Origin of the sequence: Labilibaculum sp. K2S, assembly GCF_030372765.1 — a bacterium.
Lineage (GTDB): Bacteria > Bacteroidota > Bacteroidia > Bacteroidales > Marinifilaceae > Labilibaculum.
In genome coordinates this window covers 41,039-83,565 of sequence record NZ_JAUCMW010000021.1, presented here as the reverse complement: position 1 = coordinate 83,565, position 42,527 = coordinate 41,039, and the positions used below count along the sequence as shown (strand labels likewise).

The 42,527-nt window shown below is 35.0% G+C and carries 31 protein-coding genes; 15 read left to right on the top strand and 16 right to left on the bottom strand.

Features of this window, described 5'->3' with window-relative positions; all coding sequences use genetic code 11:
• The first annotated feature begins 337 nt into the window (after positions 1-337).
• The 4 genes from QUH73_RS20960 (at position 338) to QUH73_RS17660 (ending at position 4,964) form a co-directional block, all read left to right on the top strand.
• Positions 338-712, top strand: coding sequence for a DUF7670 domain-containing protein (locus QUH73_RS20960; protein WP_442913425.1), 375 nt, complete (start codon positions 338-340; stop codon positions 710-712).
• Positions 713-807: 95 nt separating this feature from the next.
• Positions 808-1,974, top strand: coding sequence for an adenylate kinase (locus QUH73_RS17670; RefSeq protein ID WP_289531762.1), 1,167 nt, complete (start codon positions 808-810; stop codon positions 1,972-1,974).
• 154 nt (positions 1,975-2,128) lie between these two features.
• Entirely contained in the window at positions 2,129-3,262 is a 1,134-nt protein-coding gene (locus QUH73_RS17665; RefSeq protein ID WP_289531761.1) for an FIST signal transduction protein, read from the top strand.
• A complete protein-coding gene (locus QUH73_RS17660) occupies positions 3,252-4,964 on the top strand; it encodes a response regulator (protein WP_289531760.1) in 1,713 nt (570 codons plus the stop codon). Before QUH73_RS17665 ends, QUH73_RS17660 begins: the two co-directional genes overlap by 11 nt.
• A 114-nt stretch (positions 4,965-5,078) precedes the next feature.
• On the opposite strand, the gene QUH73_RS17655 is transcribed toward QUH73_RS17660, so the two are convergent.
• Together QUH73_RS17655 and gyrA are read right to left on the bottom strand one after the other, a co-directional pair.
• Complete coding sequence (locus tag QUH73_RS17655; RefSeq protein ID WP_289531759.1) at positions 5,079-6,248, bottom strand: tetratricopeptide repeat protein; 1,170 nt, start codon at positions 6,246-6,248, stop codon at positions 5,079-5,081.
• Between the two features lie 102 nt (positions 6,249-6,350).
• The gene (gene gyrA / locus QUH73_RS17650; protein ID WP_289531758.1) at positions 6,351-8,843 is read right to left on the bottom strand and encodes a DNA gyrase subunit A; all 2,493 of its coding nucleotides are present in this window, start codon (positions 8,841-8,843) and stop codon (positions 6,351-6,353) included.
• A 291-nt stretch (positions 8,844-9,134) separates the two neighbouring features.
• On the opposite strand from gyrA, the gene QUH73_RS17645 reads away from it, so the two are divergent.
• The 3 genes from QUH73_RS17645 (at position 9,135) to QUH73_RS17635 (ending at position 12,914) form a co-directional block, all read left to right on the top strand.
• Complete coding sequence (locus QUH73_RS17645; protein ID WP_289531757.1) at positions 9,135-11,636, top strand: ATP-dependent Clp protease ATP-binding subunit; 2,502 nt, start codon at positions 9,135-9,137, stop codon at positions 11,634-11,636.
• Positions 11,637-11,749: 113 nt separating this feature from the next.
• A complete protein-coding gene (gene tpx / locus QUH73_RS17640) occupies positions 11,750-12,265 on the top strand; it encodes a thiol peroxidase (RefSeq protein WP_289531756.1) in 516 nt (171 codons plus the stop codon).
• 58 nt (positions 12,266-12,323) lie between these two features.
• Positions 12,324-12,914, top strand: coding sequence for a 3'-5' exonuclease (locus tag QUH73_RS17635; protein ID WP_289531755.1), 591 nt, complete (start codon positions 12,324-12,326; stop codon positions 12,912-12,914).
• Positions 12,915-12,949: 35 nt separating this feature from the next.
• Here QUH73_RS17635 and rimO read toward each other — a convergent pair whose 3' ends face one another.
• From rimO to QUH73_RS17600, 7 genes are all read right to left on the bottom strand, one after another.
• Complete coding sequence (gene rimO / locus QUH73_RS17630; RefSeq protein ID WP_289531754.1) at positions 12,950-14,248, bottom strand: 30S ribosomal protein S12 methylthiotransferase RimO; 1,299 nt, start codon at positions 14,246-14,248, stop codon at positions 12,950-12,952.
• A 145-nt stretch (positions 14,249-14,393) separates the two neighbouring features.
• Positions 14,394-15,344: a signal recognition particle-docking protein FtsY gene (ftsY, locus tag QUH73_RS17625; RefSeq protein ID WP_289531753.1), complete on the bottom strand. Its 951-nt coding sequence runs from the start codon at positions 15,342-15,344 to the stop codon at positions 14,394-14,396.
• 162 nt (positions 15,345-15,506) lie between these two features.
• Positions 15,507-15,662 (bottom strand): DUF4295 domain-containing protein, encoded by a 156-nt coding sequence (locus QUH73_RS17620; RefSeq protein ID WP_289531752.1) that lies wholly within the window; start codon positions 15,660-15,662, stop codon positions 15,507-15,509.
• A 7-nt stretch (positions 15,663-15,669) separates the two neighbouring features.
• Positions 15,670-15,852, bottom strand: a complete 183-nt coding sequence (gene rpmG, locus QUH73_RS17615; RefSeq protein WP_101309561.1) for a 50S ribosomal protein L33 — start codon at positions 15,850-15,852, stop codon at positions 15,670-15,672.
• Positions 15,853-15,865: 13 nt separating this feature from the next.
• Positions 15,866-16,108 (bottom strand): 50S ribosomal protein L28, encoded by a 243-nt coding sequence (gene rpmB, locus QUH73_RS17610; RefSeq protein ID WP_289531751.1) that lies wholly within the window; start codon positions 16,106-16,108, stop codon positions 15,866-15,868.
• Between the two features lie 291 nt (positions 16,109-16,399).
• Positions 16,400-17,302, bottom strand: coding sequence for a YitT family protein (locus QUH73_RS17605; protein ID WP_289531750.1), 903 nt, complete (start codon positions 17,300-17,302; stop codon positions 16,400-16,402).
• 340 nt (positions 17,303-17,642) lie between these two features.
• A complete protein-coding gene (locus tag QUH73_RS17600; protein ID WP_289531749.1) occupies positions 17,643-19,679 on the bottom strand; it encodes a M3 family metallopeptidase in 2,037 nt (678 codons plus the stop codon).
• 574 nt (positions 19,680-20,253) lie between these two features.
• Here QUH73_RS17600 and proB point away from each other — a divergent pair.
• The 3 genes from proB to QUH73_RS17585 all read left to right on the top strand — a co-directional run bounded on the left by proB (position 20,254) and on the right by QUH73_RS17585 (position 25,004).
• On the top strand, positions 20,254-21,324 hold the full coding sequence (proB, locus tag QUH73_RS17595) for a glutamate 5-kinase (protein WP_289531748.1): 1,071 nt from the start codon (positions 20,254-20,256) through the stop codon (positions 21,322-21,324).
• Between the two features lie 91 nt (positions 21,325-21,415).
• The gene (locus tag QUH73_RS17590) at positions 21,416-22,663 is read left to right on the top strand and encodes a glutamate-5-semialdehyde dehydrogenase (RefSeq protein WP_289531747.1); all 1,248 of its coding nucleotides are present in this window, start codon (positions 21,416-21,418) and stop codon (positions 22,661-22,663) included.
• A 532-nt stretch (positions 22,664-23,195) separates the two neighbouring features.
• Entirely contained in the window at positions 23,196-25,004 is a 1,809-nt protein-coding gene (locus QUH73_RS17585; RefSeq protein ID WP_289531746.1) for a MutS-related protein, read from the top strand.
• Between the two features lie 421 nt (positions 25,005-25,425).
• Here the strand turns inward: QUH73_RS17585 and lgt are convergent, their stop codons facing one another.
• The 7 genes from lgt to QUH73_RS17550 all read right to left on the bottom strand — a co-directional run bounded on the left by lgt (position 25,426) and on the right by QUH73_RS17550 (position 37,586).
• Positions 25,426-26,229 (bottom strand): prolipoprotein diacylglyceryl transferase, encoded by an 804-nt coding sequence (gene lgt / locus QUH73_RS17580; protein WP_289531745.1) that lies wholly within the window; start codon positions 26,227-26,229, stop codon positions 25,426-25,428.
• A gap of 97 nt (positions 26,230-26,326) precedes the next feature.
• A complete protein-coding gene (secA, locus tag QUH73_RS17575; protein ID WP_289531744.1) occupies positions 26,327-29,623 on the bottom strand; it encodes a preprotein translocase subunit SecA in 3,297 nt (1,098 codons plus the stop codon).
• A 105-nt stretch (positions 29,624-29,728) separates the two neighbouring features.
• Complete coding sequence (locus QUH73_RS17570) at positions 29,729-30,118, bottom strand: hypothetical protein (protein ID WP_289531743.1); 390 nt, start codon at positions 30,116-30,118, stop codon at positions 29,729-29,731.
• 96 nt (positions 30,119-30,214) lie between these two features.
• Entirely contained in the window at positions 30,215-30,727 is a 513-nt protein-coding gene (locus QUH73_RS17565) for a ferritin (RefSeq protein WP_289531742.1), read from the bottom strand.
• A 188-nt stretch (positions 30,728-30,915) separates the two neighbouring features.
• Positions 30,916-33,141: an NADP-dependent isocitrate dehydrogenase gene (locus tag QUH73_RS17560; protein WP_289531741.1), complete on the bottom strand. Its 2,226-nt coding sequence runs from the start codon at positions 33,139-33,141 to the stop codon at positions 30,916-30,918.
• 246 nt (positions 33,142-33,387) lie between these two features.
• Complete coding sequence (locus tag QUH73_RS17555) at positions 33,388-35,166, bottom strand: DNA polymerase III subunit gamma/tau (RefSeq protein WP_289531740.1); 1,779 nt, start codon at positions 35,164-35,166, stop codon at positions 33,388-33,390.
• A gap of 224 nt (positions 35,167-35,390) precedes the next feature.
• A complete protein-coding gene (locus QUH73_RS17550; RefSeq protein ID WP_289531739.1) occupies positions 35,391-37,586 on the bottom strand; it encodes a RelA/SpoT family protein in 2,196 nt (731 codons plus the stop codon).
• A 313-nt stretch (positions 37,587-37,899) separates the two neighbouring features.
• Between QUH73_RS17550 and QUH73_RS17545 the strand changes: the two genes are divergently transcribed.
• The 5 genes from QUH73_RS17545 to QUH73_RS17525 all read left to right on the top strand — a co-directional run.
• The gene (locus QUH73_RS17545; protein WP_289531738.1) at positions 37,900-38,604 is read left to right on the top strand and encodes a uroporphyrinogen-III synthase; all 705 of its coding nucleotides are present in this window, start codon (positions 37,900-37,902) and stop codon (positions 38,602-38,604) included.
• 12 nt (positions 38,605-38,616) lie between these two features.
• On the top strand, positions 38,617-39,909 hold the full coding sequence (hemL, locus tag QUH73_RS17540; RefSeq protein ID WP_289531737.1) for a glutamate-1-semialdehyde 2,1-aminomutase: 1,293 nt from the start codon (positions 38,617-38,619) through the stop codon (positions 39,907-39,909).
• A gap of 104 nt (positions 39,910-40,013) precedes the next feature.
• Positions 40,014-40,955, top strand: a complete 942-nt coding sequence (locus QUH73_RS17535) for a pyridoxal-phosphate dependent enzyme (protein ID WP_289531736.1) — start codon at positions 40,014-40,016, stop codon at positions 40,953-40,955.
• Positions 40,956-40,978: 23 nt separating this feature from the next.
• Positions 40,979-41,488 carry a hypothetical protein gene (locus QUH73_RS17530; protein WP_289531735.1) on the top strand — a complete coding sequence of 170 codons (510 nt, stop codon included), beginning with the start codon at positions 40,979-40,981 and terminating at the stop codon, positions 41,486-41,488.
• A gap of 105 nt (positions 41,489-41,593) precedes the next feature.
• A partial coding sequence (locus QUH73_RS17525) for a hypothetical protein (protein WP_289531734.1) occupies positions 41,594-42,527 on the top strand: 934 nt, incomplete at its 3' end.

The following is a 42,527-nucleotide window of genomic DNA, read 5'->3' as shown; positions in this document are numbered from 1 at the left end:
ATCAGTGGCACACTTTGAACCGAAATGGGTGGCACATAATGGAGCGATTTATCCAATTTGATCCCCAATATTTAAATAAGTTCTGCATTTTGGACATAAATAATTAGCCTTCATAACAATATATTTAAGTGGATTATTCCCTAAATAAAATATAAGACTTTACAAGAAGAATGTCAATTTAAATCTGCTAATATTCAACGAACTACACCATCTATTTGATGCTCAAGCATTCTTTTTTTAATTTATTCTAGTGCCGTAATTTTCAATTACCTATTAATTCGGTTATATTTGATAAAAGCATATTAAAAAATCTCCCAAATCGTAAAAAGGACAAGACTTGAAACTATTTATTACCATACTTCGTTGGATTGCACGTTTTTTAGGAATTTTCTTATTCCTATTTTTTATTTGGTTTGCAATCCAAATTGGTTCTCCCGATTTAAATTTGATGTCTGAACAAGAAATCAGGTTGTTTTCAGCCAACGTCATAATGCTAATGGGATTAATTATCGTATGGAAATTTGAATTTATAGGAAGCCTTCTTTTAATCTGGGGATACATATTTTTTGCAATAGCCAATTATTCCTTTTGGAATGGACCTGTTTTTCCAACCTTCTTTTTTTTGGGACTATTACATCTATTATGTTGGGCTCTCAGCACTTTTAGAAATTTTAATAGCCATAAAATCTCATTTCTGATTTTCCTTAAATAATTCGAAGAGTAACATTTGGATAAATTTCTCTTATCAAATCAAATTTTTACTATTTTTGAATCAATTACAACCATAACAAATATAAATTTCAGTACATGCTAAATATTGCACTTTTTGGCCCCCCTGGAGCAGGTAAGGGAACTCAATCAAAAATGCTTATCGAAAAATATAATCTTGCGTATATATCAACAGGAGATATACTAAGAGGTGAGATTGCCGAAGGAACCGAGTTGGGGTTGCAAGCAAAAGACATTATCAAAAGGGGGGGACTTGTTCCCGATGAAATTATCGTTCAAATTATGGAAGAACGTATTCAAACCGATACTGAAGTAAATGGTTTTCTTTTTGATGGATTTCCAAGAACAACTGTACAAGCCTATATTCTTGAAGGTTTGCTATTAAAGATGAATACTAAACTTGATTGTATGCTAAGTTTAGAGGTTCCCTCAGATCAACTTCGAAATCGTTTGTTAGATCGTGCAAAAAAGGAGAATCGATCAGATGACACTGAGGAAGTAATTAGTGTTCGATTAAAAGAATATGATACTAAAACAGCTCCGGTTGCAAATTTTTACAAAGAGAAAGAAATATATCATGGTATTGATGGGTTGGGTGGTATTGACCAGATTTTTGAACGATTGACTTCAGTAGTAGACCAAACCCTTCAAAAATCATGGATTAACCTGGTTTTATTAGGTCCTCCAGGATCAGGAAAAGGGACTCAAGGAAGAAAATTAGCCGAACAATTTAATCTCGAATACATTTCAACAGGTCATTTGATGCGTCAGGAAATCAAAAAAGACACGGAAATGGGACAAAGTGCAAAGACCTATATGGAAAAAGGAGATATTGTTCCTGATGAAATTGCTATCCGTCTAATTGAAAGACAAATTCGCAAGCATCCTGATGCCAAAGGTTTTATTTTTAAGGGATTTCCTCGAACAATTGTTCAGGCATACATACTTGATGGTCTATTACGAAAACTTGGTTCAATTGTAACTACATCAATTAATTTGGATGTTTCTACACTTGAGTCGATTAAACGTTTAACCTACAGAGGGAAAACGGAAGGCAAAAGACTTTATGATGATACTGATATCATTATTCACAGATTAGAGCAATTTGAAAAAAGAAGCATAAAAGTGAGTAACTATTACTCTAAACAGGACAAATTTGAAATTGTAAATGGATTGGGAAGTGAAGAAGATGTTCTTAAACGACTCACGGATGTAGTCAATAAATCATTCAAAAAAATTAGATAACCTAACAGAAAACTGGCTTTGTATTCAAAAAGTCAGTTTTTTTTTAATATCTCCTCTAATAATACAATTAAAAGCCTTGACATGGTAATACTGATCTTTAATCAAAAGCAATCGGTTAATAGTCATAAATTTACTAAAATTGTAATTAATATAATTGAAGAGGAGAGAGGTAATGTATCTGAAAAATCCAAGTCTGAATGAAATACTTTATTTGTTAGAAACCAATGTATTTTCTAACAATTCATTTGCCTTCATCCTTATTGGGGAAGATTCTAAAATCCCATTAGATGAGTTAGTTAATTCGCTGAATAACAAAAATATAAAGTTTACTGGTGGTGTTTTTCCAAAAATAATAAACAACAACGAAACATCCAGTACTGGAGTAGTAATTAAGTGGTTACCGCATAATGCTATTTCAATTTATTTTGATTCGTCGAAAACCTTTAGCCGACAATTTTCTGAATTTAGCAAAGTAACTTTTTCAACGGCTTATGTTTTAACTTCCGGCATATCTTCTGATAGTTCAGAACACTTAAGATCTTTATATACTTATTTAGGAAATGATGTTAAGTTTATTGGTGGTGGCGCTGGCCGGATCAAAGAGCAGAATGAGGGTATTTTAATAAGCAATGATGGCGTTTTTAATACAGGAACAATCATTACACTAACTAAAAATAAGGCCACAACAGGCTCATTGCACGGTTGGACAAAACTTTATGGTCCATTTATCGCTACAAAAACAGATAAAAACTTTATTAAAGAACTTAATTGGGAAAATGCATTCGTTGTTTATCAACGATTTTTGAAAACTATATTAGACATTAAAATTAACAAAGAAAATTTTGAGGCGAATTCAATTCATTATCCGTTTGGAATCTATAAAGAAAGTAGTGAATATATAATTAGAGATCCAATGAGAATTACTGAAAAAGGTTATTTACAATGTGTTGGTAACATTCCTGAAAATTCAGTTATTGACCTCATGACAATGAAAGAAGAAGATTTTAAATCTGTATCTAAAAATCTTGTTTATCAAAGTATCGACACCAAATTTAAAATAAATGATGTGCTTATTTTTAATTGCATATCAAGAAAAAATCACTTAAATAATGACTTTTATTTGGAACTCTCAAATTTAACTGAAGAAATCAAAAGCACACAAAAAAAAGTGAATTTAGAAGGAGCTCTTTCAATTGGAGAAATATATTCAAATGGGGAAGGATATCCTGAAATATTAAATAAATCTATTGTTTTAGGTTTTTCATATCTAGATAAGAATGCAAACTAACGATATAATAAAAGACATTTCATTTTTGTATGAATTATCCTTATCTATCGGTCAGTCCTTAGATTTGAAGGAAAATTGCAGAAGGTTTTTAGATACACTAATGTCAATCAAAAATATAGAGTTTGGTGGTGTTTGGATTCGGAATAGTAATATTGCATTTACAGAGCAAGAACATGGATTAAAAGCAGTTTATTCTCATCCAATTATCAAGCTTGAGAGTTGCTCAATATGTAATTCTAATTTTATTGATCGTTGTTTTTCAAGCCAAAATTCATTTTCATGTATTCTTACTCAGAAAATTAGTGAAGAAATTGGTTTTAAAGTGAAAGAAGGAGGAGCGGTAACCTTTTTCCAATTGCACGAAATCGGATTTCTGGTGCTATATTCATCTTCTGAGAAACGAATCTGGAGCCAAATCGACCAAACTAAATTAAAAAATGTTTTAGACAAATTTTCAGTATCTATTCAAGCATGCATTTCCCATGCAATATCGCTGCAGGATTTAATTACAATAACAGAAACAAAAAAAGAACTTGAAAAAGCGAAGAAAGAGGCTGAAGAATCTGAAAAATTAAAAACAGCCTTTCTTTCTAACATAAGCCATGAAATTCGAACACCTATTAATGCCATGGTTGGATTTTCGAATCTATTATCAGATAACAATCTAAATAAAACTCAACGAGATGGTTTCATTAATCACATTTCAAATAATAGCAAAAAACTTTTAAAGCTTATCAATAACTTGATTGATGTTTCCAAAATGGATACGAATCAATTAGCAATTCAAAAAGAAAAATTTGTACTAAATCCAGTCATAACTGACTTATTTAAAGTTTTTGAAACAAGTCACAAATTTAATACACGTCTTGAATTAAGACTTATTTTGCCAGAGAACAGTGAACAATTCTCTATTAATTCAGATAAAAATAAAATAGTTCAAATACTTGATAATCTTATTGATAACGCAATTAAATTCACAACAAAAGGAATTATAGAAATAGGGTATTTCATAGAAGGCGGAATCAATCCAATATTTTACATAAAAGATACAGGGGTTGGTATTTCTTGTGAAAATCAACATATTATATTCGATCTATTTAGACAAGGAGAAAGCAGTTCTACCAGAAAATTTGAAGGTTCAGGAATTGGTTTAACTCTTTGTAAAAAAATGGTACAGCTTCTAGAGGGGGAAATTTGGTTTGATTCTAAAATTGAAATTGGTTCCAATTTTTATTTTAAAGTACATAATTTGGGTCAATCAAATCTTAAACTTTTAAGAGAGTCTTCAGATAAATTTGAGTGTAGAATCGAGAGTTCAGGAGTAAAATCCATAGATTATACCAATCGTAATATTTTAATTGCAGAAGATGTTAAATCTAATTTCAATTACTTAAATGCAATAATTGAATTAACTGATGCAAATGTAATTTGGGCTCGTAATGGCAGAGATGCCATCGAAATATGTCAGGCAAATGATCCGCAAATAGACTTGGTCTTAATGGATATGAGAATGCCTGAGATTGGCGGATTGGATGCAATAAAACAAATTAAAGCCATCAATAGTAAGATCCCGGTTATAGTGCAGACAGCATTTACATTTAATAATGAAAAAGAAGAATGTTTTAAGGCTGGTGCGAATGAATTTATTACAAAGCCTATTGATCCTCATAAATTAATGGAAGTACTGCAGAAGTTTCTTTAATACAGATTGTGCGATTTTCAAAAACTATATTTGTCTTATAATCAACATTACGTTAAATAAGAATTATATAATAAAAGGAAGCCAAAACTTCCTTTTATTTTTAATGTTCTTTATTTATTCCATTCCATCCAACTGAGCTTTTACCTTATTGTACTTTTCAAGGTAAACTTCGTTTTCATTTCTCAGTTTGAAATATAATTCTTTCAAAGTAATCATTGAATTTTTCTCATCAGGCTGCATCTCTAGAACCTTTTCGAAATAAGGAATTACTGCTTCGTATTCTGCATAAACAGCCTTAATTGCTTCATTATACTTTTTAGCATCCATTATTTCATTGGCTGCCTTATGCTTCAGAATAGCTGCATTAAGTTTTAGTAAGCCAAGATTGTACTGAGAAGTAAAATCATTTGGATCCATACTTAATGCTTTAGTATACATCTCTTCGGCCTTAGCAAATTCTTCAGTCTTTTCATACAAAGTACCCTTAGCACGGTAAAAAGAAGCATTATTTGGATCCAATTCAATTGCTTTATCCAAATAATCAGCAGCCTTTTGAGGCTCTCCACCTAACATATAATGGTTAATTAGCTCAACCAACATCCATGAATCATTAGGATATAGCTCAAATCCTTTATGAAGATATTTAACTCCTTCTTCTTTATTTCCAGAATCAGTTAAAACTTTGGCCAAATTAGCATAGGTTTTTGCTCCACCATAGTTGTATTCAATAGATTGCTTGTAATATTTTGCTGCTTTATCTAATTGATCTGCCTTTTGAGCAGTCATACCTGCATTAAAAATGACAGCTGTATCAATCGTAGCATTTTCTTTAAACATATCCATTCCCTCAATTTCCAATACACGCTCAAAAGCAGCTAAAGCGCCAGGAAAATCTCCTGCATTATATAAATTAACAGCTTCATTTGTGTAATTAGGAATCATGTTTGTCATCTGAGCTTTAACAGGCTTCTCCATTTTCCCTTTTTCATCTAACTCAAGAGCTTTCATATAGGCATCGAAAGCAATATCAAGCGGTTTTTCCGCCAATTTCTTGTACGCAGGAAGAGGACTTTCAAAAATTCCTTGATACACTTTTCCTTTTACAAAATATGCCTTAGCATATGCCACACATTTTTCGTCCTGAATCCCTTCATCAATAGCTTCTTTTGCTTTATCCAACTTACCAGAAGTAAGATAATTCTGGGCTCCAGTCACCTTGCTTTTCTGTGCACTTACACTTGCAACACACATAAGCATAACTAGAATGAATGATAATTTTCTCATAATCAATGTTTAGTTTTAATAACAATCTTGAACAAAAATATATTTTTATTTCATACTATGAACAAGATTGTTTTCTTTATATTTAGTCTAAGTATCTATTCTCTACACCTCTTCTTCAGTTGATTCCTCTGTATTTAATTCTGAAACTTCATCTGAAGAGTTTACTTTAGCAACCGCCGCAATAGAATCATTTTTCTTACTCAAGTTAATCAAACGAACCCCCTGAGTAGCACGCCCCATAACTCTCAAATCAGAAACAGCCATTCTAATTGTAATTCCAGATTTATTAATGATCATTAAATCTTCATTATCTGTTACATTTTTAATGGCAATTAGATCACCAGTTTTTTCTGTAATACTAATGGTTTTAACCCCTTTACCACCTCTATTGGTAATTCGGTAATCATCAATCTTAGAACGCTTTCCAAAACCATTTTCAGAGACAACAAGAATATCCTCTTCTCCATTCTCAACACATATCATGCCAACAACTTCGTCAGTCTCATCTTTCAATGTGATTCCGCGCACTCCGGAAGCTGTTCTACCCATTGGGCGAACTTGACTCTCGGCAAATCTAATTGCTTTACCAGAACGTCCGGCAATTAAAATTTCATTATTGCCATTTGTCAGCTTCGCTTCCAATAACTGATCTCCTTCGCGAACTGTTATTGCATTTACTCCGTTAACTCTGGGGCGAGAATATGCTTCCAATGAAGTTTTCTTAATAACCCCTTTCTTGGTACAGAGAACAATGTTATTACTATTAATATATTCTTCTTCATTTAAATTAAGAACATTGATATAAGCTTTAACCTTATCATCTTGCTCTATATTTAATAAATTTTGAATTGCTCTACCTTTGGATTGTTTAGTTCCTTCAGGAATCTCATACACTTTCAACCAAAAACATTTTCCTTTTTCGGTAAAAAACAACATAGTATTATGCATTGTCGCCATAATCATATGCTCTAAGAAATCCTCTTCTCTTGTTATACTTCCTTTAGAACCTACTCCACCTCTATTTTGCGTTTTAAACTCAGAAAGAGGTGTGCGTTTAATGTAGCCCATTCTTGAAATGGTAATTACCATTTCTTCATCAGCATAAAAATCTTCTGGATTGAACTCTTCTGAAGCATAAACGATATCTGTTCTTCTTTCGTCACCATACCTCGCTTTCACATCTAAAAGTTCATCCTTAATGATACCCATTCGAATGGATTCATCATTAAGAATTGAGTTTAGATAATCAATTAACTTCATCAATTCTTCATATTCTGCATGCAGCTTATCTCTCTCAAGACCGGTAAGTTTCTGCAAACGCATATCCAGAATAGCTTTAGCTTGAAGTTCATCCAATTCAAAATTAGACATTAAGCCTAATTTCGCCTCTTCTGGTGTTTTAGAGCCTCTTATTAAAGCAATAACCTGATCAATATGATCTAATGCTATTATCAAACCTTTTAAGATGTGCGCTTTAGCTTCAGCTTGCTTTAATTCAAATTGGGTTCTTCGAACAACAACGTCATGTCTGTGTTCAACAAAATACATGATCAAATCTTTAAGATTCAGCATCTTTGGACGCCCTTTAACCAACGCAATATTATTTACGCTGAATGAAGTCATCATTTGAGTGTATTTAAACAATTTGTTTAAAACAACATTTGCAATTGCATCTCTTTTAAGATCGAAAACGATGCGCATACCATTACGGTCTGATTCATCATTAACATTTGAAATTCCTTCGATTTTTTTATCATTAATCAGATCTGCAGCTCTCATTATCAGCTCAGCCTTATTAACCATATAAGGAATCTCCGTTACAACTATTTTTTCACGACCAGTATCAGTCGTTTCTATAATCGTTTTAGAACGAACAACAACACGCCCTCTACCCGTCTCAAAGGCATCTCTAACCCCTTGATAACCGTAAATTGTACCACCGGTAGGAAAATCGGGTGCTTTTACAATACTAATTAAATCGTCCATCGAAACATCATTGTCCTCAATGTATACAATAATAGCATCTATAACATCAGATAAGTTGTGCGGTGCCATGTTTGTGGCCATACCTACAGCAATACCCGAAGCACCATTTACCAAAAGATTTGGAATACGAGTAGGAAGAACTGTTGGTTCTTTCAATGATTCATCAAAATTGGGAGTCATATCAACCGTATCCTTTTCAAGATCAGCTAAGATTTCTTCAGCAATTTTTTTCATTCTCGCCTCAGTGTAACGCATCGCTGCCGGGCTATCTCCATCAACAGAACCAAAATTTCCCTGACCATCAATGAGAGGATAACGCAATGACCAGTACTGAGCCATACGAACCATTGTCATGTATACAGAACTATCACCGTGTGGATGATACTTACCTAATACTTCTCCAACAATTCTAGCTGATTTCTTATAAGGTTTCGTTGAAGTCATTCCCAACTCACCCATTCCAAACAGCACTCTTCGATGAACAGGTTTTAATCCATCCCTAACATCTGGCAAAGCTCTGGAAACAATCACCGACATTGAATAATCAATGTAGGCAGATTTCATTTCCTCTTCTATATTAATACGTATAATTCTCTCTCCCGTAGTCATTATATTTCTTTTAAAATTCTAAACATTTATCAGAATTACAAAAGTAACAAAATATGTAGATTTTGCGTAACAAAGGAAGTGTTATTTACGCATGGATTAAGATAAATATTCACTCTATTAAGCATTACAGCTTGATTATTAGATTAATTCATTATTGAGATATAATTAGGGTGAAAAATTGATTGCCCATTTAGGCTTGTATCTAATTATTTTTCGTTATTTTAATGTTGCATTTAAAAACCGGGAATCTAATTTCCGAGTAATTTGTTAAAAATTTTAAAAACCTACTATATGGATTCTAAATTTTCACCTCGTATTAAAGATGTACTTTCTTATAGCAAAGAGGAAGCTGAAAGGCTTGGAAACAATGCTATTGGAACAGAACATTTGTTTTTAGGAATTCTTCGTGAAGGTGAAGGTATTGCTGTCGATATTCTAATTTCTTTAGGAGTTGACCTTTACGATATTCGACAAAACATAGAGAAAAATCTAAAATCAGATGCTATTTCTGACTTAGATCAAAATAATATTCCTCTGCAAAGGTCAGCGGAACGTGTTCTTAAGTTAATATATCTCGAAGCTAAAGCTCTAAAAAACAACACTATCGACACAAGTCATCTTCTTTTAGCTATCTTAAAAGATGAAAAAAGTTTGGTAACTCAAGTATTAGAAGACAACACTATTGATTACAATAAGGTGAAAGAGAATTTAAAAACACTCTTCCCAAAAGCTCAGGCTGACTACACTCCAGAAGACAGTGAAGGAAAAGGCGGACAGTTTGGTGGAGAATCCAAAAGAACAACCACCAGAGGTAAATCAGAAACTCCTGTGCTGGATAATTTTGGTATTGACATCACGAAATCGGCAGAAGAAGGTACTCTGGATCCAATTGTTGGAAGAGAAAATGAAATTGAGAGACTTGCACAAATTCTAAGTCGCAGAAAAAAGAACAATCCAATTTTAATTGGGGAGCCAGGTGTTGGCAAATCAGCTATTGCCGAGGGACTTGCATTAAGAATCATACAAAAAAAGGTTTCGCGGGTTTTATTTGGGAAAAGGGTTGTCTCTCTTGATTTGGCATCAATTGTTGCCGGAACAAAATACCGGGGTCAATTCGAAGAACGTATGAAAGCCATTTTAAATGAGCTCTCCAAAACGAATGATATTATTCTTTTTATTGATGAAATCCACACAATTGTTGGAGCAGGCGGAGCTACCGGATCGCTTGATGCTGCAAATATGCTTAAACCCGCCTTGGCAAGAGGTGAAATTCAATGCATTGGTGCTACTACCCTTGATGAGTATCGTCAAAATATTGAAAAAGATGGTGCTTTAGAAAGACGTTTTCAGAAAGTTATGGTTGAGCCAACTTCTCCTGAAGAAACAATAGAAATTCTAAATAATATCAAAGAACGATACGAAGACCATCATAATGTTTTCTATACAAAAGAAGCGATTGAAGCTTGTGTGAAGTTAACATCCAGATACATCAGTGACAGACACCTTCCGGATAAAGCAATTGATGCGCTTGATGAATCCGGTTCGCGTGTTCACATATCAAATATTCATGTGCCTGTGATCATCGAGGAACTTGAGAAGAAAATTGAAGAGACCCGTCAAAATAAAATTAAAGCTGTTAAGGCTCAGAAATTTGAACTGGCGGCTAGCTTCAGAGATAAAGAAAAGAGTTATTCTGAAGATTTAGAGCGGGAAAAAGACAAGTGGGAACAAGAACTTAGTCTTAAAAAAGAAAAAGTCTCAGAAGATGATATCGCGGAAGTAGTAGCAATGATGACTGGTGTTCCAGTAAAAAGAATTGCTCAGGCGGAAGGTTCACGACTCGTCAAAATGGCTAATGAGCTTCAAGGCAAAGTTATTGGACAGGAAGATGCCATTAGTAAAGTAGTTAAAGCTATTCAAAGAAATAGAGCTGGTTTAAAAGATCCAAACAAACCAATTGGTACATTTATATTCCTTGGACCAACAGGAGTTGGTAAAACACAACTGGCTAAAGTTTTATCAAATTATTTGTTTGATAGCAATGACGCGCTGATACGGATTGACATGAGCGAATATATGGAGAAGTTTGCCGTATCAAGATTAGTTGGAGCACCTCCGGGATATGTAGGATATGAAGAAGGTGGGCAATTGACTGAAAAAGTTAGACGTAAACCTTACTCTGTAGTACTTTTGGATGAGATTGAAAAAGCTCATCCGGATGTATTCAATATACTATTGCAAGTGCTGGATGATGGTCAACTGACTGATAGTTTAGGCCGTAAGGTTGATTTTAAAAATAGTATTATCATAATGACTTCCAACATAGGAAGTAGAGAATTAAAAGATTTTGGCAAAGGAATCGGTTTCCAAACTGGGGGAGTTGATTCTAATGATTACACCAGCAATATTATACAAAAAGCACTAAAAAAAGCATTTGCGCCTGAATTTCTAAACAGAATTGATGATTTAATCATGTTTAATTCTCTAACGCAAAAAGATATCCATAAAATTATCGATATTGAACTTGATGGACTATACAAGAGAGTTAATGACTTGGGATACAACATTAAGATGTCCGCTCCAGCCAAAGACTTTATTGCTGAAAAAGGATATGATGTCCAGTTTGGTGCTCGCCCATTAAAACGTGCCATCCAAAAATATTTGGAGGACGAAATGGCTGAAGTCATTATTAGAGCAAGTATTTCAGAAGGCGATACAATTTCTGTCGGGTTTGATAAAGCCAAACAGAAAATAACCACCAAAATTCTGAAACTGCATAAAGAAGTAGAATAGAAATAAAGCCGGAAAATATTCCGGCTTTATTTTCATATTTCAATTCTATTTTTATTTAGAGTAATTCAAAACAATTATTACCTTTGATTGAAACAACAAAATAAAATATCATTATGAATAAAAACAATAAAAAAGTTGCATTTGCAGGAAACCCAATGACTCTTCTTGGAAATGAAGTGAAAACTGAAATGACTGCAAATAATTTCACAGCTCTTAACCAAGAACTTGCACCTGTACAATTATCTGATTTTGATGGAAAAGTGAAGATCCTATCTATTTTCCCATCCATTGATACTGGTGTTTGTTCAGCCCAAACTCATCGATTCAATAAAGAAGCTGCTTCTCTTGATAAAAACATTCAAATCATTACCCTATCCAATGATTTACCATTTGCATTAGGCCGTTTCTGTGGCGCTGAAGGGATTACAAATTTGGTAACACTTTCCGATCATAAAGAACTTGACTTTGGTTTAAAATATGGTTTTGTTGTAGAAGAATTACGTCTTCTTGCACGTGGCATTGTTGTTATTGATAAAAACAACAAAGTAAAATACGTTGAATATGTAGCAGAAATGACTGAAGAACCTAATTATGAAGCAGCATTAAAAGTTGCTAAAGCATTGGTTTAACACTTGCAATAATTAATTTTTAAAGCTCCTTAAAGGAGCTTTTTTTTAAAGAAAGAATATGTACTTATTTTTCGATACAGAAACAACCGGCCTGCCAAAACGTTGGAATGCTCCCGTTACAGATTTGAATAACTGGCCCAGACTCGTTCAGCTAGCCTGGCTTCTTTATGACAGTCGTGATAATGAAATTAAAAGAGCAAACAGAATCATTATCCCAGAAGGATTTATTATTCCTCCTGAAGCATCTAAAGTGCATGGAATTTCAACACAAAAGGCTATTGATGAAGGAATTGATCTATCTGAAGTATTGAATGAATTTTCCAAAGCATTAAATGAGGCTGATTTTTTAATTGCTCACAACATTAGCTTTGATGAAGTGATTATTGGTGCAGAATTTCTGAGGAAAGATATCAAAAGCAGATTGGTTGACATCCCTAAAATTTGCACTATGAAAACCACAACTAATATTTGCAAAATACCAGGAAGAAGTGGTTACAAATGGCCTAATCTTACAGAACTTCATCAATTTCTGTTTCAAAAAGGCTTTGATGGTGCTCATGATGCACTCGCTGATGTTAAGGCATGTGCCGATTGCTTCTTTGAGTTAAAAAAAACCGGGATGTATCAAGTACAAGGAAGTTTATTTTAAAGAATAAAGGCAGATCAAACGATCTGCCTTTATCTTTATATTACTTCTCCAAACAAATCGTAATCTTCAAAATCATTAATTTTAACGGTATAGAATTCACCAATTTTTAGTTCGGTGCCCTTAGCTGGAATTAAAACCTCAGGGTCAACCTCATATGAATCGAATTCTGTTCGTCCGTAATAGAAATCGACATCCTTTCTATCAATTACAACTTTTAATTCTTCCCCCACTCTTTTTTCGTTCACTGCTCTCGAAATCTCCTGTTGCAATGCCATAATATCATCCCTTCTGCTTTCTTTTATCTCTAAAGGAATATTGTCATCGTAATTAATTGCAGCATAAGTATCTTCTTCATTTGAATATGGAAAAACCCCCAAGCGTTCAAACTTCATCTCCGAAACAAATGCCATAAGATCCTTCATATCAGCTTCAGTTTCACCAGGATGACCGACCAACATTGTAGTTCTAAGAGTAATCCCAGGAACTTCCTCTCTAATTTTAGCAATCAACTCAATAGTTTTCTCACGATTAATACCTCTACGCATCAAATTTAACACATTATCACTGGAATGCTGAAGTGCAATATCAAGGTAACGACAAACTTTAGGATTATCCCGCATCAACTTAAGAATTCCATATGGAAATTGAGTAGGATATGCATAATGTAACTTAATCCACTCTAAACCATCTATTTCAGAAAGCAACTGCACCAATTCAGCAAGTTTCGATTCGTTATATAAATCATATCCATAGTAGGATAAGTCCTGAGCAATCACCAACAGCTCCTTTACCCCATCTTTTACCAGTCCCCTTGCCTCTTCCAATATATCTTCCATAGGCCTGGAAATATGTTTCCCTGTAATGATAGGAATGGCACAATACGAACAAGATCGATTACACCCTTCTGAAATTTTTAGATAGGCAAAATGCTTAGGCGTAGTAATCATTCTAAAATTTTTAAAATCAGGCTTGTAATCCTTATTTAATTCTTTTACAATCAATTGCCATTCAAATTTGCCAAAAAAGTGATCTACTTCAGGAATCTCTTTTACTAAATCATCACGATAACGCTCCGACAAACAACCCATTACAAACAGCTTATCTATTTTTCCTGCTTTTTTTGCTTCAACATATTGCAGAATCATATCTATTGACTCCTCTTTAGCGTCTCCAATAAATCCGCAGGTATTAATAATGATAGTTCCTGCATCACTATTCTCTTCATCACAGCCAACCTGAAATTGATTGGCATCCAGCTGTTTCATTAATAATTCAGTATCAACTAAATTCTTTGAACAACCTAAACTAACAATATTTATTTTCGTCTGGTTCATATATAGATTTCCTTTTATCGACTTAAATTTTGGCAAAAATAAGAGAAAAAACTCTTTTTTCCATTTGAATTGGAATTAAAACAAGTTAAGAATAAGAAAGGCTGCCTTTAGGGACAGCCTTTTCAATTATCATTAAAAGATTCGCTTAACTAAATAACGAATCAACAAATTCGTTTCGATTAAATACTTGCAGATCCTCCATGCTTTCCCCAATACCTATATATTTTACAGGAACTTTAAATTGGTCAGATACACCAATAACAACTCCTCCCTTTGCTGTACCATCCAGCTTTGTTATAGCTAATGCATTCACTTCGGTGGCTAAGGTAAATTGTTTTGCCTGCTCAAAAGCATTCTGCCCGGTTGATCCATCCAACACCAATAAAATTTCATGCGGAGCTCCCGGAATAACACGATCCATAACCCGCTTAATCTTACTTAACTCATTCATTAAGTTGATTTTATTATGCAAACGACCCGCTGTATCAATAATTACAACATCAGAACCATTTGCCTTTGCCTGAGTAAGAGTTTCAAAAGCTACTGAAGCCGGATCCGCTCCCATTCCCTGATTTACAACAGGAACCCCGACCCTCTCGGACCAAATTATTAACTGGTCAACCGCAGCGGCACGAAATGTATCCGCTGCGCCAAGCGTTACTTTTTTCCCAGCCTTTTTAAACTGATAAGCTAATTTTCCAATGGTAGTCGTTTTGCCTACGCCATTAACACCCACAACCATTATTACATAAGGATGATCTGATTTTGGCAGATCAAATGTTTCGTAATCACCTTTATTATTTTCCTTCAACAAACCCGCAATCTCTTCTTTAAGAATACGATTCAATTCAGATACCCCAAGAAATTTATCTTCCGCTACGCGTTTTTCAATTCGTTCAATAATTTTTAAGGTTGTATCAACTCCTACATCTGAAGAAATCAGAACCTCTTCCAGCTCATCAAGAACATCATCATCTACAGTGGCTTTACCTACAACAACACGAGTCAACTTCTTAAAAACACTATCCTTTGTTTTAGCAAGTCCTTTATTAAGATTTTCTTTTTTTGATTTCGAAAAACTACCAAATAATCCCATTTCTACTTAAATTTTAGCTTGCTAAAGTACAAAAAAATGAGCTTACAAGCAATTAACAATAAATGTAATAGAGTTGAAGAAGCAAAGTTATATTTTTAGATAAAAAAAAAGCTTCCTAATTTAATTAGGAAGCTTTTAATATTCAATGCTATATGAACATCTTTACTGTTTAGCAAAGAAATCCTTAACGTTTTCGTTCGGTACGATTTCCTCTTTAAAAGAATATGCACCAGATTTAGGAGATTTCACCATCTTGATTACTTTAGCGAAACCACGGCCTTCACCTTTTTGTAGGGATGCTACTACTTTCTTAGCCATATCTCAATTATTTTATTTCTCTGTGAACAGTTACTTTCTTCAAAATTGCATTATACTTCTTCATCTCCATACGATCAGGAGTGTTTTTCTTATTCTTAGTAGTAATGTATCTTGAAGTTCCAGGTATACCACTGTCTTTATGCTCGGTACACTCAAGAATTACTTGCACTCTATTACCTTTTTTAGCCATTTTCTATGCCTTTTTAGTATTTTTTAATAAATCCTTTTTCTTGAGCTTTAGTAAGTGCACCTTTTACTCCTAATTTATTAATTAGTCGTACTCCTGACGCAGAAATTCTTAGCTCAATCCAGCGATCCTCTTCAGGAAGATAGAACTTCTTATCGAAAAGATTTGGATAGAATCTTCTCTTAGTTCTTCTTTTTGAGTGAGAAACATTGTTCCCAACCATTACGCTCTTTCCAGTAATTTGACAAACTCTTGACATAGTCCAGATTATTTTTTTCCTTAAACGCTTTTCAAACAGGTCGCAAAATACGTAATAATTTTCTTGAAAATCAAATTATTTCACAACTTTTTACAGATATATTTTAACACGAATGAAATTGCTCCGTGCATTACAAACACAATACAAGTCTAAATTGCAGTCAGTCTCTTTTAACAAACAATAAATTCATTTTATTCATCAAATGAATAAACCTACAGTTAGACACAGCTACAAAAATAAAAAAATCCCTCCATATTCGGGAGGGATTTTAAAAAATATTTTAAAATAATCTTATTCTTCATTTAGTGATTTAAAACCTTCACCCAGAATCTCATTCGCTTCGGTAACATTAACAAAAGCAGAAGGATCAACCTCTCTAATATGCAGTTTAAGAATCTCTAATTCTCTACGGCTCATTACAGAATAAACCATTTTTTTCTCTTCTCCTGAATAAACTCCGGTTCCGGTAAAAATAGTTGCACCTCGTTTGAGGTCATCTCTAATTTTTGAAGAAATTGACTCAAATTGATCGGAAACAATCATAACAGTCTTATGATAATTTGCTCCGCTAACAACCATATCGATAATCTTACCTTCAATGTAAATAATGATTAAAGAATAAATTGCAAATTCCCATCCAATGGTTCCCGTTTCGCTAGGTTGAACAAGTGTAAACAGAACAATTATACTATCTACAATCATCACCAACTTACCCAACGAAAGCTTAGTATATTTGGCCAAAATCATTGCAATAATATCAGATCCGCCTGATGTTGCACGCGATTTAAAAATGAATCCAATTGAGATTCCATAAAATACACCTGCTACAATTGTATTCAGCATGGGATCTGCAATAACTTTTGCGTAATCCGGAGAAACAAAGGTTTCCATAAACCAAACTGTAAACAAAATTACACCAATACTCACAATTGTTTTAACCCCAAATCGAGGGCCTAGAATTATTGTTCCTAAAACTACCAAGGGAATTTCCATGGCAAAAGTACAATAACTGATTTTCCAGCTAAACATTGTGTTTAGAACTGTCGCAATACCATAAACACCTCCAGGTGCCAGTTTATAAGGTACAACAAATAAAATGTCAGAAACAGCAAAAATTATACTTCCCAGTATTAAGTAAGCATAGGCACTAAGCCATTCATTTGACAAAAATTTTTCTTTGGTTACAAAAGCCATTTTTTAATCGTTAGTTTAAGTGTTTAAAATTCGCCGACAAAAATAGACGCACCTCTTTTAATAACAAGGATTTTTGTCAAAATTCACAAAACCACAACTACCTGTAAAACAGCGATAAATATTGTCAGAGCATATTTTTAAAAACATATTCATCCAAACAGAAGAAAAAAAACGTCAATTTTTCACTTATGAAAATATTCATGTGATCATTTCATCTGATTAATATGATACTAAATCTTATAATTATCTTAATCAACTTCACCACTTATGTTCATTTGCATTTTTGATCAAAAAAAAAGCTGCTCTAAAAAGAACAGCTCCTATTTTTTGCCAGATTAATCTATTTCAGACCACTTCTCTTTAAAAGAGGTTCAATGGAAGGTTCTTTACCCCTAAATTTCAGGTAAAGGTTCATAGGATGATCACTTCCTCCCATTTCAAGAATATTTTCTTTAAACGATTTTGCAATTTCTTTGTTGAATATACCAGCACTTTTAAAAGCGTCAAAAGCATCTGCATCTAAAACCTCAGCCCATTTGTATCCGTAGTAGCCGGCACCATAACCTCCGGCGAAAATATGTGAAAATGATGTACTCATACAACTCGTTTCTACCCGATCGAACAATTCAGTTGAAGACATCGCTTTATCCTCAAAAACTGAAACTTCATCTGCCACGGACTCTGTTACACTATGCCAGGCCATATCATTTAGTCCAAAACTAATTTGACGCACAAATGAATATCCACTTAAGAAATTTTCGCTGTCGATAATCTTTTGTACTATTTCGGCAGGAATCTTTTCTCCTGTTTGATAGTGTTCGGCTACATCATCCAACCATTCTTTTTGTGTAGCGAAGTTTTCCATGAATTGTGAGGGCAACTCAACAAAATCACGATATACATTTGTACCGGAAAGACTGCTGTATGTGCATTTTGACAACATTCCGTGCAAAGCGTGGCCAAATTCATGTAAAAAGGTAGTTACCTCATTAAAAGTAAGTAATGACGGCTTTGTTTCGCTGGGTTTTGTGAAGTTGCAAACAATGGAAATATGCGGACGGTGATCGTGACCGTTTTTACGATATTGATCAACAAATGAAGTCATCCACGCTCCTCCTTGTTTCGAACTACGAGGATGAAAATCAGTATATAATAAAGAAAGAAACTCTCCTTTTTCATCGGTTACTTCATATACCTCAACCTCTTTGTGGTATTTTGGAAGAGAAGTATTTAATTTAAATTCGATTCCATAAAGGCGTGTTGCCAATGAAAAAATTCCCCTTTTCACTCGTTCCAGTTCAAAGTATGGTCGGGTAATTTCATCATTAACATCAAATTTTTCTGTTTTTAATTTTTCAGCGTAATAAGCCCAATCCCAACGTTCCAATTTAAAATCAGCCCCTAAACTTTTTGCGTAAGTCTGCAACTCTTTAAATTCTTCTTTCGCCTTTGGCATTGAAGCATCTAATAATTCAGTCAGAAAATCGATCACCTTATTCGATTTCTTCGCCATTCTCTCTTCTAAAACAAAATCGGCATAAGAAGTGTATCCGAACAGCTGAACTCTCTTCAAACGCAATTCTACAATACGTTTTAGTATTTTTTGGTTATCGAATTTATCGTTAAAACAACGCGAAGAATATACCTTAAACATTTTCTCGCGTAATTTGCGAATATCTGAATATTGCATAAATGGAACATAACTTGGGAATTGAAGAGTAAATATCCATCCTTCTTTATCTTTCTCCTTTGCAACAATGCCGGCGGCCTCAATAATTCCATCAGGAAGACCTGATAATTCATTTTTATCAGTAATGTGAAGCTCAAAACTATTGGTGGCAGCTAAAACATTTTCGCCAAACTGCAATGTTAATTTGGAAAGTTCTTTAGATATTTCCCGAATCTGATCCTTTTTTTCTTTTTCCAGATTTGCTCCTGATCTCACGAATGATTTGTATCGGTCAGTCAGCAATTTTTCCTGCTCAACCGTAAGTTTCAATTCGCTTTTTTGATGATAAACATCCTTCACACGAGCGAATAGTTTCTCATTCATGATGATGTCATTTGAAAACTCCGTTAGCATCGGCGAAACTTCTCTTGCCAATGCCTGCATCTCATCATTTGTATTGGCATGATTTAAATTGAAAAAAATGGACGCTGCCCGATCCAATTGATGTCCGGAATACTCCAAAGCCTCAATCGTATTCATGAAATTTGGCTCTTCAGCATTGTCAACAATCTGATCTATTTCCTTTTTCGCAATCTCAATACTTTCAGTAAAAGCAGGCGAAAAGTGATTCAATTCAATTGATTCGAACGGAGCCGCTTCATATGGTGTTGTAAATTTGTTTAGTAATGGATTTGTATGTACAGTCATAGTTATTTTTTTATATCAGTAACAAAGATATAAAATTGAGAAGGCAATTAAACTGGAAAAAAATAATTATTTGGAAAATTTCTTAATAGCATTCCTACCCTCCTCTACAACCAACTCAAGTAATTGATTTACTGCATATAAAAACACATTAAACCGATTTGTATTCTACCTGTAATTTTTAGCGCAAACCTTTTCATATTATTCACAACACTCAACATATCAAGATGTAATGGAATCATCTCATGAAAAAATTCCTATATTTGATTCATTAAAACAAGGGGGATTTGTAATTATCAAGCATTACCAAAATGAAAGGTATGAAATTTCTTATCCATAAAAGTTTACTAACAGAAGCAAAAGGCTCCGTCTTTTCTTCTGAATTACTGTGTCTGAACTTCTATTACATCCATCCCTCCCATCCCTTTGGGTGTCTCTCAAACAGCATCCTGAAATAAACATTTCTTTTTGCCTTTCATTATTCATTGAACAGGCACTTATCATTTTACTCATTCCAATTTATTAAGTACAGAATTCTATTCCCGTACTTCAAATTGTCATATCCATATATTAAAGTATGAAACGGATTTGCATTAAAATAGGCTCTAATGTTCTTACCAAAGAGAATGGAGAACTAAATACATCCAGAATTAAAAACATCGTCTATCAAATTTCTTCGTTGCGAAATTTGGGAATACAATGTATTCTTGTTTCTTCGGGAGCCTTAGCTGCAGGAAGAAGTAAGGTAAAACTGCCTGAGAAGATTGATACTGTTTCAGCAAGACAGATATGGTCTTCAGTTGGTCAGGTAGAGTTACTGAATGTCTATTCTGCCTTTCTTAAGGAGTTTGAGATTGAGTGCGCTCAAGTTCTTGTTACAAAACAAGATTTTAGAACACGGGAACACTATCTAAACATGAAGAACTGTTTAAATTCTCTTCTAAACAATAGAATTCTACCAATTATAAATGAAAATGATGCCGTATCAGTTACTGCTCTAATGTTTACGGATAACGATGAGCTATCCGGATTGATCGCCTCTATGATGGATGTTGAAGCACTTTATTTACTAAGCAATATCAATGGAATTTACACTGGAAATCCAAACGATTCCAATTCCACATTATTACAGAATATAAATGGTGACGTTAACCGGTTAAAACAATATATCACCACTAAAAAATCTAATTTTGGAAGAGGTGGCATGTTAACCAAGTGCAGTATTGCCGGAAGGGTTGCCAAATCAGGTATCCCAGTACATATCGCCAATGGAGGAATTGATGATATTTTATTGGAACTGGTTAATTCGCCTGACGAAGTAAACCACACAAGCTTTACGGCAAGCAAAAAAGCATCAACGGTAAAACAGTGGTTGGCAGGATCGGATGGCTTTGAAAAGGCCAAATTAGTAATAAACAAAGGTGCTGAAGAAGCTCTGTGCTCAAAAAAAGCTACAAGTTTATTGCCAATTGGTGTTATAAAAATTAGCGGGGATTTTGAAAAAGGAGATATTATTAAAATTGTTGGCACATCGGGTAAGGTAATTGGACTTGGAAAAACTCAATATAATAAAACTAAAGCGGAAAGTTATATTGGAAAAACGGGAACAAAACCTCTGGTTCATTACGATTATCTTTTTCTTTATTAATGATACGTTTTGATCTCAGATAATTGTACCAATTAAAAAATAAGGTATAACTTTTAGATGCACTCCCAAATTCAAACAAAAAAAACAAAATATGATCTGTACAGAACAATTCCATAAAGTCAAAGATGCTTCCAGAACCATGTGTCTGCTTAGCTCTGAAACAATAAACAATCTACTTGAACAACTTGCAAAATCTCTTAGAGAAGGCACAGAACAAATTCTTGAGGCCAATCAGAAAGATCTGGAACGCATGTCTGAATACGATCCAAAATACGATCGTTTGCTATTAAGCCACGAAAGAATTAAGGGAATAGCAGATGATATTGAAAATACAATTCAACTGGCATCTCCATTGGGAAAGATCCTCTCCGAAAAAACGCTTGAAAATGGATTATTAATAAAAAAAGTTAGTGTTCCATTGGGAACTGTAGGTGTTATTTATGAGGCTCGTCCGAATGTTACACTAGATGTATTTGCTCTCTGCTTTAAATCGGGTAATGCCTGTGTTTTAAAAGGAGGAAGCGACGCTGAAAATTCAAATAAGGTTTTGGTAGCATTAATAAAAAAGACACTTACAGATAATCATCTTAATCCTGATATCATTCAATTGCTTCCTTCAGCCAGAGAGGTGGCTGTAGAATTAATGAACGCAGTAGGTTTTGTTGATGTTTTAATACCAAGAGGCTCTCAAAATCTTATCAACACAGTGAGGCAAAACTCTAAAGTTCCGGTAATTGAAACCGGTGCTGGTATTGTACATACCTATTTCGATAAAGACGGAGATTTACAAAAAGGAAAGCAGATTATTTTCAATGCAAAAACACGACGTGTAAGCGTTTGCAATGCATTGGACTGTCTTTTGATTCATAAAAGTCGTCTTGCTGATCTACCAGAATTAGTAAGTAAACTACAGAATAAAAATGTTGAAATATTTGCTGACGAAGAAGCCTATCATGCAATTGAAAATACTTACCCAAAAGATCTGCTTAAAAAAGCAGATGAATCATCATTTGGAACCGAGTTCTTAAGTCACAAAATATCGATTAAAACCGTGAGTGATTTCCAGGAGGCTACAGATCACATTTATAGGTACAGTTCCAAGCATAGCGAGGCCATAATAAGCGAGAATTCAAAAACCATAAGTGACTTTTACTCAGTGGTTGATGCTGCTGCAATCTATTCCAATACTTCAACTGCATTTACAGACGGTGCACAATTTGGATTAGGAGCTGAAATTGGGATCAGCACACAAAAATTACACGCCAGAGGACCTATGGCCTTGGAAGAATTATGCTCCTATAAGTGGTTAATTACCGGTGATGGACATATTAGAGAGTAAATCGAAGTTTAAATTCGAAATTTTAAATAAAATCCGGCAGAAATTCCTATTCTACCGGATTTTTTATTACCATTTGTTAAGAATCTGCAGATTTACAACATCTGAATAGAAAGATCACTAAATAAGAATGCCTTATCGGAATTAGAATAGTCAAAACTAAGATGTAAGATCTGTGACAAATAGATTATTTACGATGACTAAGTAATATTTTTATTCTATAAAATTTACAAATACAGGGACATTCAATTTTGATGTATTCTATTATTGTAATGGTAATCGCTATAAAAACGAGCAAGATATTCACAATGCGAACGCTGGACTAATGGTTGAAATTAATGAGCTTCGCATCTAATTACATCCTGGATTTATGCAAAAAAGGGATATTTTCCCTCTATTTATATTTCAACCATGGCTATCAGTAAAACTTAAATTGGTATTGATTTTACTAAAATGAATACACTGCATAACAGATTCAGGATATAAAACGCAATATTTTGTATAATTTTAGAATCCAAATCTCAATACATAAAGAATGAATCAAAAACTATCCTTTTACACCGATCGAATACATGCATTTAAAAAGCAAACAAGTGATCTTCAAAAACAGAATCGAAACCTCTCGTTTTTACGCCTTTTTTCTGCAATTGGCGCATTCGTGTTTTTTTATGGTTTTCTATCCTATTCTGCATTAATTGCAAGTGCTGTGGCTATCACATTAGTATTCTCGTTGATCTATTTTGTGAGAAGATACAATCGAAACAGTAAAAATATAAAAAGGCTGCACGCCTTGATCCAAATTAACGAGAATGAAATTAACTGCTTACAAACACGCCATAGTACTCTTTTTTATGATGGTGAAGAGTATCTGAAACCGAATCATTCCTATGCATCTGATCTGGACATATTCGGACAACATTCTCTTTTTCAATTAATCAACCGGAGTGTTACCAAAACAGGCAACAATACTCTTGCCAGCTGGCTTGAAAAGCCATCGTCGAATAAAGAGATTAGCAAAAGACAAGAAGCGGTTAAGGAATTGGCACAAAAAATTGATTGGAGACAAAATATCATTCAGTATGGCTTCGAGAACAAACTAAAAAATGATGATCCCAATTTTGTAATTGAATGGGGTAAAAAGCCCTCTCCTTTTCATGGAAAGAGAGTTTTACAAATCGCTGTTACAATTATGCCTTTTCTTTCATTGGCAGCCTTGGTATATTCTTTTATCGGCTCACAAGCCCCTGTTACAATAATGATATTGGCTAATATTGGAATACATTATTTCAATAGCAAAAAGGTTAGTCTGGAACATGAGCAAACTTCGAAAAGAGGGGAAATGCTCAAAACCTACTCCTATATTATTGAACAGTTCGAAAATGAGAATTGGAATTCTGAAAAATTAAATGAACTAAAAAGCAAGTTGGCCAGTAATGATCGGCTAACATCAAAAAAAATACAGCAACTAACCAAGCTTATTGAATTATTAGATCATCGCTTTAATCTTGTTATGCAATTTCTTTTCAACCTTTTGTTTTTCTATGAATTGCACATTTTGTTTCGTATTGACCGATGGAAGCAGAAATACGGCCATGACATTGAAAAATGGTTTGATGCAATCAGCGAAATTGAGGCGATATCCAGCTTATCCAACTTAAGTTTTAATCATGAAGATTGGGCTTTCCCGAAAATATCTGAGAAACACTTTGAATTGGAATTAAAAGAAGCAGGCCATCCCTTGATTGATCAAAAAGCAAGAGTAAATAACGACTATCAACTAAATGGTCAGGGAATTGTTCATATTATTACAGGATCGAACATGGCAGGGAAAAGCACTTTCCTGCGAACTGTTGGAGTGAATGTAGTGATGGCTTTAGCAGGAGCTCCGGTTTGCGCTCAGGAAATGACGGTTTCAAATGTGGAAATCAACACTTCAATGAGAATTAAAGATTCGATAGAAGAGAATGAATCTTCCTTTTATGCAGAGCTAAAACGAATTCAGCAGGTTATAGAGAAGGTGAACAAAAAAGAGAAGACACTTTTGTTATTGGATGAAATTTTAAGAGGAACCAATTCGAAAGACAAGCATACGGGTTCGAGAGCATTGATTATGCAATTGGTGAAACACGATGCTGTGGCGATGGTAGCAACACATGATTTGGAATTATCGATACTGGAAGAAGAATTACCCGGGCAGGTTGAAAACCGGTTCTTCGACATTAAAATTGATGGTGATCAGCTTTATTTTGACTATAAAGTGCAAAATGGATTTTGCAAAACCTTTAACGCTCCTATTTTAATGAAAAAAATGGGGATTGATTTGGAAATATTGAAGGAAGCATAAAGCTAACTTTTTTATGACAGGGAATCTTGTTTGAATGGTTTTAAAAGCGTTCCCATATTGGGGAATTAACCTTGAATGCTTCAAAGTACACTCCCGATCGGGAATCAGGTATGGATTGGTTCAAAGTGCTTTCCCAAAATTGGGAGTAGGCTTTGGATGGTTCAAACTACTCTCCCATAATAGGGCAACATGCTTTGAGTGCTCCAAACTGCTCTCCCACAATTGGGAAATGGGTTTTGGGTGATTTTAAGTACTTTCCCACATTTGGGAACAGGCTTTGGACGGTTTGAAGTGCTTTCCCATCATTAGGAAGGCTTTTTTGAATGACATGGATTGGCAAACTTGATTTTAGAAAGAGATTTATGCAACAATAAAAAAGCCGAATCGGAAAAGATTCGGCTTCTTGTTATGCTATAATTAATTACTTCATCGGTTCAATTCTAAACGATCGAATCAAAAAGAACAAGCCGATTAAAACAAACGGAATGCTTAGTAACTGTCCCATATTTAACAACATTCCCTGCTCAAAAGCTTCCTGATTTTCCTTAATAAATTCGATAAAGAAACGAGCTGTAAAAATCATGACAAAAAAAGCTCCGAATAGTCTTCCGCTATATTGTTTTGCATTGGTTTTCCAATACATAAACGATAGAATACCAAAGGAAATCAAATAACAAATTGCCTCGTATAATTGTGCTGGATGTCGTGGTGCTTTTGGATCATAAATAGATGCTCTAATGAATTGAAATCCCCAGTCAGAATGAGTTTGAGTTCCAATAATTTCTGAATTCATCAAATTTCCCAAACGAATAAAACATCCTGCCAAAGCAACCGGAATTACCACGTAATCCAATATCCAAAGCATTGATTTCCTGCTCACTTTTTTAGAATAAAACCATAAAGCAAGAAGAATTCCAATTGTAGCACCGTGAGATGCCAATCCTCCCCGCCAAATTTTAATTATTTCGGCAGGATGCTGCGAATAAAATTCCCATCCGTAGAAAAACACATGTCCCAAACGAGCACCTACAACAGTTGCAATCATGGTATACAGAAACAACTTATCAAGCCACTCCAGTTTAATACCATCTTTCTTAAACATTTTTTCTACCAAATAATATCCTAACAAAAAGCCTAAAGCGAAAAGTAATCCGTACCAACGGACCGCGATAGGGCCGATTTTAAATATTTCCGGGTCGATATCCCAAAGAATTGAAAGCAACATATGTGTTTTTTTAAGTTTGGTAAGTAAAACTAAATGGATTGTTTCGCAAGTCGAAACAATCCATGTGAATTTAGTATGATTTTTTTAATTATGGAAATTAAGCCGGAACTCCTTTTCCATGACATTGTTTGAATTTTTTACCACTACCACAAGGACAAGGTTCATTTCGTCCAACTTTTTGAGCTACACGAACAGGTTCCGGTTTTTTAGGTTCCGGTCTTTCTCTGCCTCCTCCTACTTCTTCTTTTGTAGTTTTCAAATTGCTTAAATCGGTTCTTTTACGCTCTTCTGCCTTACGAACATCTTCAGGATCCGATAATGGAATATGACCTTTCATTAAGCTGCTGACAACACTCTTATTTATCGTTTCAATCATTGTTTTAAACAAATTGAACGATTCAAATTTGTAGATCAACAATGGATCTTTTTGTTCGTAAGAAGCATTCTGAACAGATTGTTTCAAGTCATCCATCTCACGCAAGTGCTCTTTCCAGGCATCATCAATAGTTGCAAGAATAGAAACCTTCTCGAAAGAACGAACCAAATCTTCAGCCTTGCTTTCGTAAGCTTTCTTCAAATTGGTTACTACCTGAAACATTTTAGATCCATCAGAAAACGGAACAACAATGTTCTCATATATTTCTGCTTTTGATTCGTATACATTTTTAATTACCGGATAAGCTTGCTTACTAATGGCTTCCACTTTTCGTTTGTAGTTATCCAAAACGACAGCGTAAATTTTCTCTGTAATTTCTTCAGGCTTCTCCTTCATGAATTCCTCTTCACTTACCGGAGATTCGGTTGAGAAAGTGCGGATTAAATCCATTTTAAATTCCTCAAAATCACCGCCATGATATTCATTTGCAATTAATTCTGACATATCATACATCATATTGGCAATATCTACCTGAATACGCTCACCAAACAATGCATGGCGACGACGCTTGTAAATAACCTCACGCTGAGAGTTCATTACATCATCGTACTCCAATAATCTTTTACGAATACCGAAGTTGTTTTCTTCCACTTTCTTCTGGGCACGTTCTATGGATTTAGTAATCATGCTGTGCTGAATTACTTCACCCTCTTTCAGTCCCATTCTATCCATTAACTTTACAATACGATCTGAGCTAAACAAACGCATCAAATCATCTTCCAAAGACACAAAGAATTGAGATGATCCAACATCTCCCTGACGACCGGCACGACCACGCAACTGACGATCGACACGACGGGAATCATGACGCTCAGTACCAATAATGGCCAGACCACCAACAGCTTTTACTTCATCACTTAGCTTAATATCCGTACCACGACCAGCCATATTTGTTGCAATGGTTACAGTTCCCGATTGACCCGCTTCCGCAACAATATCTGCTTCGCGCTGATGTAATTTTGCATTCAGTACATTGTGCTTAATCCCTTTTATTTTAAGCATACGACCAAGTAATTCCGAAATTTCAACAGAAGTTGTACCCACTAAAACCGGACGACCAGCATTCACCAGATCTACAATTTCATCAATTACCGCAGAATATTTTTCACGTTTTGTTTTATAAACTAAATCCTCGCGGTCATCGCGACAAATCGGACGGTTGGTTGGAATTACAACTACCTCTAATTTATAAATATCCCAAAGCTCACCTGCCTCTGTTTCGGCAGTACCGGTCATACCGGCAAGCTTATTATACATTCTAAAATAATTCTGAAGAGTAATGGTAGCAAATGTTTGAGTTGCAGCCTCCACTTTCACATTTTCTTTGGCTTCAATTGCCTGATGCAAACCGTCTGAATAACGACGGCCTTCCATAATACGACCGGTTTGCTCGTCTACAATCTTCACCTTACCATCCATCATTACATATTCTACATCTTTTTCGAAAAGAGTATATGCTTTTAATAATTGATTGATCGTGTGAACTCTTTCTGATCTTACCGAATAAGCCTGAATCATTTCATCTTTCTTGGCTACTTTTTCTTCCTCCGAAAGATCTGATTTTTCAATTGCTGCTACTTCTGATCCAATATCAGGCAATACAAAGAAACCTGAATCTTCAACATCAGAACTAATCAAATCAATTCCCTTATCTGTAAGTTCAATAGAATTATGCCTTTCATCAATAACAAAATACAACTCATCAGTAATGATGTGCATGTTTTTGTTATTCTCCTGCATGTAGAAATTTTCCGTTTTCAAAAGATTGGCCTTATTTCCCTGCTCACTTAAAAATTTAATAAGCGGCTTCATTTTAGGCAACCCCTTGTAGGTTCTAAGCAACAGTCTTGCACCTTCCTCCTGATCCTTTTTATCTTCGCTGTTCAGTAATTTTTTAGAATCGGTAAAAATCTTCATTACCAAATCGTTCTGAGCTTTTGCCAATTTTTGAACCTTTGGTTTTAGATCATCAAACTGTTGATGTTCACCTCTTGGAATTGGACCGGAAATAATCAATGGAGTACGCGCATCATCAACCAAAACCGAATCAACTTCATCGACAATTGAATAATTGTGACGACGTTGAACCAAATCCTTAGGATTAGTTGCCATATTATCACGCAGGTAATCAAAACCAAACTCGTTATTGGTTCCAAAAGTAATATCAGAAGCATAAGCTTTTCTACGCGCATCTGAGTTTGGAGAATGCTTATCGATACAGTCAACAGATAGTCCGTGGAATTGGTATATTGGTCCCATCCATTCCGAGTCACGTTTTGCCAGGTAATCATTCACAGTAATCAGGTGAACTCCTCTGCCGGTTAATGCATTCAGAAACACAGGCAATGTAGCCACAAGAGTTTTACCCTCACCTGTTGCCATCTCAGCAATTTTTCCTTGATGAAGAACAGTACCTCCAATTAGCTGAACATCATAGTGAACCATATTCCATGTAATTTCCGTTCCACCAGCAACCCATGAATTAAAATATACGGCAGTATCTCCATCTATTTGTATGTTATCGTAATAGGGAGCTAAATCACGATCAAATTTAGATGCCGTTACTTCCAATTCCGCATTTTCGGTAAATCTGCGGGCGGTGTCTTTTATAACCGCAAAAGCAGTAGGAAGGATCTCTTCTAATACCTCCTCTATTTTGTCATCAATTTTCTTTTCAATTTCGTCAATCTGATCGTAGATTTCTTCTCTTTCGTTGATTGATAATTCACCAGTATCAACTTTATCTTTAAGACTCTGTATTTCGTCTTTTTCCGCTTGAATAAAATCCTGAATACGTTGCTTTAATTTATCTGATTCTCCACGAAGATCATCATTACTTAAAATAGTAACTCTGTCGTATTCTGCTTTAATTTTCCCTAAATAAGGACTCAATTCTTTAAGGTCTCTATCTGATTTATTACCAAACAGTTTACCCAATGTACTATCTATAAAACCCATTTTGATTTGTTGATTTCGATGTGTAAAATATTCTCAGCCAAAAGGTTGAAAACAATATTATTATATAACAAGTGATATTTCCTATTGAAAAACAGGAAAGGAAAGTTAAGCTAAAACAGGGGCTCTGATATGAAAATCACCCTCAGGGATTGTACTAATAAGAACATCCCGAAAAACGGAGCAGTAATGATAATCAAACCATATTGGAATACTTACCAATGGAATAGCTTGATTAACTACAGGGAATTTAGGCAAATTCTCAAGTAAAGAAATATTTTCAACATTTGGAATGTATTTCCCTGCAAATTGATCCTGCTCTGTATGTGCAAGTATTGTTGATGAATAAGATTCATCAAGATTCTGGATATGATCGGCATACCAATCTGCAAACAGCTGATGATCAACAGTTAAATCCTGACCATTGGCCATAGGAACTGCTGCTGCACATCCTGTGAGCACACAAAATACTACTATGAGATATCTATTCATGTCCATTGAACCCAAAAGTAAATATTTTTATTGACTTAACAGTTCTACATCATAAAAAAAGCCTCACATATGTAAGGCTTTTGAGTATATCTATTTTTTAAACTAGACTTGAGTTGAATCAACAAAGACTCTGGCTTTAAATTCTTTGTCCATCATATACAAACCATGACCTTTTCCTTCAAACATTTTTAATTGGTCAATAATTTCATTAACAGTAGCTTCTTCTTCTACCTGCTCGTCAACAAACCACTGCATGAAATTCACTGAAGCGTGATCTTTTTCTTCAATAGCAATATTTACACAGCCATTAATCAAGCTGGTCACATGCTCTTCGTGCTTTAAGGTTTCTTCGAAAATATTTAATACACCATTCCAATCAGAAGGAACTTCTGCAATCGGCTCCAAAATAACTCTTCCGCTACGTTCATTTACGTAATCCAACATTTTCATCGCATGTGAAGTTTCTTCCTGAAATTGTACTTTCATCCAATTTGCAAAACCTGGCATTCCATTCGCATTGAAATAGTTCGACATTGATAAATAGAAATAAGCAGACCAAAATTCAGCATTGATTTGCTTGTTCAAGATTTCTTCTACTTTTTTACTAATAGCCATAACGTATAATGTTTTTAAGTAAGTTCAAATTCCACATCAAATGTAAGAGAAATATGCCAATCTAAGCATTGCAAACCGTAGCTTTAAACCTAATTTAAAATCAGACTAAATACCATATTTGTTGAACAAAAAAAGGCCTTCCAAACTGGAAGACCTTAAATTTTATCCGTTTAGGCTATAAATATTTATTAAATAGCGTCGATTATCGCATTTAAAGTAGCACTGGGACGCATAGCCTTATTTGCCAATTCCTCATTTGGCATATAATAGCCACCAATATTCATAGGTGCACCCTGAGCATCATTCAATTCAGTAACGATTTTTTCTTCGTTAGCTTCCATATCCTGAGCTACTTTTGTGAAAATTGCTTTCAATTCAGCATTTTTATCTTGTGCGGCAAGAGCTTGAGCCCAATACATAGCCAAATAGAAATTAGAACCACGGTTATCCAACTCATTCACCTTACGTGATGGCGATTTTCTTTCTTCCAGGAATTTGCTCACACCTAAATCAAGAGTTTCTGCAAATAAAGCAGCCTTCTCATTATTATAAACATTAGCCAAGTGCTCTAAAGAAACACCTAATGCTAAATATTCCCCAAGAGAATCCCAACGCAAGTGACCTTCATCCATAAATTGCTGAACATGTTTTGGAGCTGATCCTCCTGCGCCTGTTTCGAACAATCCTCCACCATTCATCAAAGGAACGATAGAAAGCATTTTAGAAGAAGATCCCAATTCCAAAATTGGGAAAAGGTCTGTTAAATAATCACGCAATACGTTACCGGTTACCGAAATTGTATCTTCCCCTTTACGGATTCTTTCCAATGAGAATGCAATTGCATCATCCGGAGTCAAAATGCGAATGTCTAAACCTGTAGTATCATGATCAGCTAAGTAAGTATTTACTTTTTTGATTAACTGAGCATCATGAGCACGATTTTTATCCAACCAGAAAATAGCTGGAGTGTTCGTTGCTTTAGCTCTGTTCACAGCTAATTTAACCCAATCCTGAATAGGAGCATCTTTAGCCTGACACATTCTGAAGATATCACCTTTTTCAACTTTCTGCTCCATTACAATGGTTCCTTCGAATTCTACAACGCGAATAACACCATCGCCCTGAGCAATGAACGTTTTATCATGTGATCCATACTCTTCTGCTTTTTGAGCCATTAAACCAACATTCGATACAGATCCTATGGTAGCTACATCGTAAGCACCATTTTTTCTGCAATCGTCGAAACAAACCTGATAAATAGTAGCATAACATCTGTCTGGAATCAATGCTTTAGTATCCTGAAGTTCTCCGGCAGAGTTCCACATTTTTCCGCCATCACGAACTACAACCGGCATCGAAGCATCAATAATTACGTTATTTGGAACGTGCAGATTAGTGATTCCTTTGTCAGAATCAACCATTGCAATATCAGGGCGGGATTTGTACACTTCCATGATATCAGCTTCGATTTCAGTTCTCTTAGCTTCAGGAAGATTTTGAATTTTATTATAAAGATCGCCTAATCCATTGTTGAAATTTACTCCTAATTCTTTAATAGTATCAGCGTGCTTGGCAATAGCTTCTTCATAGAAAACTTCAACAGCATGCTTAAACATTACAGGATCAGAAATCTTCATCATGGTTGCCTTAAGGTGCAGCGACCATAGTAATCCTTCTTTTTTAGCCGCAGCAATTTCTTTAGCATAGAAAGCACGTAATGCTTTCACATTCAGCACTGATGAGTCAATAACTTCATTAAGCAAAAGTTCTTGTTTCTCCTTCAGTACAGTTACATTACCTGCATTATCAACGTACTCTATGCGCACGTTAGTTGCTTTGGGCATGGTCACCGATTTCTCTGAACCGTAAAAATCACCCTCTGTCATGTGAGCAACGTGAGATTTTGAATCTGCAGACCACTTACCCATTCTGTGTGGGTTATTCTTAGCATATTGCTTAACAGAACCTGCTGCCCGACGGTCAGAGTTACCTTCGCGTAAAACCGGATTTACCGCACTACCCAAAACTTTTGCAAATCTTACTTGAAGTGCTTTATCTTCATCTGTTTTAGCTTCTTCCGGGTAAGTTGGAATATTATATCCTTTTTCCTGTAACTCAGCGATAGCTTTCTGCAATTGAGGAATTGAAGCACTAATATTTGGCAATTTAATAATGTTTGCTTCCGGAGTTAATGAAAGAGCACCTAATTCAGCCAAATAATCAGGAATTTTTTGCTCTTCAGTTAAATTCTCAGGGAAGTTGGCAATAATTCTTCCTGTAAGAGAAATATCCTTGGTTTCGATCTCAATGCCTGAAGTTTTAGTAAAGGCTTTGATAATTGGCAATAACGAATACGTCGCCAAGGCTGGAGCTTCATCAATTTTCGTGTAAATGATTTTTGACTTCTGTGCCATTTTGGTTGTTGTTTTGAGTGATTTAATAATTAATAAAAAGTCTCTGTTTACTTATTGAAATTTGAAATAATCACATCTCAAATTCAGAGTAAACATATGTATTTTTTTTATTTTCCGATTTAAAAGAATCTATTTTTTTAACGATTTTTTTCCTTAATTACAACTACCTAAAAATTAGGCTTCTGTACAAAAACAGAAGCCTAATTTAAACCAGTATATATATGCTGTATATCATATCTTCAATTTTTATTCAAAATCCAGGGAGAATTTTTGTTTAAGCAGTCCTAAAGCCGGATTTTTCTCACACAAATAATTAAATCGATCCGAATCGGTATACATTCTTTTTGCTGTTTTTGTCTGAATGATTTCCGTCTCAATCTGAATTTCCGAATTGTTTAATTCTTTTCTCAAATAGTTCCTCACCTCATTTTTAACAGAGATAACGTCATCTTCCTGTAAAGGATTGCTAACCATTAGAACAATACGGTCAGTCCCTTCTATTTTCGGTTTGTTAACCGTGATCGCTAATCGAATACGATCACTTTTCCCCTTGACAATTATATATTCTTTTAGCTTTGCTTCCAGCTTTTCCTGTGTAATTGGTTCACTGCCGGTAACAATAGATTCAATAGTACTTACAGCCTTTTTATCTTTGGGTTTGCTTGCAATATTGGTACGTGAAATACCACTATTTAAAGCTTGCTTGATAGAGACGGAACCTGCAAAGCTGGATTTTGAAGTAATACCTGCGCCATTGCTCTTTTCCTTATTTCTATTGTAAACGCCACTGGTATCGCTTACAGTTTGTGTTGTTTGAACATTTGAATTATGAGTAATCAATGGTTTAACCACAGTGCTTATGGCTTCTTCATCAACGATTATTTTCTGAAGTTTTTTTGAGTTCAGATTTAATTCAAGTCCTTTTTTTTTTAATTCAACTATCTGTGATAATTGAATTAAGCTTAATTCGATAAGAAGTCTTTGATTTTGGCTTGCTTTAAAACCAATATCACATTGATTTAAAATTTTGAGTGCTTCATACAGAAAATCGAGCGGGCATTTTTTGGACTGCTCTACATATTTTTGTTTTACCGAATCGCTAACCTCGAGCAATTGAATTGTTGCAGGGTCTTTCCCTACCAATACATCACGAATATGAGCACTCAAGCCAGCAACAAAGTGATGCCCGTCAAATCCTTTCTCAAGAATTTCATTAAGCATGAGAAGAACATCACTTACTTTTCCATCCAGAAAAGCATCTACCATTTTAAAATAGTAATCGTAATCTAAAACATTTAAATTCTGAATTACACTTTCGAAAGAGATCTCTTTACCAGAAAAACTAACAATTTGATCGAAAATAGAAAGAGCATCACGCATAGCTCCATCCGCCTTTTGAGCGATAACATTTAAACCTTCCTCTTCAATTACAACAGATTCCTTTTCTGCAATTTCTTTAAGATGTTTAACTGCATCTTCAACTTTGATCCGATTAAAATCAAAAATCTGACAACGCGACAGAATTGTAGGAAGTATTTTGTGTTTCTCGGTTGTTGCCAGCACAAAAATAGCATGAGCCGGAGGTTCTTCCAGAGTTTTCAGAAAAGCATTGAATGCCGAAGCCGAAAGCATATGAACCTCGTCAATAATATATATACTATAGCGGCCAATTTGTGGCGGTATTCGAACCTGATCAATTAAGGAGCGAATATCTTCAACAGAATTGTTCGATGCGGCATCTAATTCGTGAATATTGTAAGAGCGATTCTCGTTAAATGCAACACATGATTCACACACATTACATGCTTCAAAATCAGAACTAATATTGGAACAATTAATTGTTTTTGCAAATATTCTTGCACAGGAAGTTTTTCCAACACCACGAGGGCCGCAAAACAGATAGGCATGAGCCAAATGATTGTTTTTAATGGCATTTTTAAGGGTGACTGTAATGGACTGCTGACCTACAACCGATGAGAAAATCGAAGGGCGGTATTTACGTGCTGAAACAATATAATTCTCCATAAACTCTGACAAAAAAACCAAATTGGTTTCATTTTTTTTAGAAACTCAAATATACTGAATCAATATAAATAAAACACCAAAGGAGTTGCAGGATTTTCAATAAAAACACCTAAACTTCTTATTGCAAGCCTATTAATCAGGATGTCATATTGAAGATATTTATCTGCATAAAAAAGAGATACAGCATTACAGCTCCATTCCTTTCGTATATTCTTTGTACTCCGCTAACTTACAGGATCGTATCTTGTAACACGATGCACACCTTTTACGCGTTTTAATTTCACAATTAAGGTATCAAGATGCTCGGTACTTGCAATTATAACAGTAACATTACCTACAAAGGAGCCTGCGTTCGTATCGACAGAGATCGATCTCATTTGAACCCTAAGGTCTTTAGAAATAACATCGGATATATTACTTACAATTCCCAGCTCATCATCTCCTGTAATGTGCAATACGGCCTGATAAGATGCCGAACCTTTATCAGTCCAATTTGCTTTCACAACCCGGTATGGATAACGAGTCTGCATTTCGCTGGCATTAGGACAACCCAATCTGTGAATTCGAATGCCTTTACCGATTGAAATGAATCCGAAAATTTCATCACCAAAAATTGGATTACAACAATTTGCCAATGAATATTCAACATTAGAAACGTTCTCATCAACAATTAATACGTCTTCGCCTTCTTTCGTGATTTTCTTCGAAGAATAATCAGGACGTTCTTCAGGAACATTCTTCTCAACTTCTTTTTTATCAGTTAAAATATCTTTTATTTCAGATAATTCATGCTGTTCCAAAGCAATTCCCTGATACAAATCGGCAGCAATTTTGTACTTATAGAAAGTCATTAACTTTCTAATATTTTCATCACAAAATTCAATTTTCCAATTCTTCATTCTGCGCTTCAGAGTCTCTTTTCCAAGATCTGACTCCTTAAGCATCTCCTCCTTTATCGTCTGACGAATTTTATTTTTCGCTTTTGTAGAAACCACAAAATTCAACCAATCTAATTTTGGCTTTTGGGAATTAGAGGTAGTTACGGAAACCTGATCTCCATTATTTAAAACCTGCTTAATGGAGACATTCTTCTGATTGACTGTACCTCCTATACATTTATCACCAACATCGGAGTGAATTGAATACGCAAAATCGAGTAAAGTTGCTCCTGCTGATAATTGTTTTAAATCACCTTTAGGTGTAAATACATATATCTCCTTATGGTATAAATCTGCTTTAAAACTATCTATTAAATCGATGGAATCACTTCCGTGACTTTCAATAACTTCCCGAATATCCTGCAACCATGCATCCAATCCTCCTTCTTCGCTTTTTCCACCTTTATATTTCCAGTGAGCGGCAAACCCCTGCTCGGCAATTCGGTTCATCCGTTTGCTGCGAATCTGAACCTCTACCCAACGATTATCAGGCCCCATAACAGTGGTATGTAGAGATTCATACCCATTCGATTTTGGAATGGTGATCCAATCTCTTAGTCTATTCGGATTAGGTCGGTACAAATCACTAACAGCAGAATAAACTTTCCAACATTCAGATTTCTCTTTTTTCGGTGTCGCTTTTAGTATAACTCTAATGGCGAATATATCGTAAACTTCTTCAAACTCAACCTGTTTCTTCTGCATTTTATGAAGAATAGAAGCGATGGATTTTGTACGTGCTTTTACTTTGTATTTCATCCCGAATTGATCCAATTCAGCTTTAATTGGAGCCACAAAATCTTTAATATATTTTTGTCGTTGCTCCTCACTATCCTTCAATTTCTTTTCAATCTCGAAGTAAACATCAGGATTTAAATAACGCAATGCCAAATCCTCCATGTCAGATTTCACATTGTACATTCCCAAACGATGTGCAAACGGAATATATAGAAACTCTATTTCTTTGGATAAAGATTGTTGTTCCTCTACCGATTTATTCTCCAGATTCCGGAGATTAAACAATCGGTCTGCCATAATAATAAGAACTACGCGAACATCATCGGCAAAGCTTAATAACAGCTTTCTGAAATTCTCTGATTGAAGACTTGGATTTTGATTGTAAATATTGGTTACCTTAACCAAGCCTTGTATGATTAAAGTAACTTTAGGTCCAAACAATTCCGAAATTTCGTCTAAAGAAATCCGGTCTTTTTGAACGATATCATATAGCAAAGAACAAATTACTGAAGTTCTTCCTAACCCTAGTTCCTCAACAACAATCTGAGCTATCGAAATGCTTTTATATATAGCCGGTTCTCCATTCTTTCTTCTCTCACCATCATGATCTTTTAAGCTTAATTCAAATGCTTTTCGAACCAATTTTATATCCGCTCTGGTTACAATATTTTTACACGTAAGCAGTAAATGTTTGTATCGATACAAAATTTGTCTTCTTTCTTCTTCCCTGTTGAATTCAGTCATAAATATCTTCTTGTTATTAAGTCTTGGATTTGTTTAAAAAATTGATAAAAAAAACTGATTCATCACGATCATTCATCATTCAAAATAAAGGTCTCCTTCTCCTTATTAAGCACACTAAAAGTATAAAAGCTATTACTGAATGGCAAGCCGGTTAATACTTTTTAACGATTCAAAATTCTAATTATTCAAAGATACTCGTCTGAAGATCTAATTTTCAATCAATTGATAAAATAATACATTTCAAGAGCATAAAAAATGGTCTGATTTACTAAATTTGTTAGCTTGCGATCAGAAATCATTTTGAAATGTATTTATGTCTCTAACAGATAAAAAAAATATTCTTTTTACCAGATCTCTAAGTTCTGAACACATAATGTATGCTGAAGAATTAGGTCTGGCAGTTACAGCAAAACCATTTATTCAAATTGATCTGATCCCTCTTTCTAAAGAAAAAACAGATCTGATTAACTCAAAACCAGAATCAAATTGGATTTTCACCAGTCAGAATGCGGTTAAGAGTATTTCCAGAAACCTAAGTTCGTTAATCGCATTGGAAGAAAAAAAAGTATTTGCTGTTGGAGAAAAAACAGCAGAAGAACTGCTCAAAATTGGTATAGAAGCTTTACTTCCAGAACAACACAACTCGCAATCTTTAATTGAATTGCTTGAAGAACAAAGCGCCTCCTCTTACATTCATTTTTCAGGAAATTTAAGGCAAAACAGCATTTCTGATTTTATGACTGAAAAAGAATTTGATTTTGAGGAAATAGAGTGCTACCAAACAAATTTGCATCAACCGGATGTTACCATTACTGATTTTGATGCCATCTGTTTTTGCAGTCCGAGTGCTGTTCATAGCTTTTTTAGCAAATACAAAATCAACGAAACTGTTCCCTGTTTTGCTATTGGAAGTACAACTGCTGTAAAACTGCTGGATTTTTCCGAACATGTTGTCATGTCTGAAAATACAAATGTATATTCCTTACTCGAAATTTGTCACAATTACTTAAATTCATAAAACCCACACAATATGTATCAATACAAAAGAAGTTCCGAATTATTTACCGAAGCCAGCAAATACATTCCCGGAGGTGTAAACTCACCGGTTAGAGCGTTTAAATCTGTTGGCGGAACTCCTGTGTTTATTAAAAAAGCAAAAGGAAGTATTCTTACCGATGTTGACGGAAATGAGTACATCGATTACATCTCATCATGGGGACCAATGATTTTGGGGCATGCATACCCAAAAGTAATTGATGCCATCAAAGCAAAAGTTGAAGATTCAACATCCTTTGGTGCTCCAACTGAATTGGAAATTGAGATTGCCAAGTTAATTGTGGACATGGTTCCAAATATTGATAAGGTAAGAATGGTTAATTCGGGAACTGAAGCTTGTATGAGTGCAATTCGTGTAGCCAGAGGTTACACCGGAAAAAATAAATTTATCAAATTCGAAGGCTGTTATCATGGTCACGCCGATTCTTTCTTAATTAAAGCCGGCAGCGGCGCAAGTACTTTTGGGGTAACAAATTCACCAGGTGTTACTCCTGGCACAGCAAACGACACTCTAACTGCCAAATACAATAATATTGAAGACGTAAAACAATTAGTTGCAGAAAATAAAGGTGAAATTGCGGCTATTATAGTGGAAGCAATTGCTGGAAACATGGGCTGTGTTCTTCCCCAAAAAGGTTTTCTGGAAGATTTACGTGAATTATGCGACAAAGAAGGAATTCTATTGATTTTCGACGAAGTAATGTCTGGTTTCCGTCTTGGAAAAGGTGGTGCTCAGGAATACTTTGGTGTTAAGGCTGATTTGGTAACTTTTGGTAAAGTTATTGGTGGCGGAATGCCTGTTGGAGCTTATGCAGGTCCCAACGAAATCATGAAGGTCGTTTCTCCTGTTGGACCAGTTTATCAGGCAGGAACCCTATCGGGCAACCCTATTGCTATGATTGCAGGATTAACCCTGTTAAAAGAGCTTAACGAGAACCCTCACTACTTCGCTGAACTTGCGGATAAAACAGAATATCTTCACAAAGGACTGGATAAGGTACTTTCGGAATCGGGTTTTGATTACAGAATTAACCGTTGCGGTTCAATGATCAGTATTTTCTTTACGGATATTGATGTTGTTGATTTTGACACAGCAACAACAGCCAACAATGAAAAATTCCCAAAATTCTTTCATGAAATGCTGAAAAGAGGCATTTATCTTCCTCCATCATCATTCGAGAGTTATTTCCTGTCTAATTCATTGACCTATGCGATGCTTGATAAAACCATTCAAGCTGCAAAAGATTCACTTGAAGCAATGAAATAATTTCTTTTTTGAATACCTGCAAAGTGTAATTTCGCTATAAGATTCAAGCATATTTGTAACCCAACTTTGAGTTGGGTTACAATTACAAACTAAAACCCGATAAAATGATCATCACAAAAGATAATTTACAGAAAACCCACAAAAGAATACAACCGTTTATTCACAGAACACCCGTTATGAGCTCACAACTCATTAACGAAATTGTTGGAGCTGAAATTTACTTTAAGTGTGAAAATTTTCAGAAAATGGGTGCATTCAAGATGCGGGGAGCTACCAATGCAATTCTTCAACTAACTGAAACAGAAAAAGAATTTGGAGTCGCCACTCATTCATCGGGTAATTTTGCTCAGGCAATAGCTCTTGCAGCTAAAGTACAAGGCATTAAAGCATATATTGTGATGCCTTCAAATGCCCCGGAAATAAAGAAAATAGCTGTAAAAGGTTATGGTGGCGAAGTTATTGAGTGCATTCCAACCCTTGAGGCAAGAGAAACAACTTTAAACGAAGTTGTCAATAAAACCGGTGCGGTTTTTTTGCATCCTTACAATGATTATCAGGTAATTGAAGGACAGGCAACTGCTGCAATGGAGTTGATTGAAGATTATCATGATTTGGATACAATTTTCGCTCCTGTTGGTGGCGGAGGTTTACTATCCGGCACAGCTTTAGCTGCATTTCACTTTTCCCCAAATACCAAAGTAGTAGCAGGAGAACCTCTGGGTGCTGATGATGCCTGGCAGTCGCTTCAAAAAGGAGAAGTTGTTCCGCAAACTAATCCTCAAACAATTGCTGATGGTCTGTTAACCTCATTGGGAGATAAAACATTTCCCATCATTAAAGAACATGTTGAAAAGATTATCAGAGTGGAAGAAAAAGAAATAATTGCAGCAATGAGACTGATTTGGGAGCGAATGAAGATTATTGCAGAACCATCTAGCGCCGTCGCTCTTGCTGCTCTGATAAAAGAGAAGAAAAAGTACAAAGGCCAAAAAATCGGAATCATTCTTTCGGGAGGTAATGTTGAGTTAAGTAAGTTGCCATTTTAAGGAAACCAATAATTTTAAATTCAATGGAACTTAAAAAACTACTTGATCCTTTTCCGGTAAAAGAAGAAGCCAGATTGGTTGCTCGAAGTATCGCAGAGAATCCCACGTATATAAACGAACTGTGGGATATTTGTATCAGCAATGAGAAACATTCCTGGCGGGCAACATGGATTTTAGATAAGATTTATGATATTGCTCCTGATTTGGTTCGCTTGTATCTTCCTCAAATGATTGACCTTGTTCCTTCACTTACCAACGAAAGCAAATTACGACAGTATTTAAAATTGATAAGCTTAGAACCTCTTCCAAGCAATATATCCGGTGATTTTATCAATTACTGCTTTGATGTGTTGATTTCCAGTACATCAGCCATTGCAATAAAGGTGTATGCCATGCAAATTCTATACAATTTCTCTTTACAAGAACCGGATATACAAAATGAACTAGCTCTCGTGATCGAAGAACAAATGGAAAATGGAAGCGCAGGTTACTGTTCCCGTGCCCGAAGAATACTAAAAGCCATTAGTAAATAAGAACACAATGCGCATCTGTTTAATTTTTCTTATCCTGATAATAATACAGAATATCTTACCGTTAAGTAGATATAGTAAGATTATTCATATTAATTATTTGTCCGAATGAAAACCATTCAGTTTAGATTAAAAGCACGTAGGGTCTCTCTCCTATTTATCTACCTTCTTCTTATTCAATCCTGTTCTTCGGATAAACATGATGATAATGATCAAAGCCAGGAATTAATTGAAATATCTGACAATGGACCAACCGCTGGAAATCCAAATGGAAATGCTTCTATTCCCACAGAAGCAAAATTGGAAGATGTTTCTCAACCAGACATAGTTATTGGAAATGGAACTCCGGAAAGTTGTACTTCCCAAGCCTTTATTGATGCAGTCGCTTTAGGAGGAAAGATTGTATTCGACTGTGGATCGGAACCAATTACAATAAGACTAACAGAAACAGCCAAAATATTTAACGACGCCAGTAAAGACATTGTAATTGATGGTGGTGGTTTAGTAAGCCTTAGCGGTGAAGGAAAAACACGTATTCTTTACATGAACACTTGTGATCAAGATCAGCACTGGACTACATCACACTGTCAAAATCAAGATCATCCAAGATTAACTTTGCAGAATCTTACTTTTATCAATGGCAATTCAAGATCGGAAGATCTATATGATGGTGGTGGTGCAATTTGGGTTCGTGGTGGTCGTTTAAAGATTGTTAACTGTCGTTTCTTTAATAATGTTTGTGCCGATTCAGGATCCGATGTTGGTGGCGGAGCCATACGTGTTTTTAGTCAGTTTGAAAACAAACCTGTGTATGTGGTTAACTGCACTTTTGGTGGCGCCGAAGGATATGGAAATGTTGGTTCGAATGGTGGTGCAATTAGCAGTATCGGAGTTTCGTGGACAATTATAAACAGTTTGTTTTCTTACAATCAAGCAATTGGAAATGGAGGAAATCCATCACAAAGTGGTACTTCCGGAGGTGGAAGTGGCGGAGCCATACGTGTTTTTAGTCAGTTTGAAAACAAACCTGTGTATGTGGTTG

What these genes read in the sequence shown, in the direction of transcription:
- QUH73_RS17645 (WP_289531757.1), top strand. Translation starts at nt 9,135, where the DNA reads ATGGATTCTAAATTTTCACCTCGTATTAAAGATGTACTTTCTTATAGC.
- QUH73_RS17620 (WP_289531752.1), bottom strand. Translation starts at nt 15,662, where the DNA reads ATGGCTAAGAAAGTAGTAGCATCCCTACAAAAAGGTGAAGGCCGTGGT.
- QUH73_RS17555 (WP_289531740.1), bottom strand. Translation starts at nt 35,166, where the DNA reads ATGGAGAATTATATTGTTTCAGCACGTAAATACCGCCCTTCGATTTTC.
- QUH73_RS17670 (WP_289531762.1), top strand. Translation starts at nt 808, where the DNA reads ATGCTAAATATTGCACTTTTTGGCCCCCCTGGAGCAGGTAAGGGAACT.
- QUH73_RS17550 (WP_289531739.1), bottom strand. Translation starts at nt 37,586, where the DNA reads ATGACTGAATTCAACAGGGAAGAAGAAAGAAGACAAATTTTGTATCGA.
- QUH73_RS17530 (WP_289531735.1), top strand. Translation starts at nt 40,979, where the DNA reads ATGGAACTTAAAAAACTACTTGATCCTTTTCCGGTAAAAGAAGAAGCC.
- rimO (WP_289531754.1), bottom strand. Translation starts at nt 14,248, where the DNA reads ATGAACCAGACGAAAATAAATATTGTTAGTTTAGGTTGTTCAAAGAAT.
- QUH73_RS17635 (WP_289531755.1), top strand. Translation starts at nt 12,324, where the DNA reads ATGTACTTATTTTTCGATACAGAAACAACCGGCCTGCCAAAACGTTGG.
- QUH73_RS17605 (WP_289531750.1), bottom strand. Translation starts at nt 17,302, where the DNA reads ATGGCTTTTGTAACCAAAGAAAAATTTTTGTCAAATGAATGGCTTAGT.
- tpx (WP_289531756.1), top strand. Translation starts at nt 11,750, where the DNA reads ATGAATAAAAACAATAAAAAAGTTGCATTTGCAGGAAACCCAATGACT.
- QUH73_RS17570 (WP_289531743.1), bottom strand. Translation starts at nt 30,118, where the DNA reads ATGGACATGAATAGATATCTCATAGTAGTATTTTGTGTGCTCACAGGA.
- ftsY (WP_289531753.1), bottom strand. Translation starts at nt 15,344, where the DNA reads ATGGGATTATTTGGTAGTTTTTCGAAATCAAAAAAAGAAAATCTTAAT.
- QUH73_RS17545 (WP_289531738.1), top strand. Translation starts at nt 37,900, where the DNA reads ATGTCTCTAACAGATAAAAAAAATATTCTTTTTACCAGATCTCTAAGT.
- hemL (WP_289531737.1), top strand. Translation starts at nt 38,617, where the DNA reads ATGTATCAATACAAAAGAAGTTCCGAATTATTTACCGAAGCCAGCAAA.
- QUH73_RS17600 (WP_289531749.1), bottom strand. Translation starts at nt 19,679, where the DNA reads ATGACTGTACATACAAATCCATTACTAAACAAATTTACAACACCATAT.
- secA (WP_289531744.1), bottom strand. Translation starts at nt 29,623, where the DNA reads ATGGGTTTTATAGATAGTACATTGGGTAAACTGTTTGGTAATAAATCA.
- QUH73_RS17565 (WP_289531742.1), bottom strand. Translation starts at nt 30,727, where the DNA reads ATGGCTATTAGTAAAAAAGTAGAAGAAATCTTGAACAAGCAAATCAAT.
- rpmG (WP_101309561.1), bottom strand. Translation starts at nt 15,852, where the DNA reads ATGGCTAAAAAAGGTAATAGAGTGCAAGTAATTCTTGAGTGTACCGAG.
- QUH73_RS17655 (WP_289531759.1), bottom strand. Translation starts at nt 6,248, where the DNA reads ATGAGAAAATTATCATTCATTCTAGTTATGCTTATGTGTGTTGCAAGT.
- lgt (WP_289531745.1), bottom strand. Translation starts at nt 26,229, where the DNA reads ATGTTGCTTTCAATTCTTTGGGATATCGACCCGGAAATATTTAAAATC.
- QUH73_RS17535 (WP_289531736.1), top strand. Translation starts at nt 40,014, where the DNA reads ATGATCATCACAAAAGATAATTTACAGAAAACCCACAAAAGAATACAA.
- QUH73_RS17585 (WP_289531746.1), top strand. Translation starts at nt 23,196, where the DNA reads ATGAATCAAAAACTATCCTTTTACACCGATCGAATACATGCATTTAAA.
- rpmB (WP_289531751.1), bottom strand. Translation starts at nt 16,108, where the DNA reads ATGTCAAGAGTTTGTCAAATTACTGGAAAGAGCGTAATGGTTGGGAAC.
- QUH73_RS17660 (WP_289531760.1), top strand. Translation starts at nt 3,252, where the DNA reads ATGCAAACTAACGATATAATAAAAGACATTTCATTTTTGTATGAATTA.
- gyrA (WP_289531758.1), bottom strand. Translation starts at nt 8,843, where the DNA reads ATGACTACGGGAGAGAGAATTATACGTATTAATATAGAAGAGGAAATG.
- QUH73_RS17560 (WP_289531741.1), bottom strand. Translation starts at nt 33,141, where the DNA reads ATGGCACAGAAGTCAAAAATCATTTACACGAAAATTGATGAAGCTCCA.
- proB (WP_289531748.1), top strand. Translation starts at nt 20,254, where the DNA reads ATGAAACGGATTTGCATTAAAATAGGCTCTAATGTTCTTACCAAAGAG.
- QUH73_RS17590 (WP_289531747.1), top strand. Translation starts at nt 21,416, where the DNA reads ATGATCTGTACAGAACAATTCCATAAAGTCAAAGATGCTTCCAGAACC.